General features: G+C 62.7%; 53 protein-coding genes and 1 tRNA gene (2 of these 54 only partly in view). 26 read left to right on the top strand and 28 right to left on the bottom strand.

Annotated elements, in window-relative coordinates; genetic code table 11:
• From ACIP02_RS04085 to gabP, 6 genes are all read right to left on the bottom strand, one after another.
• On the bottom strand, positions 1–1386 hold the 5' portion of the coding sequence (locus ACIP02_RS04085; RefSeq protein WP_400613488.1) for an aldehyde dehydrogenase. 105 nt of this gene lie to the left of the window's left edge; 1386 of the gene's 1491 nt are visible here — the first part of the coding sequence; its start codon is at positions 1384–1386; the stop codon falls past the left edge of the window.
• Between the two features lie 13 nt (positions 1387–1399).
• Complete coding sequence (locus tag ACIP02_RS04080) at positions 1400–2293, bottom strand: dihydrodipicolinate synthase family protein (RefSeq protein ID WP_400613486.1); 894 nt, start codon at positions 2291–2293, stop codon at positions 1400–1402.
• Between the two features lie 71 nt (positions 2294–2364).
• Positions 2365–3693 (bottom strand): MFS transporter, encoded by a 1329-nt coding sequence (locus ACIP02_RS04075; protein WP_400613484.1) that lies wholly within the window; start codon positions 3691–3693, stop codon positions 2365–2367.
• A 182-nt stretch (positions 3694–3875) separates the two neighbouring features.
• Positions 3876–5195, bottom strand: coding sequence for an NAD(P)/FAD-dependent oxidoreductase (locus ACIP02_RS04070; protein WP_400613482.1), 1320 nt, complete (start codon positions 5193–5195; stop codon positions 3876–3878).
• 62 nt (positions 5196–5257) lie between these two features.
• Positions 5258–5974 carry a GntR family transcriptional regulator gene (locus ACIP02_RS04065; protein WP_400613480.1) on the bottom strand — a complete coding sequence of 239 codons (717 nt, stop codon included), beginning with the start codon at positions 5972–5974 and terminating at the stop codon, positions 5258–5260.
• A 315-nt stretch (positions 5975–6289) separates the two neighbouring features.
• Positions 6290–7687: a GABA permease gene (gene gabP, locus ACIP02_RS04060; RefSeq protein ID WP_400613478.1), complete on the bottom strand. Its 1398-nt coding sequence runs from the start codon at positions 7685–7687 to the stop codon at positions 6290–6292.
• A gap of 273 nt (positions 7688–7960) precedes the next feature.
• Between gabP and ACIP02_RS04055 the strand changes: the two genes are divergently transcribed.
• Complete coding sequence (locus tag ACIP02_RS04055) at positions 7961–8299, top strand: DUF2892 domain-containing protein (protein ID WP_400613476.1); 339 nt, start codon at positions 7961–7963, stop codon at positions 8297–8299.
• A gap of 184 nt (positions 8300–8483) precedes the next feature.
• Here the strand turns inward: ACIP02_RS04055 and ACIP02_RS04050 are convergent, their stop codons facing one another.
• Together ACIP02_RS04050 and ACIP02_RS04045 are read right to left on the bottom strand one after the other, a co-directional pair.
• Positions 8484–9692, bottom strand: a complete 1209-nt coding sequence (locus ACIP02_RS04050; protein WP_400613474.1) for a hypothetical protein — start codon at positions 9690–9692, stop codon at positions 8484–8486.
• Positions 9693–9733: 41 nt separating this feature from the next.
• On the bottom strand, positions 9734–10183 hold the full coding sequence (locus ACIP02_RS04045; protein ID WP_201200656.1) for a YcgN family cysteine cluster protein: 450 nt from the start codon (positions 10181–10183) through the stop codon (positions 9734–9736).
• A 222-nt stretch (positions 10184–10405) separates the two neighbouring features.
• Between ACIP02_RS04045 and ACIP02_RS04040 the strand changes: the two genes are divergently transcribed.
• Positions 10406–10999: a nitroreductase family protein gene (locus ACIP02_RS04040; protein ID WP_400613471.1), complete on the top strand. Its 594-nt coding sequence runs from the start codon at positions 10406–10408 to the stop codon at positions 10997–10999.
• A 113-nt stretch (positions 11000–11112) separates the two neighbouring features.
• On the opposite strand, the gene ACIP02_RS04035 is transcribed toward ACIP02_RS04040, so the two are convergent.
• The 4 genes from ACIP02_RS04035 to ACIP02_RS04020 form a co-directional block, all read right to left on the bottom strand.
• Positions 11113–12045, bottom strand: a complete 933-nt coding sequence (locus ACIP02_RS04035; RefSeq protein ID WP_400613469.1) for a D-2-hydroxyacid dehydrogenase — start codon at positions 12043–12045, stop codon at positions 11113–11115.
• A gap of 2 nt (positions 12046–12047) precedes the next feature.
• Positions 12048–12341, bottom strand: a complete 294-nt coding sequence (locus tag ACIP02_RS04030) for a YcgL domain-containing protein (RefSeq protein ID WP_016488604.1) — start codon at positions 12339–12341, stop codon at positions 12048–12050.
• Positions 12338–13471 carry a ribonuclease D gene (gene rnd, locus ACIP02_RS04025; protein WP_400613467.1) on the bottom strand — a complete coding sequence of 378 codons (1134 nt, stop codon included), beginning with the start codon at positions 13469–13471 and terminating at the stop codon, positions 12338–12340. The genes ACIP02_RS04030 and rnd overlap by 4 nt, the downstream gene beginning before the upstream one ends.
• Positions 13472–13583: 112 nt before the next feature.
• On the bottom strand, positions 13584–15221 hold the full coding sequence (locus ACIP02_RS04020; RefSeq protein ID WP_400613465.1) for a phosphoethanolamine transferase: 1638 nt from the start codon (positions 15219–15221) through the stop codon (positions 13584–13586).
• A gap of 252 nt (positions 15222–15473) precedes the next feature.
• Between ACIP02_RS04020 and ACIP02_RS04015 the strand changes: the two genes are divergently transcribed.
• Positions 15474–15710 carry a YdcH family protein gene (locus ACIP02_RS04015; protein WP_400613463.1) on the top strand — a complete coding sequence of 79 codons (237 nt, stop codon included), beginning with the start codon at positions 15474–15476 and terminating at the stop codon, positions 15708–15710.
• A gap of 119 nt (positions 15711–15829) precedes the next feature.
• Here the strand turns inward: ACIP02_RS04015 and ACIP02_RS04010 are convergent, their stop codons facing one another.
• A complete protein-coding gene (locus tag ACIP02_RS04010; protein ID WP_400614140.1) occupies positions 15830–17011 on the bottom strand; it encodes a trans-sulfuration enzyme family protein in 1182 nt (393 codons plus the stop codon).
• A 93-nt stretch (positions 17012–17104) separates the two neighbouring features.
• Here ACIP02_RS04010 and ACIP02_RS04005 point away from each other — a divergent pair, with 93 nt between their 5' ends.
• Entirely contained in the window at positions 17105–17566 is a 462-nt protein-coding gene (locus ACIP02_RS04005; RefSeq protein WP_400613461.1) for an Lrp/AsnC family transcriptional regulator, read from the top strand.
• A gap of 134 nt (positions 17567–17700) precedes the next feature.
• On the opposite strand, the gene ACIP02_RS04000 is transcribed toward ACIP02_RS04005, so the two are convergent.
• Positions 17701–20031, bottom strand: coding sequence for an FdhF/YdeP family oxidoreductase (locus ACIP02_RS04000; protein ID WP_400613458.1), 2331 nt, complete (start codon positions 20029–20031; stop codon positions 17701–17703).
• 307 nt (positions 20032–20338) lie between these two features.
• Between ACIP02_RS04000 and moaA the strand changes: the two genes are divergently transcribed.
• Together moaA and ACIP02_RS03990 are read left to right on the top strand one after the other, a co-directional pair.
• Positions 20339–21343, top strand: a complete 1005-nt coding sequence (gene moaA, locus ACIP02_RS03995; RefSeq protein ID WP_400613456.1) for a GTP 3',8-cyclase MoaA — start codon at positions 20339–20341, stop codon at positions 21341–21343.
• Positions 21344–21363: 20 nt separating this feature from the next.
• A complete protein-coding gene (locus tag ACIP02_RS03990; protein WP_400613454.1) occupies positions 21364–22263 on the top strand; it encodes a bestrophin family protein in 900 nt (299 codons plus the stop codon).
• 170 nt (positions 22264–22433) lie between these two features.
• Here ACIP02_RS03990 and moaB read toward each other — a convergent pair whose 3' ends face one another.
• Positions 22434–22991: a molybdenum cofactor biosynthesis protein B gene (gene moaB / locus ACIP02_RS03985; protein WP_400613452.1), complete on the bottom strand. Its 558-nt coding sequence runs from the start codon at positions 22989–22991 to the stop codon at positions 22434–22436.
• Between the two features lie 140 nt (positions 22992–23131).
• Between moaB and ACIP02_RS03980 the strand changes: the two genes are divergently transcribed.
• Both ACIP02_RS03980 and ACIP02_RS03975 read left to right on the top strand, forming a co-directional pair.
• Positions 23132–24019 (top strand): LysR family transcriptional regulator, encoded by an 888-nt coding sequence (locus tag ACIP02_RS03980; protein WP_400613450.1) that lies wholly within the window; start codon positions 23132–23134, stop codon positions 24017–24019.
• 152 nt (positions 24020–24171) lie between these two features.
• The gene (locus ACIP02_RS03975; RefSeq protein WP_400613448.1) at positions 24172–25062 is read left to right on the top strand and encodes a DUF6216 family protein; all 891 of its coding nucleotides are present in this window, start codon (positions 24172–24174) and stop codon (positions 25060–25062) included.
• Here ACIP02_RS03975 and ACIP02_RS03970 read toward each other — a convergent pair.
• Positions 25025–25798 carry a helix-turn-helix domain-containing protein gene (locus ACIP02_RS03970; RefSeq protein ID WP_400613445.1) on the bottom strand — a complete coding sequence of 258 codons (774 nt, stop codon included), beginning with the start codon at positions 25796–25798 and terminating at the stop codon, positions 25025–25027. The genes ACIP02_RS03975 and ACIP02_RS03970 overlap by 38 nt on opposite strands.
• 378 nt (positions 25799–26176) lie before the next feature.
• Between ACIP02_RS03970 and ACIP02_RS03965 the strand changes: the two genes are divergently transcribed.
• The 5 genes from ACIP02_RS03965 to ACIP02_RS03945 all read left to right on the top strand — a co-directional run bounded on the left by ACIP02_RS03965 (position 26177) and on the right by ACIP02_RS03945 (position 32725).
• Positions 26177–27790, top strand: a complete 1614-nt coding sequence (locus ACIP02_RS03965) for an APC family permease (protein WP_400613443.1) — start codon at positions 26177–26179, stop codon at positions 27788–27790.
• Between the two features lie 23 nt (positions 27791–27813).
• Positions 27814–28740, top strand: coding sequence for a 4-hydroxyproline epimerase (locus ACIP02_RS03960; protein WP_400613441.1), 927 nt, complete (start codon positions 27814–27816; stop codon positions 28738–28740).
• A gap of 43 nt (positions 28741–28783) precedes the next feature.
• Entirely contained in the window at positions 28784–29731 is a 948-nt protein-coding gene (locus ACIP02_RS03955) for a dihydrodipicolinate synthase family protein (protein ID WP_400613439.1), read from the top strand.
• A gap of 166 nt (positions 29732–29897) precedes the next feature.
• Complete coding sequence (locus ACIP02_RS03950; RefSeq protein WP_400613437.1) at positions 29898–31475, top strand: aldehyde dehydrogenase (NADP(+)); 1578 nt, start codon at positions 29898–29900, stop codon at positions 31473–31475.
• Between the two features lie 2 nt (positions 31476–31477).
• On the top strand, positions 31478–32725 hold the full coding sequence (locus tag ACIP02_RS03945; RefSeq protein ID WP_400613435.1) for an NAD(P)/FAD-dependent oxidoreductase: 1248 nt from the start codon (positions 31478–31480) through the stop codon (positions 32723–32725).
• 133 nt (positions 32726–32858) lie between these two features.
• Here ACIP02_RS03945 and xenA read toward each other — a convergent pair whose 3' ends face one another.
• On the bottom strand, positions 32859–33950 hold the full coding sequence (gene xenA / locus ACIP02_RS03940; RefSeq protein WP_400613433.1) for a xenobiotic reductase XenA: 1092 nt from the start codon (positions 33948–33950) through the stop codon (positions 32859–32861).
• Positions 33951–34025: 75 nt separating this feature from the next.
• Between xenA and ACIP02_RS03935 the strand changes: the two genes are divergently transcribed.
• The 5 genes from ACIP02_RS03935 to ACIP02_RS03915 all read left to right on the top strand — a co-directional run bounded on the left by ACIP02_RS03935 (position 34026) and on the right by ACIP02_RS03915 (position 39767).
• On the top strand, positions 34026–34334 hold the full coding sequence (locus ACIP02_RS03935) for an ArsR/SmtB family transcription factor (RefSeq protein WP_400613431.1): 309 nt from the start codon (positions 34026–34028) through the stop codon (positions 34332–34334).
• A gap of 171 nt (positions 34335–34505) precedes the next feature.
• The gene (locus ACIP02_RS03930; RefSeq protein ID WP_400613429.1) at positions 34506–35684 is read left to right on the top strand and encodes a glycosyltransferase family 1 protein; all 1179 of its coding nucleotides are present in this window, start codon (positions 34506–34508) and stop codon (positions 35682–35684) included.
• Positions 35672–36844: a UDP-galactopyranose mutase gene (glf, locus tag ACIP02_RS03925; RefSeq protein ID WP_400613426.1), complete on the top strand. Its 1173-nt coding sequence runs from the start codon at positions 35672–35674 to the stop codon at positions 36842–36844. Before ACIP02_RS03930 ends, glf begins: the two co-directional genes overlap by 13 nt.
• Before the next feature lie 15 nt (positions 36845–36859).
• Positions 36860–38008 carry a beta-glucosidase gene (locus tag ACIP02_RS03920; protein ID WP_400613424.1) on the top strand — a complete coding sequence of 383 codons (1149 nt, stop codon included), beginning with the start codon at positions 36860–36862 and terminating at the stop codon, positions 38006–38008.
• Positions 37998–39767, top strand: a complete 1770-nt coding sequence (locus ACIP02_RS03915; protein ID WP_400613422.1) for an ABC transporter ATP-binding protein — start codon at positions 37998–38000, stop codon at positions 39765–39767. Before ACIP02_RS03920 ends, ACIP02_RS03915 begins: the two co-directional genes overlap by 11 nt.
• A 152-nt stretch (positions 39768–39919) precedes the next feature.
• On the opposite strand, the gene mqo is transcribed toward ACIP02_RS03915, so the two are convergent.
• Together mqo and ACIP02_RS03905 are read right to left on the bottom strand one after the other, a co-directional pair.
• Complete coding sequence (gene mqo / locus ACIP02_RS03910; protein ID WP_400613419.1) at positions 39920–41557, bottom strand: malate dehydrogenase (quinone); 1638 nt, start codon at positions 41555–41557, stop codon at positions 39920–39922.
• 327 nt (positions 41558–41884) lie between these two features.
• Complete coding sequence (locus ACIP02_RS03905) at positions 41885–42076, bottom strand: YhfL family protein (RefSeq protein WP_003254720.1); 192 nt, start codon at positions 42074–42076, stop codon at positions 41885–41887.
• Between the two features lie 256 nt (positions 42077–42332).
• Here ACIP02_RS03905 and ACIP02_RS03900 point away from each other — a divergent pair, with 256 nt between their 5' ends.
• The 4 genes from ACIP02_RS03900 (at position 42333) to ACIP02_RS03885 (ending at position 44772) form a co-directional block, all read left to right on the top strand.
• Entirely contained in the window at positions 42333–42950 is a 618-nt protein-coding gene (locus ACIP02_RS03900; RefSeq protein WP_400613416.1) for a LysE family transporter, read from the top strand.
• A 790-nt stretch (positions 42951–43740) separates the two neighbouring features.
• Positions 43741–44013, top strand: coding sequence for a DUF3077 domain-containing protein (locus ACIP02_RS03895; protein WP_400613414.1), 273 nt, complete (start codon positions 43741–43743; stop codon positions 44011–44013).
• A gap of 135 nt (positions 44014–44148) precedes the next feature.
• A complete protein-coding gene (locus ACIP02_RS03890) occupies positions 44149–44331 on the top strand; it encodes a type II toxin-antitoxin system HicA family toxin (protein ID WP_119369101.1) in 183 nt (60 codons plus the stop codon).
• 39 nt (positions 44332–44370) lie between these two features.
• Positions 44371–44772, top strand: a complete 402-nt coding sequence (locus ACIP02_RS03885; protein WP_400613412.1) for a type II toxin-antitoxin system HicB family antitoxin — start codon at positions 44371–44373, stop codon at positions 44770–44772.
• 257 nt (positions 44773–45029) lie between these two features.
• On the opposite strand, the gene ACIP02_RS03880 is transcribed toward ACIP02_RS03885, so the two are convergent.
• The 5 genes from ACIP02_RS03880 to dapA form a co-directional block, all read right to left on the bottom strand.
• A tRNA-Ser gene (locus ACIP02_RS03880) sits at positions 45030–45119 on the bottom strand.
• A gap of 91 nt (positions 45120–45210) precedes the next feature.
• On the bottom strand, positions 45211–45921 hold the full coding sequence (gene purC, locus ACIP02_RS03875) for a phosphoribosylaminoimidazolesuccinocarboxamide synthase (RefSeq protein WP_400613410.1): 711 nt from the start codon (positions 45919–45921) through the stop codon (positions 45211–45213).
• A 30-nt stretch (positions 45922–45951) separates the two neighbouring features.
• The gene (locus ACIP02_RS03870; protein WP_400613407.1) at positions 45952–46710 is read right to left on the bottom strand and encodes an MBL fold metallo-hydrolase; all 759 of its coding nucleotides are present in this window, start codon (positions 46708–46710) and stop codon (positions 45952–45954) included.
• Positions 46711–47832, bottom strand: a complete 1122-nt coding sequence (gene bamC, locus ACIP02_RS03865; protein ID WP_400613405.1) for an outer membrane protein assembly factor BamC — start codon at positions 47830–47832, stop codon at positions 46711–46713.
• 15 nt (positions 47833–47847) lie between these two features.
• On the bottom strand, positions 47848–48735 hold the full coding sequence (gene dapA, locus ACIP02_RS03860) for a 4-hydroxy-tetrahydrodipicolinate synthase (protein WP_400613403.1): 888 nt from the start codon (positions 48733–48735) through the stop codon (positions 47848–47850).
• Between the two features lie 259 nt (positions 48736–48994).
• Here dapA and ACIP02_RS03855 point away from each other — a divergent pair, with 259 nt between their 5' ends.
• Together ACIP02_RS03855 and ACIP02_RS03850 are read left to right on the top strand one after the other, a co-directional pair.
• Positions 48995–49555 (top strand): glycine cleavage system protein R, encoded by a 561-nt coding sequence (locus ACIP02_RS03855; protein WP_003254741.1) that lies wholly within the window; start codon positions 48995–48997, stop codon positions 49553–49555.
• An 11-nt stretch (positions 49556–49566) separates the two neighbouring features.
• On the top strand, positions 49567–50040 hold the full coding sequence (locus tag ACIP02_RS03850) for a peroxiredoxin (protein ID WP_400613400.1): 474 nt from the start codon (positions 49567–49569) through the stop codon (positions 50038–50040).
• A 116-nt stretch (positions 50041–50156) separates the two neighbouring features.
• On the opposite strand, the gene ACIP02_RS03845 is transcribed toward ACIP02_RS03850, so the two are convergent.
• Positions 50157–51227, bottom strand: a complete 1071-nt coding sequence (locus ACIP02_RS03845; protein ID WP_400613398.1) for an AI-2E family transporter — start codon at positions 51225–51227, stop codon at positions 50157–50159.
• Between the two features lie 20 nt (positions 51228–51247).
• Positions 51248–51487: a sulfurtransferase TusA family protein gene (locus tag ACIP02_RS03840; RefSeq protein ID WP_012273752.1), complete on the bottom strand. Its 240-nt coding sequence runs from the start codon at positions 51485–51487 to the stop codon at positions 51248–51250.
• Positions 51488–51609: 122 nt separating this feature from the next.
• On the opposite strand from ACIP02_RS03840, the gene ACIP02_RS03835 reads away from it, so the two are divergent.
• A complete protein-coding gene (locus tag ACIP02_RS03835; protein WP_400613396.1) occupies positions 51610–53046 on the top strand; it encodes a M48 family metalloprotease in 1437 nt (478 codons plus the stop codon).
• A gap of 56 nt (positions 53047–53102) precedes the next feature.
• On the opposite strand, the gene nadA is transcribed toward ACIP02_RS03835, so the two are convergent.
• Positions 53103–54161 carry a quinolinate synthase NadA gene (gene nadA, locus ACIP02_RS03830; protein WP_016711984.1) on the bottom strand — a complete coding sequence of 353 codons (1059 nt, stop codon included), beginning with the start codon at positions 54159–54161 and terminating at the stop codon, positions 53103–53105.
• Positions 54162–54438: 277 nt separating this feature from the next.
• A complete protein-coding gene (locus ACIP02_RS03825; RefSeq protein ID WP_400613394.1) occupies positions 54439–55947 on the bottom strand; it encodes a YdgA family protein in 1509 nt (502 codons plus the stop codon).
• Positions 55948–56393: 446 nt separating this feature from the next.
• Between ACIP02_RS03825 and ACIP02_RS03820 the strand changes: the two genes are divergently transcribed.
• Positions 56394–56548, top strand: the beginning of a protein-coding gene (locus ACIP02_RS03820) for an APC family permease (RefSeq protein WP_400613391.1). It continues 1198 nt past the right edge of the window; the window shows 155 of its 1353 coding nt (coding positions 1–155); it begins with the start codon at positions 56394–56396; its stop codon lies beyond the right edge, outside the window.

Here is a 56548-nt window from a genome sequence, read left to right as displayed (position 1 = left end):
CGTGCTCACATCACCTTCGCCGAAGCAGTTGACCGTGACCACGCCAGCGCGGATTTCACGCGACAGGCGCAGCGCATTGCGCAGGCTGCCGGTGTAGGCCGAAGCCGCCAGGCCGTAGACGGTGTCGTTGGCCAGCTCGATCGCCTCGTCGATGGTTTCGAAGCTGGTCACGCTCAGCACCGGGCCAAAGATTTCCTCGACGAACAGCTTGTTGTCGCGGCCAACGTTGTCGACGATGGTCGGCTGCACGAATACGCCTTCTTCAGTTTCGCCGCCCTGAACGATGCTGAGTTTCTGCTCGGCAGCGTATTCCAGGTACGACTTCACCTTTTCGAAGTGCGACTTGCTGACCATGGCGCCCAGGCGGTTGTCGGGGTCGAGCGGGTCGCCCAGTTTCCAGTCTTTCAGGTGCTTGGCGATCAGGCCCAGCAGTTCGTCTTTCACGTCCTTGTGCACGATCAGGCGCGACGAGGCGGAGCAGTTCTCACCCATGTTCCAGAACGCACCGGCGGTGACGAACTGGGCCACTTCGTCGAGGTCTTCGCAGTCGTTCATGACCACGGCCGGGTTCTTGCCACCCAGCTCCAGGACGATGCGCTTGAGGTTGGACTCGGCCGCGTATTTCAGGAACAGCCGGCCGGTGTCGGTGGAGCCGGTGAAGCTGACCATCGGGATGTCCATGTGGCGGCCGATGGCCTCGCCCACTTCACGGCCGCCGCCAGGCACCAGGTTGAACACGCCAGCCGGAATGCCGGCCTCGTGGGCCAGTTCCGCCACGCGCAGGGCGCTGAGGGTGGTTTCCTTGGCCGGCTTGACCACAATCGAGCAACCGGCGGCCAGCGACGGGGCGATCTTCCAGGCCAGCATCAGCAGCGGGAAGTTCCATGGCAGCACCAGGCCGACCACGCCGATGGCTTCACGCACCACCATGGTCACGGCAGCGTTGCCGGTCGGCGCGGTGGCGTCGTAGATCTTGTCGATCAGCTCGGCGTGCCAGCGGATGGTGTGGATGGTTTCCGGCACGTCGACGGTCTGGCACTCGCTGACCGGCTTGCCGCTGTCCAGCGCTTCCAGCACCGCCAGCTCATGGGCGTTGTCTTCCAGCAGCTGGGCGAACTTCTGCAGCACGTGCTTGCGGTCGTTGGGCTGCATCTTCGACCAGGTGCCTTCTTCGAACACGCGCTTGGCTGCGGCCACGGCCACGTTGACGTCGTTGACGTCACAGGCAGCGACCTCGGCCAGTTGTTTGCCGGTAGCCGGGTTGGTGGTGACGAAGGTGCGGCCGGAGATGGCGTCGCGGAATTCACCGTCGATGAACGCCTGGGTACGCAGTTGCAGTTCGGCGGCGATGGCCGCGTATTGTTCCTTGCTCAGCAATTCAGCCATTTTTCCGGCCTCCTTATTTGATCTGGGCGATGGTGGCTTTCAGCTCGGTGACCACGCGCTTGAGTTCTTGCTTCTCGGCGTCATCCAGGTCGTACAGCGGCTTGCGCACGCCACCGGTCTTCAGGCCGTTCAGGGCCACGCCGTTCTTGATCGCCTGGACGAACTTGCCACCTTCGAGGAAGTCCATCAGCGGCATCATGGCGCTCATGATCTTGCGGCCTTTGTCGAAGTTCTTCTCGATCACGCAAGCCTCATACAGGGCTACGTGCTCGCGCGGGATGAAGTTGGAGCCGGCGCAAACCCAGCTCTGGGCGCCCCAGGCGAAGAACTCCAGGGCCTGGTCGTCCCAGCCGCACGACAGCTGGATGTTCGGGCGCTGGATGGCCAGGCGGTGCAGCTGGGCCATGTCGCCGGAGCTTTCCTTGATGGCAACGATGTTCTTCACGTCGGCAACGGCGTCGAAGAACGCCTCGCCCATGCTCACGCTCATGCGCCCCGGGTAGTTGTAGAGCATGATCGGCAGGCCGGCGGCGGCGTCGACCGCTTTGACGTGCAGGGCGATTTCCTGCTGGGTCGGCAGGGCGTACGGGGGGGTGCCGACCAGCAGTGCGTCAGCCTTGATTTCCTTGGCATGCTGGGCGAACGCCACGGCATCTTCGGTGCGAATGCCGCCGGTGCCGACGATCAGCGGCAGGCGGCCGTTGAGCACGTCCTTGGCCTGGGCGGCCAGCTCGATGCGCTCCTGGGTGGTGTGGGCGTAGTACTCGCCGGTGGAGCCGCCAATGATGACGCCGTGGATCTTCGACTCGACCAGGTATTCGAGGACCTCGGCGAATGCCGCCTTGTCGATCGAGCCGTCTGCAGCCAGCGGAGTGATTGCCGGGGTGTAGATGCCTTGGAATTTCACGGTAGGTTCTCCAGTGCGTTGCTCAGTGTGGTAAAGCCCGCAGCGGCGTCGCTGCGGTGGGTTGTTTGGGTTCAGCTCAGCGATGCCGCTTGCTGCAGGTTCAGCGAACGGGTTTCCGGGGCCAGCGCGACCGAGAAGGCCAGGCCGACGAAGGTCACGGCGGCGGCGGCATACATGGTCGCGCCGATGCCGTAGCTATCCAGGGCGATGGGCACCAGCCAGGTGCCGACGGCTGCGCCGATACGCGACATCGAGGTGCCCACGCCCACCGCGCCAGCGCGGATTTCGGTGGGGAACAGTTCGTTGGGGTAGACCAGCTGCAGCACTTGGGCACCGCCTATGAACAGCGCGTAGGCGCCGAACAGGGCGAGGATGAGCATCTCGTTGCCGTGGCTGAAGGCGCCCAGGCCCAGCAGTGCCAGCCCCGACCAGAAGAAGCTGTGCAGCAGTGTGGTGCGCCGGCCGATGGTATTCAGCAAGCGGGTGCCGATGATGCAACCGACCACGAACAGGCAGGTGATGGCGACCGAACCGATCGCTGCCCAGTCCCCTTTCAGGTTGAGCGCACCCAACACCTTCGGCGCGAAAGCGTAGACGGCGAACACCGGGATCACCGAACAGGTCCAGAACAGGGTGACGAACAGCATGCGTTTGCCGTAGCCGGAGTGCAGCAGGCTAAGGAACGACAGCTTGCGCGACTTGGGCTCTTCCGGCAGGTTGCTGAGCGAGAAGCCATTACCGTACACGCGCTTGATCACCTGCTCGGCCTCTGCCGAACGGCCTTTGCTGATCAGCCAGCGTGGCGATTCGGGGGTGCCCAGGCGGATGGCGAACAGCAGCGCGCCAATCACCGCAGCACTGGCCAGCACCAGGCGCCAGGCATCGTCACCGCCGTGGCGCAGGATGGCCTCACCGACCAAGTAGGCAGTGGCCGCACCGGCGAACCACAGCACGGTCAGGGTGGCCAGGCGTGGGCCACGGTTCTTCTTGGGCAGGAACTCCACCAGCAGCGAAGTGGCCACCGGGTATTCGATGCCCACGGCAATGCCAATGGCAAAACGCAGCAGGAACAGGGCCAGCGCCGACTCCACCCAGAACTGCGCCAGCGAGGCCAGGATAAACAGGGTCGGGCCGACGAAGAACACGCGCTTGCGGCCGAAACGGTCGGTCAGCCAACCGCCAAAGAAGCCACCGAAGAAAATCCCGATCAGCGCCGAGGCGGCAATCATGCCCTGCCAGAAACTGGTCAGGCTCAGGCCCGCGGACATCTGCACCATGGCCACGCCGATGATACTCAGTACATAGCCGTCGACGAACGAGCCGCCACCGGAACGCAGGGTCAGCAACTGGTGAAAGTTGTTGATCGGTACTTCTTCAATCGAAACATTAGGACTTGTCATTATTGTTCCTGCCACTTCTGCTACATGCACAAATTCAAGGCGAGCGTGCCCGCGAAACTGAAAACACTGTTCAGCCCCGGGTACCCGGTATTGGCTACCGGCCGTCAATTTCGGGCTGAGTGAGCCCGTGCCGGCGTTATCGACGCCGACCTGTCTGTTCTAAGCCTATCGCCTGCTATCGATCAGCTTTCTTTGCCAGCGCGGAACTGCCCCCACATCAGGTTGGCGTTCAGGCCCAGGGAAACCAGGGGCTGCGGCGGGTTTGCGCAAGGCCCTGGGGCATTGAGCAGGAATTCGATCAGTTGGTTCTTGTCACCGGCCAGCCAGTCGGCCAGCAACTTGCCGGTGACGGTGCCCCGGGTAACGCCCAGACCGTTGCAGCACAGTGCGCCGACGACATTGGGCGCCAACTTGCCAAAGAAGCCCATGTGGTTGCGCGACAATGCCAGTGCGCCGCCCCAGGTATATTCGAAGTTCACTTCAGGCAACATCGGGAAACGCCGGGCGAACGATTCGCGGTGGCGCTGGACAAAGCGCTCGAGGTACTTGCGGTTGCTGCGCCCGTCGGGGTTGTAGCTGAAACTGTTGCGGATCAGCAGGCGGTTGTCGACGGTGCGGCGCAGGGTGGTGCCGAACGGGTCGGCGGGGATCACACCCCAGTACGGTTTGCCTCCCAGGCGTGCCTGCTCTTCTTCGGTCAGCGGGCGGGTGATACTGCCGTAGGTGAACACTGGCAGCATGCGGCCCTTGAGGAAGCCGAAGCTCATGCCAAAGGCATTGGTCGTGAGCACCAGCTTGTCGGCGGTAATCGAACCATTGGCGTGGCGCAGCACGACCTTGTGACCGTAATCGACGTCGGTGATCGGCGTGTGCTCGTACAGCGAAACATTGCTCGGCAGGCTGTCGGCCAGGCCTTTGACCAGTGCCGAGGGTTGCAGCAAGGCGGTGCCAGGGGTGAACAGGCCCTTGCGGTAGAAGTGCGTGCCGATATGGTCAGGCAGATCGCGGCCTTCGATCACTTCGTAAGGCTGGCCAAGCTTGTCCAGGCCACGGCGATAGGCATCCAGCACGGCAATGCCTCGGTCTTCGATGGCCGCCTGGTATTTGCCGCAGTGGCGGAACTGGCACTCGATGTCGTAGCGCTCGATCAATTCCTTGAGGTACGACTGGCCGCCCAGGTTGAGCTTGAGCACGGTCTTGGCGATGTCGATGTCGCCAATGTAGTCCTCGGCGCCGATGTCATGCGGCAGGTCGATGGCAAAGCCGGCGTTGCGCCCGGAGGTGCCAAAGCCGACCTCCTGTGCCTCGATCAGCACGATCTCGTCATCCGGAAAGTTCGTTGCCAGCTGCCGCGCAGCGGCCAGGCCGGTAAAGCCGGCGCCGACCACTGCCCAACGCGCCTGGCTGTGACCACTGTGGGCCGGCCTTGGCGTGCGGGGTTTGCTCAGGTGATACCAGCCACAGCTGGCATCATCGGCAGGTAACGAACTTATTCTTGTCATGTGACTAACCTGGATCTTGTTGTTTGACGAGTGGTCAGCACCGGTGGCCCGACCGGGGTATTTCATATCTGGATCGGTACATCCAGCCCTTGCGGGGCGGCATATTCGGCCATGCGCCGGCGCGACAGCTCCATGTGTTCACGCGCCAACTGGCCAGCAGTCGGCGCATCACGGCGCTCGATGGCTTCGATCATCTGCTCGTGCTGTTCGCAGGCAATCTCGAGGTCACGCTGCATGTCGTCGGTGGTCGGGTGGCGGTAGAAAATCTTGCCCAGGCGGGTATGGTCGATCAGCAGCCGACGCAGGCTTGGCATCAGGTAATCGTTGTGCGCCATCTTGCCGATTTCCAGGTGGAAGGCGTCGTTGTAGAGCACGCGGTTTTCCACGTCGCGCTCTTCGATGGCCTGGCGGAATTTAGCCTGGATAGCCTTGAGCACTTCTATTTCATCGGCACTGGCGTAGGTGGCGGCCAGCTGGGTGGTGGCCACGTAGATAAGCGGCGCGGCAACGTAGAAGCTGTGCAGCGACTCGTGGTTCATGGCGGCGACGCGTGGCGCGCGGTTGGCTTCCAGTTCGATGTAGCCTTCGGCGGCAATCTGGCGCAGCAGCTCACGGACCGGGGGGCGCGACAGGCCAAACTCGTCACACAGGGCCAGTTCGTCCACCACCGCGCCGGGGGCCAGTTCCATGCTGAGGATCCGGCGGCGCAGTGCTTCGGCAAGGACGGCTTTGCGGTCCTGCGGCACTTCAGCGGTGAGTGGTTGAACACTGGCTTTCATGGCGGCCTTCTTTGTTGTCATAGCGCTATGTCTACTATTTGTATAACGACTATATGGCACTGTTAGACAATGTGTCTACAGCATTTTCGATGAACGGTGAAATCTGCCTGGACCCTTGTTTTTAGCGGGTTCCGCGGGGGTCAGGGGTGGAATTAAACACCCTGGTGGCTGCATTGCCAAACCGGACAGGAAATTACCCAGAAACGACAAGCCAAGCATTTGTAGCGCCTGTGAGATCGAGCGCCGCGCGGGCGGCGCTCAATCTCATGGGCACCGAAAACCGCTCGGTGTACACCCTGCCATCACCTCAACCTCTCAGGCAGCAGCCAAAGCCTCCCGCTGTGCATGCCGCCTGCCGGTAATCACCCCCAGCGCCAGGATCACCAGCGCCAGCGCCAAGGTCAGTGACACCTCCATACGGTGCTTGGGCATGATGAACATCGTACCCAGGGCAAAGATGATGAAACCGATCACTGCATAGGTTAGCCACGGGTACAGCCACATCTTGAAGGCAATGTCGACGTTCTGCCGCTGCAGGATGGCGCGCATGCGCAATTGCGAGAAGGCAATCGCCAGGTACACCAGCAAGGCAATCGACCCGGAACTGGCCAGCAGGAAGGCAAACACCTCGGCCGGGGCGAAGTAGTTGACGATGGTTGCCAGCATGCCGATCAGCGTGCTGCCGATCACCGCCGCACGCGGCACACCTACCTTGGAGGTGCGCTGGATAAAGCCCGGCGCATCACCACGCTTGCTCAGCGAATAGAACATCCGCGACGAGATGTAGATCGACGAGTTCAGGCAACTGGCCACCGCCACCAGCACCACCATGTCCACCAGCAGCTTGGCGTAGGGAATGTGCATGATTTCCAACGCTCGCTGGTAGGAGCCCTGTACCGGCAGTAGCGGGTCGTTCCATGGCACTACCGAGATGATCACGAAGATCGACAGCAGGTAGAACACGCTGATGCGCCAGATCACCGAGCGAGTGGCCTTGGCGATGTTGCGCGCCGGGTCTTTCGACTCGGAAGCGGCGATGGTCACCGCTTCGGTACCCAGGTAGCTGAACATGGTGGTGAGCAAGGCACCGATGATCGCCGTCCAGCCATTGGGCATGAAGCCGCCCTTCTGCTCCAGCAGCAGTGGCAGGCCACTGACTTCACGACCCGGCAGCACCCCGGCCAACGCGGCTGCGCCCAAGGCGATGAAGGCAACGATGGCGATGACCTTGAGCATGGCGAACCAGAACTCGAACTCACCGTACTTGGCCACGCTGAACAGGTTGGTGGCGGTCAGCAACACGGTCATGCTCAGGGCGAAGAACCAGGCATCGATGTGCGGGAACCAGTTGTTGAGTACCACGCCAGCGGCGATGGCTTCGATGGGTATGACCAGCACCCAGAACCACCAGTACAGCCAGCCGATGGTAAAGCCGGCCCAGCGGCCGATGGCGCGGTCGGCGTAGGTGGAGAACGAGCCGGTATCGGGGCTGGCGACCGCCATTTCCCCAAGCATACGCATCACCAGCACCACCAGCGCACCTGCCAGTGCATAGGCGACGATGGCCGAAGGGCCGGCCGCCGCGATGGCATGCCCGGAGCCGATGAACAACCCGGCACCGATTACCCCGGCGATGGACAGCATGGTCACATGGCGTTGCTTGAAGCCTTGCGCCAGCTGATTGCCGGCGCCACTCGCGCTTGTCATTGTCATCCTGATCCCTGCTTTTGTTTTCTTTGTGGGGGGACGTGAAGCTCCTGGATCGAAACCCAGCGTGGACGAGCTTCGCGCCCGGTCACGGTACGCCAGCGAGGGGGCAGTCAAGTTGCCTGGATTCGCCACGGACTTGACCATAGATGACATCGGCATCGCTGAAAGAAGCATGACAGAGCCCTGAAGGCGATATCAGTTGCCGCAGGGCGACCCGAATGAACGCGGGCGGCGCGCTGCGGGTCAGCTGATTACATTTCACATGGAGGGGTTGTCATGCTCGATATCCATTCCGCTGCGTCATCGCAGCATAATGTCCGTGGTCTGGAACGGGTCAGCTCGCTGGCCGGCGGGGCGCTGATGGTCAGCAAGGGGCTGCGCCACGGCGGCCTGGTCGGTTTGTTGCAGATGGTGGTGGGTGGGCTGGCGGTGGCGCGTGGGGTCAGCGGGCATTGCTCGACCAAAGCCTGGTGGCAGCGGCATCGGCAGGAGTATCACCGGTTGCGTTCGGATATCGAACGCAGTGCGGCGGAGCTGGAGGCGTTGAAGGCCAGTGCCAAGGCAGCTACCGAGGGGGTGACCGTGACCGGCAAGGATCCGCTGGCTGGCAGCTGATTAATGCATTGCCTGTGCTGGCCCTTTCGCCGGCAGGCCAGCTCCCACAGGGCGCTCATGGCTGCAGGGATATCACTGGCCTGTGCCGGCCTCTTCGCGGGTGAACCCGCTCCTACAACAGGCGGTGATTGCCCTGTAGGAGCCGGTTTACCCGCGAAGGGGCCGGCTCAGGCGATAGAGATGCCTAGCGCAACGCCTTGCTCTGCAACACCTCGGACCGCCGCCCCAGCACATTCTCGCTGATCTGCACAAACTCTTCGGTGCTGACGCTCGGCAAGCGCATCAGCCCGCGCACCACATCGTCCAGCGAGCGCTTGGCCTGGGTATGGATGCGGATTTCCTTGTCCAACGCTTGCAGCAGCATTACCCCGCGGGCCACCTGGGCTGGGCTTGCATGCTCGCCCTTGAGCCGGGTGACCTTGGCGCCCTGCTTGCTCAGGCGCGCCTGCCAGGCCTGGTAGCGGTCATCGCTCACCCCGCCTGAACGGCGCAGCAACTCACTGGCGTAATAGTCGGTCAGGCTTTCGACCAGCCAGTCGCTGCCGTCGCGCCCATGAATCTGCGCAAACAACTGCACTACTTCGCGCAACAACGGGCTGCTGCCGTTCTCGCTGACCATCGGCCTGGCGCTGTGCAAATACAGCGAGCCCTGCGCCGCCATCGCCCCGCGCCACATGCCGTCACGTGCGCCCACCAGCAAAAGCTTCGGCGGGTTGCGCGGGAACACCGCCTGCAGCTGCGGCCAGACGAAGGTAAGCAAGGTCAGGCTGTCCATGCGCCGCATGCCCTGCCCCACCGGTGCGGCCACGGTCACTTCAGTATTGCCCAGGCGGGCGCGGCGGCTGCCCAGATCACCGGCGAGCATCCAGCCAGTCGGCCGGTCGAACAAGCGCGATACATTGTCGATGCGAAACTTGTCCTTGCCGACGCGCGGCCAGGAGGTCTCGATGCTCTTCCAGCCCTCGGGCAGGTCGAATGCCAGGCGCGCCACCAGCTCGGTCCCATCCTGCTGGTCGAGGCGCGCAGGCGGTACCAACTGGTCACCCAGGAACAACGCCCAGTGCGGGGTGATACGCGACGAAAACGCGCCGCTGGCAAGCTTCTGGTCCAGCAGCACGCGGTAGCTGAGGCTGGTCTTGCCGGCCGCAGGCTGCCATACCCCGCGCTGACCTTTCAGTTGCCATTGGCCATCGGCCTGGAAGCCGCTGTAGGCCCCGGCCTTGCCCAGGTCGAAGTCAAGGCTGCGCACCGCGCTGCCTTCAGCCAAGGTCAGGCGAACCTCCGCCTGACCGCTGGCAGGCAGCAGGCGTACTTCGTAGTCGAGGTTGACCTTTTTCGCCCAAGCGGGCGCACTGGCCATCAGGCCCAACAGCAATAACAGCTGGCAACGCATACAGAAACTCCTTGTTTCCCCTTGGCAGCGGGCCGCGCCGGTCAGCTGGCGCGGAAGATCAGGTGGTCTTCCCAGTCGTCTTCGTGCACATCCTGCTCCCTGAGCATACGCCCCGCCTGGGAAATGCGCTGTTCATGGACCTGCTGGCGATCGCCGCAGACCAGGTGATGCCAGGCAGGCAGGTCCTTGCCCTCACTGACCAGGCGGTAACCGCAGGTGCTCGGCAGCCAGGTGAACTGGTCAGCCTTGCCTGGGGTGAGCTGGATGCAGTCTGGCACCTGGGCGAAGCGGTTGGGGTAATCGCTGCACTGGCAGGTTTGCAGGTCCAGCAGCTTGCAGGCAATGCGCGTGTAGTAAACGCTGTTGTCGTCCTCGTCCTCGAGCTTTTGCAGGCAGCACAGGCCGCAGCCGTCGCACAGCGACTCCCACTCTTGCGGGTTGAGTTGTTCGAGGGTCTTGCGCCGCCAGAACGGCGCGTTTTCAGCGATCATTACACGGGTTTCCTGCATGGAGTCAGCTGCTAGCTTCAAGCTGTAAGCTTCAAGCAAAGGCAGCGCATATGGCTTTTCTCTTGCGGCTTGCAGCTTGCAACTTGAAGCTGGGGGCCATGGCGGCGCCAGTCTAGGGCCTGGGCTTCGGCAAAGCCAGACCGCTTGTCAGTCGCGACGGGACGCAGTAGCGTGCGCATTTCCCGTCCTTTTGCAGGAGCCGCCATGAGCGCCAACCCCCGCATTGCCGATTACGCCATCAACGAGCAGTTCATCAACCGCTGGTCGCCACGCGCCTTCACCGCCGAGCCGATCAGTGAAGAAACCCTGCTGAGCTTCCTGGAAGCCGCCCGCTGGGCACCGTCGGCGTACAACTCGCAGCCTTGGCGCTTCCTGTATGCCCGCCGTGACACGCCAAGCTGGGAGCGTTACCTGAGCCTGCTGGTACCGTTCAACCGCAGCTGGGCGCAACAGGCGTCGGCGCTGGTGCTGGTGATTTCCAAGACCACCTTCGCCGCCCCGGGTGCCACCGAAGAAAAACCGGCGCTGTGGCACACCTTCGACACCGGTTCCGCCTGGGGGCACCTGGCCCTGCAGGCCAGCATCAGTGGCTGGCATACCCATGGCATGGCCGGGTTCGACCAGGAACTGGCCCGCCAGGAACTGAAGATCCCGGAAGGCTATGTGCTGCATGCCATGGTGGCGATCGGCAAGCTGGGGGACAAGGCCAGCCTGGACGAAGCGCTGCAGTCGCGTGAAGTGCCTAGCCCGCGCAAGCCGCTGAGTGAGCTGGCGGCTGAGGGTGATTTCAGCCTGTAAGCTTTGGGTTGGCAGTACGGGCCTCTTCGCGGGTAAACCCGCTCCTACATTGATCGCATTACCCTTGTAGGAGCGGGTTTACCCGCGAAGAGGCCGGTACAGGCCACTACAAATCAATAACCCCGCGCGAAGTCGACTTCGCCACGCATCCCCTGCCCGGCCGCATAAGCCCGCACATTCTCGACAAACAACCGCACCATCGCCCCCGGCGAGGTGGGCGCCGAGCTGTGCCCGGTCAGCAGCAAGCCCCAGGCCGTCCAGAACGGGTGCTGCCTGGGCAGCGGCTCCTGCCGGCACACATCGATCACCGCCCCGGCCAGGTGGCCCTCTTTCAGCGCCTCTACCAGGTCAGCATCCACCACTGCCGCGCCACGACCGGCATTGATGAACAGCGCCGTGGGCTGGAAGCACTTGAACAGTGCAGCGTCGTACAGGTCGTGGGTGGCAGGTGTATCGGGCAGCAGGTTGAGCACGTAGTCGACCTGGCCAACCAGGCGCGGCAGGTCGGCCAGCGCCGCCACTTCGACGAACGGTGCCTGTTCGCGGGCGCTGCTGGCAACCCCGTATAGCGCCACGCCAAACGGCTGCAGGAACTCGGCGACGCGCTGGCCGATGTCGCCGGTGCCCACGATCAGCACCTTGCGCCCTTCCAGGGTACGCCCCGGGCGGTCGTCCCAGCGCCGCTCGACCTGGCTGACCAGGCGCGACAGCACCTCGCGCTCATGGCCCAGCAGGTAGGTGAGCATGTATTCAGCCATCACCTGGCCAAAGATACCCACCGCACGGGTCAGGCGGTAAGCACGCGGCAGGCCATCGGCCAGCAACGGCGTGATGCCGGCCCAGGTCGACTGTATCCACTCGGGCTTGTGGCCTTGGCGCAGCAAGCTCGCCAGTAGGTCTGGCTGGCCCAGCCACACCGGGCAATGGGGTGCCTGGCGGGCCAGTTCGGCCGAGTCGCCACTGGTCAGGATTTCCACTTCCGGCGCGGCTGCGCGCAACAGCTCGGCGTAGCGGGCATGGTCATGCTCGGCAATCAATACGCGCATGATCAGACCGGGTCGTTACGGCGCAGCAGCTCTTCGGGCAGGTGCTCGATGTATTCGTCTTCAAGCGGCGGCATCTGCAGGTGGTAGCCCTGATTGTCGAGGTTCTCCAGCACCTTGGTGATGTCCTCGCGGGCCAGCTTGCGCTCGGGGCTGAGCACCAGGTCGAACGCGTGCATGGGGGTGCCGAAGGCCGGCAGCAAGCCTTCGGGCACGCGTTCCAGGCCGTCGGCCTTGAGCACGTACAGGTACATTTCGTTCTTGCGTGGGCTCTTGTAGATCGAGCAAATGCGTTTCATCGGGTCTCTCCGGCACCAGCCAGGTTATCCAGCAGGGCCTGGCCCATGCGCTCACGGCGCCAGCCGCGCAGCGAATCGGGCAGTTGATAGGGGCCATTGGGGTAGCCGCTCTTGAGCAGCGCCTCCAGGGCTTTCTTGCGCAGCATCAGCTCGGGGGCAATACCCAGGCGCTCGCCTTCAGCCTGGCCGATGGCGCGCAGCTGCTTGAGGATACCGGCGGCCTCGATCGGCAGCGGCTCGGGCAACGGCGCCGGCCATTGCTCAGCCGGCAGGCTGGCGGCGCGCTTGATCAGCTGGACCAGGCACTCACCGTCCTGACGAATGGTGCGCGGGTGCATCTCGTCGATCTTGGCCAATGCCGACAGGTTGTTCGGCTGGCTCTTGGCCATGGGCCACAGCGAGTGCTCCTTGAGGATGCGGTTACGCGGCACATCGCGGCTGCGCGCTTCACGCTCACGCCAGGCGCACAGCTCGCGCAGTACGGCCAGTTGCTGCGGGACCAGCTTCCAGGCCAGCTTGACGTCGCGGTACAGGCTTTCGGGCTCGACTTCGCGGCGCAAGGCGGCCACCAGCTCGGCACCGTCCTCCAGCACCCAGGCGTACTTGTCGTCACTCAGGCGCGGGCGCAACACGGTGAACAACTCGGCGAGGTGCACGGCATCTTCGGCAGCGTAGCTGACTTGGGTTTCCGACAGCGGGCGCTGCAACCAGTCGGAGCGGGTTTCGCCCTTGGGCAGCTCGATGCCCAGCACTTCCTGTACCAGGCGCGAATAGCCCATGGAGAAGCCCAGGTTCAGGTAACCGGCGGCCAGCTGGGTGTCGAACAGCGGCTGGGGCAGCTTGCCGGTCAGGCGCAGCAGCACCTCGAGGTCTTCGCTGCAGGCGTGCAGAACCTTGACCACGCTGCTGTCTTCGAGCAGCTCGGCCAAGGGTTGCCAGTTGCCGATCGACAGCGGGTCGATCAGGAACGCCCGTTGGCCGTCGCCGATCTGGATCAGCCCGGCTTTCGGGTAAAAGGTGTCGACCCGCATGAATTCGGTATCGACGGCGACAAAGGGCAGTTGATGCCAGTCGCGGCAGTGTTCGGCCAGGCTCTGGTCGTCACGGATCCAGTGAATTTCGATGGCCACAAGGCTCTCCCACTAACATTGGCGCGCAGTATATACGGCGCGGGCACTGCTGGTGAAACCCGGGCCATCCTTGATATCGATCAATGGTGCAGTTTGGGTATTTTGTGCTGCATCAGCGCTTGGCCGCCAGCCAGGGCCGGCAACTGGCGAACATGTCCAGCGACTGCTGGTAGACCTCGGTGTGCACCTGCAACAGGCCGAGCATCGAGTGGAACAGGTTGTCCTGCGACAGCGGGGCATCGCTGAGCTTGGCCAGGCAGTCGGTATCGACGCCGAAGTCCTCCTTGTAGCTGTCGGAGAACCACGTCAGCAGCGGTACGTGCTTCTGTTGCTCGGGGGCGATGGCGTAAGGCGTACCGTGCAGGAACAGGTTGTACTCACCCAGCGACTCGCCATGGTCGGACAGGTAGATCATCGCCGTGTCGACCTTGTCCTGCTTGCTGCGCAAGGTGTCGATCAGCGAAGCCAGCACGTTGTCGGTATAGGCCAGGGTGTTGTCGTAGCCGTTGATGATCTCTGCTTCGCTGCACTGGTTCAGTGCATTGCTCTGGCACACCGGGGTAAACCGCTCGCCGCCATTGGGGTAGCGCTTGAAGTACTCGGGGCCGTGGCTGCCCATCTGGTGCAGCACCAGCACAGTGTCCTTGTCGAGGTTGTCGATCAGTTCGTCCAGGCCTTGCAACAGGATCTGGTCATGGCATTCGCCATTGGCACAAAGCTGCGGGTCCTTGAGGTTGCTGACATCGATGAACTGCACGCGGTCGCAGGTGCCCTTGCAGCCCGACTGGTTGTCGCGCCACTGCACCGCCAGGCCGGCACGCTGGAGTATGTCCAGCAACCCTTCACGGTTTTTCGCCACCCGGGCGTCGTAGTCCTTGCGCTTCATGCCGGAGAACATGCACGGCACCGAGACGGCAGTTTCGGTCCCGCACGAGTGCACGTCGGAGAACGCCAGCAGGCCCTGTTCCTTGGCCAGGTTCGGTGTGGTATCGCGGTCATAGCCCAGCACACCAAAGTGGTCTGCCCGGGCACTTTCACCCACCACCAGCACGGTCAGCGACTTGCGCTCATGTTTTTGCCAGGCGGCATCGCGCTTGGCATCTTCGCCGTAAGGCTGGAACGGGCGCGATGCCGTACCGACCCGCTCACTGACATAACCAATGGAGGCGCCGACGATATTGCTCGGGGTGAGCATCAGGCGCAGTTCGTGGTGATTGCGTAGCAGCGACGACAACCCTTGATAGTTGACCAATGCCACCGAGCCAAGGGCCACCACGCAGGCGCCACTGACCACCAGTTTCCCCAGCAACTCGCGGTGCCAGCGGCGATAGACGATCTGCACCTTCCACAGCAGCACCGAAGGCAGTACACCCAGTAGCAGGATATAAGCGGCAAACGTGAACGACATCAAGTCACGCACTTCCGCAACATTGGTCTCGGCCATATTGCGGAACATGCCGGCATCAATAAGTACGCCGTACTGGTTCATGAAGTAAGCCACGCCCGCGCCACTCATGAACAACACAATGAGCAACGGTTTCAATACATAGCGGAAGGCAAATAACGTGAGCACCAGATTGAAGGCGAACAGCATCAGCACGGCAAACGCCAGGCTCAGCCACAGCCCCGACAGGCCGGGGGGCACAACCTCTTGCAGGTGCTCCCAGAGGAACATGTTGAAACCGATCAACAGGTAAAGGCTGGCCAGCAGCGTGACCCATTCAGTCCGCAGGGATTTGAAGTTGAGCATCAGCGTTCGCAATCAAGAGTGATTATCAACCCCCAGGCCGGATGGCACCGTGGGAAAGTTGGGCGAACTCTAGAAAGTGCGTCATCAATTTTTTGTGAAAAAGTCGGTAACAATTTCGTGAACAGGCCCGTTTTGGCGTTTATCGGCATTTGTTTCAGCTGCCGTTCAGCCAGGCCGCCATCCCCCGCCTGCGTAAAGGCGGCTATCCTCAGTGGTCAGGACCTTACCGACAACCCTGACAGAGGTGAAGAAATGCCAGTTCCGCATGATCTGCTCGCTGACCTGCACGTTACCGCTGAAAATTTCCAGGCGCTCATGGACAAGGACCAGGCGCTGCATTCACTGCACAAGGAATACAACGCCAAGGACAAGGAGGTGGTCGCCGCCGAAGGCAACGGCACCAACGACGAGGCCGTCAACCGCCTGCGCAAGGAGCGGTTGCTGATCAAGGACAAGATCGAACGGATTATTCATCCGCCGAAATCCTGACAGGAATTCATTGAGCCTACTGGCCTCTTCGCGGGTAAACCCGCTCCTACAAGGGACGCGGTCCGATGTAGGAGCGGGTTCATCGAGGCGTCGAACCGCCGCGAATAGGCCAGCAGCCCTTACACAGCAACCAGCGCGTTCAACGCCCCGTCCAGGTCCTCGACCAGGTCGCGGTAATCCTCGATCCCCACCGACAACCGCAGCAGGTTCTCGCTGATCCCCATCACGCCTTTCTGCTCCGGGCTCAACGAACAGTGCGACATGCTCCACGAGTGGTTGATCATGCTTTCCACCCCGCCCAGCGAGTCGGCCAGCACAAAGATCTGCAGCGCCTCCACCAGGCGGTTGAGCGCGGCGCGGTCGCCTTTCACCTTCATCGCCACCACCGCCCCGCCACTGCGCATCTGGCGTTTGCACAGCTCATGTTGCGGGTGGCTTTCCAGCCCCGGGTAATACACCTGCTCGACCTGCGCGTGGTCTTCGAGAAAGCGTGCCACCTGCAGGGCGTTGCTGCACTGGCGCTCCATACGTACATCCAGGGTCTTCAGGCCGCGCAGGGCCAGGTAGCAGTCGAACGGCCCCTGTACCGCACCAATCGCCATGCTGATGCGGCGCAGGCGTGCCAGCAGTGCATCATTGGCGGCCACCACCACGCCACCGGTGAGGTCGGAGTGACCACCGATGTACTTGCTGGCCGAATGCATCACCAGGTCCACGCCCAGGGTGATCGGGCGCTGGTTCCAGGGCGAGCAGAAGGTGTTGTCGATGCAGGTGAGAATGCCGCGCGCCTTGGCCAGGTCGCACACGGCCTTGATGTCGACCAGGTGCAGCAGCGGGTTGGTCGGCGACTCGATCCAGATCAGCTGGGTTTGCGGCTTGATTGCGGCAGCCACGGCGTCGAGGTCGTTGAGGTCGACATAGGTGGTGGTCAGGCCCGAGGTGCGGCTGCGGTAGTCTTCCATGATGCGGAAGGTGCCGCCATACACGCCGTTCATGACCACCACATGGGCGTCCTTGGGCAGCAGCTCCAGCACCGTGGCGGTGGCATTCACCCCCGAGGCGCAGGCCACGGCACCCACGCCTTCTTCCAGCGCGGCGACACAGGTTTCGTAGGCATGCCGGGTGGGGTTGCCGACGCGGCTATAGGAGTACTCCGGCTTGTCGTCCAGGCTGCGCTTGGTAAACGAGCTGGCGGTGACGATGGCCGGGAAGATGGCGTTGTCGGCAACGCTGAACTGCTCGCCGGCGTGGAGGGTACGGGTGGCGAAATTACGCGGCTTGTCGGACATGGTCAGGCCCATTGGCAGAATGAAAGCCGCCACTATGGCACAAGCCAAATCGTCTGGCCTTGGGGTAATCTGTGAAATATTTTTCCGGCACGGCCCGCGCGCGATATGGACAGTTTCGACCAGCACATTCTTACCCTGCTTCAGCGCGATGCCTCGACTTCGCTGAAGGACCTGGCCGAGGCCGTCAACCTGTCGACCACGCCGTGCTGGAAGCGGGTCAAGCGCCTGGAAGAGGACGGCTACATTGTCGGCCGTGTCGCCCTGCTCGACCCGGAAAAGCTGGGGTTGGGGCTTACCGTGTTCGTCCAGCTCAAGACCCAGCGCCACGACAGCGCCTGGCTTGAGCAGTTTGCCGCGACCGTGACCGGGTTCGAGGAAGTGATGGAGTTCTACCGCATGTCGGGGGACTGGGACTACATGCTGCGGGTGGTGGTGGGCGATATTGCGGCGTATGACCGGTTTTACAAAAAGCTGATTACCAGTACCGATGGGCTTTCCAATATCACCTCCAGTTTTGCCATGGAGCAGATGAAGTACACCACGGCCTATCCGGTGAACCGTTCCTGAATCGGTGCTGGATTGTTCGCGGCGGTTCGGCGCCCCGATAAACCCGCTCCTACAAGGATCACCACAGCTCTCAGGGCTGTGGTGATCCTTGTAGGAGCGGGTTTACCCGCGAAGAGGCCAGCACAGGCAACCGTTTAATCGGCAGCCAGGACCGCCGCAATCCGGTTCCCGGCCTTGGCCTTCTCCACCTTGATGGCCACAAACTTCGAGGTCGGGGTATAGGTGCCCTCGCCATAACTCTCCAGCGGCACCAGCGGGTTGGTCTCTGGGTAATACGCCGCCGCCTGCCCTTCAGGCACGTCATACGCCACCAGGCGGAACCCCGACACCCGCCGCTCCACACCATCCTCCCACAGCGACACCAGGTCCACCTGCTCGCCCGGCTCGAAGCCCAGGCGACGGATGTCGGCCTCGTTGACGAACACCACTTCACGCAGGCCGAACACCCCGCGGTAACGGTCGTCCAGGCCATACAACGTGGTGTTGTACTGATCGTGCGAACGCAGCGTCTGCAGGATCAGGTCGGGCTTGTCGCCACGGGCCAGCACCTTGGCATTGATCAACGCCTCGGGCAGCGCATGGGGCATGAAGCGGGCCTTGCCCGTGGCCGTGCGGAAGTTGCGGTCGGCCGCGTTGTTGCCCAGGTGGAAGCCGCCCGGGCTATTCAGGCGTTTATTGAAATCGGTGAACCCAGGGATGACGTCAGCGATCATGTCGCGAATACGGTTGTAATCGGCCACCGCATATTCCCAGTCGATCGGCTGGTTACCCAGCGTGGCCTTGGCCATGCCGGCGAGGATCCACGGCTCCGAACGCATGTGTGGCGAGCGTGGGCGCAACTGGCCGTTGGAGAGGTGCACCATGCTGAAGGTGTCTTCCACGGTCACACCTTGCGGCCCCTCGGTCTGCAGGTCGATTTCGGTACGGCCCAGGCACGGCAAAATCAGCGCATCGCGGCCGGTGACCAGGTGCGAGCGGTTGAGCTTGGTGGAAATCTGCACGGTCAGCGCGCAGTTCTGCAGCGCCGCATGGGTGCGCGGGGTGTCCGGGGTGGCCTGGGCGAAGTTGCCGCCCAGGGCGACGAACACCTTGGCCCGCCCCTCTTCCATGGCCTTGATCGCCAGCACCGCGTTATGGCCGTGGGCCCGCGGCACACGGAACTGGAAGCGTTTTTCGATGGCGTCGAGCAACGCCGCCTTGGGTTTCTCGTCGATGCCCATGGTGCGGTCGCCCTGCACGTTGCTGTGGCCACGCACGGGCGACAAGCCGGCGCCTGGCTTGCCGACGTTGCCACGCAGCAGTTGCAGGTTGACGATTTCCTGCACGGTCGGCACCGAATGGCGGTGCTGGGTGACGCCCATGGCCCAGCACATGATGACCCGCTCGGCCTTGCGGTACATGCGTGCAGCGAGCTCGATCTCGGCCAGGGTCAGGCCCGATTGCTTGACGATATGCTCCCAGGGGGTAGCGTCCACCACCGCCAGGTAGTCATCGACGCCACTGGTGTGCTCGGCGATGAAGGCGTGGTCGAACACCGCGGGCTCGCCCTTGGCCTGGGCCTCACGCTCCCACTGCAGCAGGAACTTGGCAATGCCACGCATGGCCGCCATGTCGCCACCCAAAGCCGGGCGAAAGTAGGCGCTGGAGGTCGGCTCGGAGCCGTTGCTGAGCATCTCGAACGGGTGCTGGGGGTGCTGAAAGCGCTCCAGGCCACGCTCTTTCAGCGGATTGAAGCACACTACCTGGGCACCGCGCTTGACCGCCTCGCGCAGCGGTTCAAGCATGCGCGGGTGGTTGGTGCCAGGGTTCTGGCCGATGACGAAGATCGCGTCGGCCAGCTCCAGGTCGTGGAACACCACGGTACCCTTGCCCACCCCGAGGGTTTCCGCCATGCCCACGCCGCTGGCTTCGTGGCACATGTTCGAGCAGTCAGGAAAGTTGTTGGTGCCATAGGCGCGTACGAACAGCTGGTAAAGGAACGCCGCTTCGTTGCTGGCCCGGCCCGAGGTGTAGAACTCGGCCTCGTCCGGCGACTGCAGCGCACGCAGGTGCTTGGCAACCAGCTCGAAGGCCTCTTGCCAGGTGGTTTCCACATAGTGGTCGGTGGCCGCATCGTAGCGCATCGGGTGCGTGAGGCGGCCTTGGTATTCGAGCCAGTAGTCGGTCTGGTCTTTCAGCGCGCTGACGCTGTATTTGGCGAAGAACGCCGGGTCCACCGAGCGGCCGGTGGCCTCCCAGTTGACCGCCTTGGCGCCGTTTTCGCAGAACTTGACCATGTCGCTTTCCGGCGATTCGCCCCAGGCGCACCCGGGGCAGTCGAAGCCGCCGTTCTGGTTGGTCTTGAGCATGGCCCGCAGGTTCTTGAAGGCGTTCTCGCTACCCAGCCAGCTCTTGGTCACGCTTTTCAGCGCGCCCCAGCCGGCGGCGGCGCCTTTGTAGTCCCTGATGTGTTCGTCCTGGCTCATGCGATGAATCCTCACGCTTCGATGCTTTTATTCAGCGTATGGAGCGTGGGGCGGGGGCGTCCAATCGAAAGATCTTACGGCGTGATAAGCGGTTTCGATCATGGGTCTCCAGGTGATTGTCGTGCCATCTTCAGCGCCTGTGAGACCGAGCGCCGCGCGGGCGGCGCTCGATCTCACAGGCGCTGAAGATGCTGTGCCAACCGATAGAGGCCATCGATCAAGCAGTCGGACAAAGCAATTTGACGCCCCCGCCCCCAGGTTATAGCTTGGAGTTGTGTCCCAACCCCTTCGAGATTCGAGCGCGAACGTGGAACAGAACAGCCGAGCCCTGATCGACGGCTTCAACCGGAAAATCGACTACCTGCGGATGTCGGTCACAGACCGCTGCGACTTCCGTTGCGTGTACTGCATGGCCGAAGACATGCAGTTCCTGCCGCGCCAGCAAATCCTCAGCCTCGAAGAACTGTTCCAGGTGGCCGAACGCTTTGTTGCCCTCGGCACCCGCAAGATCCGCCTGACCGGTGGCGAGCCGCTGGTGCGCCAGGGCATCGTCGAGCTGTGCGGGCGCATCGCCGCCCTGGCCGGCCTGCGCGAACTGTGCATGACCAGCAACGGCTCGCAACTCGGGCGCCTGGCCCAGCCGCTGTTCGACGCGGGCGTTACCCGCCTGAACATCAGCCTCGACAGCCTGAACCCCGAGCGTTTCAAGCAACTGACCCGCACCGGCGACCTGCATCAGGTCATTGCCGGCATCGACGCGGCTCGCCGGGCCGGCTTCAAGCGCACCAAGCTCAATTGCGTGGTGCTCAAGGGCCGCAACGACCACGAACTGGTCGACCTGGTGCGCTTTGCCATCGACCGTGAGCTGGACATCACCTTCATTGAAGAAATGCCCTTGGGGGTGATCAGCGAGCACGAACGTGGTGAGTCGTTCTGCTCCAGCGATGAAGTGCGCGAACGGCTGGCCGAGCAATTCACCCTGATTGAGTCGACTGAAACTTCCCAAGGCCCGGCCCGTTACTGGCGCCTGGCCGAAGCGGCCAACACCCGTGTCGGCTTCATTTCGCCGCACAGCCACAACTTCTGCGCCACCTGCAACCGCGTGCGCCTCACCGTTGAAGGGCGCCTGCTGTTATGCCTGGGCAACGAGCACTCGGTCGACCTCAAACACGTGTTGCGTGCCCACCCGGGCAACCCTGAACGCCTGGAAAAGGCCATCCGCGACTCGCTGCACCTCAAGCCCTACCGCCACCACTTCGAAGTGGGTGGCGACGTGCAGATCCTGCGTTTCATGAACATGACCGGCGGCTGAACGGCTGTCTCTGGATTTCCATGATCGTCCACCCCACCCCCGATGTGCTGCGCGTGCTGTTCACCCTCAAAGGGTCGATCGTCAAACGCATCGCCTTGCGCTGCCTGATGGTCACCCTGCTGGCCGCGCTGATCGTGCTGGCCGAGCGGCATTTTCCGGCGTTTTTCTACCCGGTCAGCGCCACGCCATTCACCTTGCTGGGCCTGTCGCTGTCGATCTTCATGAGCTTTCGCAACAACGCCTGTTATGACCGTTGGTGGGAAGGGCGCAAGGCCTGGGGCAAGCTGATTATCGAAACCCGCTCGTTCGTGCGTGAAAGCGTGGTGATCACCGATGAAAGATTGCGTGCCGAGTTGCTGCGCAGCCTGTGCGGGTTTGCCCATGCGCTGAATGCGCGTTTGCGCAATGAGTGTGAAATGCGCGCGGCCAAGCCTTGGCTGGCGAAAGACAGCAAGATCAGCGCGCACAATGTCTGTGATGGCATCTTGCAAGAGATCGGCGCGCACTGTTCGCAACTGGCTGCGCAGCAACACATCAGCGATTGGCGTTACAGCCTGCTGGAGCAGCGGCTGGTGGGCCTGACCGAAGTGCAGGCGACCTGCGAGCGGATCAAGGGCACACCGCTGCCGTTCCCCTATACGCTGTTGCTGCACCGCACCATCTATATCTTCTGCATTCTGCTGCCGTTTGCCCTGGCCGAGCCGCTGGGCTGGCTGGCGCCGCTGTTCACTACCATCGTCGGGTATACGTTCTTTGGCCTGGATGCGATTGGCAATGAGCTGGAAGACCCGTTTGGGCGGGATGAAAATGATCTGCCGACCGATGCCATGGTGCGGACGGTGGAGCGGGATGTGCTGGCGCGGGTGGGGGAACAGCAGCTGCCACCGGCGTTGTTGCCGGTGGGGTATGTGTTGAGCTGACCGATTGTTGTTGCCTCGAGCACAACTGGCCTGCCTGCGCGGTCCCTGTAGGAGCGGCCTTGTGTCGCGAAAGGGTCGCGTAGCGGCCCCGGGATTTCAGCCAAATTGCAAAATTGCCGGGGCTGCTGCGCAGCCCTTCGCGACACAAGGCCGCTCCTACACCGACTGCGTCAGCCAGCTGTTAACGAATCAGCCCGGCTGGCACAAGCCTCGATCGGCAACAAGTGCTTGACGAAGTTGCAAGGCCGATGCCGCGCATCCAGTTGCTCCGCCAGGATCCCCTCCCACGCCGTACGGCAAGCCCCGGTAGACCCCGGCAGGCAGCACACCAGCGTGCGGTTGGACAACCCGGCCAGCGCTCGGCTCTGCACGGTCGAGGTGCCGATATCCAGAATCGACAACGCCCGGAACAGTTCGCCAAAGCCATCGATGCGCTTCTCCAGCAGGCACTCCACCGCCTCTGGCGTGCTGTCACGCCCGGTAAAGCCGGTACCACCAGTGATCAGCACCACCTGCACCTGTTCATCGGCAATCCAGGTAGCCACCTGGGCACGGATCTTGTACAGGTCGTCCTTGAGCAGCGCCCGCGCCACCAGGCGGTGGCCGACCTCTACCGAGCGGCTGGCCAGCAGTTCACCGGAGGTATCGTTGTCGTAGGTGCGGGTGTCGCTGACAGTCAGCACGGCGATGTTCAGCGGTACGAAGACCGCATCAGGTTGGACGCGCACGTTGAAGCTCCTTGAATGGCATTGTCGCCACGCTAGAGGCATGCCCCCAGGGCGTCCAATCGATATGACGTACCGGGCGATCAATGACATCTATCGCAAACGTAGGTTAAGGTCTGCACAACCAGACGCCAGGCATTTCCATGGACATCAAGCAGCTCAAGTTCCTCATCGCCCTCGACCAGACCCGCCATTTCGGCCAAGCGGCGGCGCTGTGCCACATCACCCAGCCGACGCTGTCCATGCGCCTGCGCAACCTGGAAGATGAACTGGACCTGGTGCTGGTCAAGCGTGGCCAGCGCTTCGAGGGTTTTACCGAAGCCGGCGAGCGCATCCTGGCCTGGGCACGCACCCTGCTCGCCGCCCACGACGGCCTTCAAGCCGAGGCCGCCAGCTGCCGCGGCCAGGTGGTCGGCAGCCTGCGCCTGGGCACGGTGCCGCTGGCCAGCTTCAACCCCATGCACCTGTTGTTGCCGCTGCGGGAAAAATACCCCGAACTGCACTTCCAGCTCAGTTCGCTGAGTTCGGAACAGGTCATCGACGGGCTCAGCCGCAACCAGCTCGACCTGGGAATCTGCTACCTGGACCAGGTCAACACCAGCTTCTTCGAAGTGATCGAACTGGGCACCACCACCATGGGCCTGCTGCATGACACCCGGCACTTCCAGTTTGCCAGCGACAGCCTGCGCTGGGACGAACTGAGCGACATTCCGCTGGGGCTGCTGAGCAAGGGCATGCACTACCGCCAGTCGCTGGACCTGAGCTTCCGCAGCCGTGGCCTGGAGCCCAATTCGGTACTGGAAAGTGACTCGAGCTTCCAGCTGATCCAGGCCATCAACACCGGCATGTGCTGCGCGATCATGCCGCTGGACTGCGGCCTGGAAGACCTCAGCGAGCACCTGCGCATCGTGCCGGTGGCCGACGCCGCCATCCACAGCCAGGTCGGCCTGCTGCTGCGCCGCAGCGAGCCGCGTTCGGCGATTGCCGAGCAGTGTTTTGCCGAAGCGCGCGTATTGTTCGCCAGTTCCTGAGCGCGCTGCAGTAACTAAGAAATTTCCCACAACCGACTCAGAAACTTCGCTAACGACAGGTCAGATTAACCGCCTTTATCATCGTCACTTCATCGGACCTGTGGACCTGCGACGTGTGTAGCAGGCCTGCTTACATCGTTAAAGGAGCTGACATGAGCACTTCAACCAATCTGGCCTCATCGTTCTGGAGCGTAGAAAACCTGGCGCCCCTGGCCGGCATCGTCGGGCCCATACTGCTGGGCCTGCTGCTGTGCTTTATCTACCGGCGGGCCGGTTCGTTGTATTTTCTTAGAGACCTCATCTGGCGGATTTTTGGTGGCACCACTGAATTCGACCAGCACTCGCAGTTGAACAGGCTGCGCAAGGAACTGAGGGAAATCGAGTTTTTCCGCTACGAATTCAATATTCCCGCCAACAACCTTCACGAGGCCAGCCTGGCCCATCGCTGGATCGTCGACAACGGCCTTGCGCCCGGCGACGTGAGCCGCAATCGTGCCTACATTGACTGGAGCGATTTCAACACCCCGCAGTTTGCTACGGCACGGTTCTCCCAGGGGCGCTTCAGGTGGCTCATTGCTCTAGTGGCCGTTCTCAGCGTGCTGATGGCGCCTTTGCCGATGGCAAACCAGTCGGATTACTTGATGGTCTGGCTTAAAAATGACCCTGAAGCACCTGCTTTCTACGTGTCGCAACAAGACATCAAGTTCCAAATGTGGTTTCCCGATGAAAAGCTGACGCTGGACCAATGCCGGTCCTCCGAAACTCTGGCGTCATTCACCCGGTACATGCCGGAGGAGAAGCTCGACACCATTTGTTCGGTCTTCATGGCTCCCGATTACGCGGCTCAGGTTGAAAAGGGGGTGAAAGGCCAGCGCGGGCTGTTGGCAGGCTTGTCCGCACTCCTCATGGCCGGTCTGGTGCTGGCCGTGCTGAAGCTGGCGCGTATGCAACGCGCGCAAAACCTTTACAACCGCTGGCAAGCGAACGCCACCGCAGCCCCAGCGCCTACAATGCCGTCGCCTGCCGATACTGCCTCGGTGTAAAGCCGGTCAGTTGCTTGAACTGGCGGCTGAAGGCGCTGTGGTCGGTGTAGCCACAGCACATTGCCACTTCGGTAATCGGCAGTTCCGAATGCAGCAGGCGGTGGGCGTGCTCCAGGCGAGCCTTGTGAATCATCTGCCGCGGCGTGAGGTGGAACACCCGCTTGCAGTAACGCTCCAGCTGGGCCACGGAAATACCGGCGATGCGGGTCAGCTCGCCCATGCTGATCGGCTGGTGGAAATGCTGGCGGATGTGTTCGTCCACCGCTGCCAGGCGCTGGTAGGCGGGGTGGCTGTCGGCGGCTGACTGCAGGTCGACCGAGATGCCGACCAGGCCGATGATTTCGCCCAGCGGGTTGTACAGCGGGCGCTTGTGGGTCAGGCACCAGCCGGGCTCGCGGCTGCCGTACAGGTGCAACTCCAGCTGGTCTTCGAGGACCAACCCTTCCTTCAGCACGCGACGGTCCTGTTCGGTGTAACCGGGGCCCAGCTGCGCCGGGAATACTTCGGCGCTGGTCTTGCCCAGCAGCGGTTGCAGGCGCTTGAGGCCGCAGCGCTGGACCAGGGTGTTGTTGGCCAGCACGTAGCGGGCGGCCGGGTCCTTGATGAAGATCGCGGCATTGGGGATGGCGTCGAGGATCGGCAGCAGCAGCGCCACACCCGCCAGCAGGGCCTCGAGGGTGGCGGGGCGGTGCTGGCCGAGGGATTGGTAGAGGGTTGCCAGGGGATTTTCGGTCATCTGTCGGTTCTCTGCTGACTGGGCCGGCCCTTTCGCGGGTGAACCCGCTCCTACAAAGGAGCGCGCAGGTGCAGAGGGCAGCGAGGTCCTTGTAGGAGCGGGTTTACCCGCGAAGAGGCCGGCCCTGCGATTACCTATCTGCAACCCTTACGGGGTAGGGCTTACAGCCTATTCCCCACCCTTCCTGCCTGCCACTGTTTTTCAGCAACTGTGCCGATTTCGTCATCCCCCCTGCAGAAAACCATCAAGAACCGTCGCCCTGATCGGTCCACTCTATGCCCCACGCACGCCGCCCAAGTCCTACAAGAGCGCGGCCCAAAAAGCCGCATCTCGTGACATCAGACCTGCCTATCCAATAACCAACAAAAAGGCGAACCCATGTCAGGCAAATTCAAGAAACAGTTATCACTGCTGGACCTCACCTTCATCGGCCTGGGGGCCATTTTCGGCTCTGGCTGGTTGTTCGCCGCCAGCCACGTCTCGGCCATCGCCGGCCCGGCCGGTATCCTCTCCTGGTTCCTTGGCGGCTTCGCCGTCCTGCTGCTGGGCATCGTCTACTGCGAACTGGGCGCTGCCCTGCCCCGCGCCGGTGGCGTGGTGCGCTACCCGGTGTACTCGCACGGCCCATTGCTTGGCTACCTGATGGGTTTCATCACCCTGATCGCCTTTTCCAGCCTGATCGCCATCGAAGTGGTCGCCTCGCGCCAATACGCCGCCGCCTGGTTTCCCGGGCTGACCAAGGCCGGCTCCAGTGACCCGACCGTGCTTGGCTGGCTGGTGCAGTTCGCCTTGCTCGGGCTGTTCTTTTTCCTCAACTACCGCAGCGTGAAAACCTTCGCCAAGGCCAACAACCTGGTCAGTGTGTTCAAGTTCATCGTGCCGCTGCTGGTGATCGGCGTGCTGTTCACCTTCTTCAAGCCAGCAAACTTCACCGTCCAGGGCTTTGCACCGTTCGGCTTGTCTGGCGTGGAAATGGCCGTGTCGGCCGGTGGCATCATCTTCGCCTACCTGGGCCTGACACCGATCATTTCGGTGGCCAGCGAGGTGAAGAACCCCCAGCGCACCATCCCGATTGCGCTGATCCTGTCGGTGCTGCTGTCCACCGCCATCTATGCCCTGCTGCAACTGGCCTTCCTCGGCAGCGTGCCGACCGAAATGCTCGCCAACGGCTGGGCCAGCGTGACCAAGGAACTGGCCCTGCCCTACCGTGACATCGCCCTGGCCCTGGGTGTGGGCTGGCTGGCCTACCTGGTGGTGGCCGATGCAGTGATCTCACCCAGCGGCTGCGGCAACATCTACATGAACGCCACCCCGCGCGTTGTTTATGGCTGGGCGCAGACTGGCACCTTCTTCAAGTACTTCACCCGCATCGACGCCGAGTCCGGCATCCCGCGCCCGGCGCTGTGGCTCACCTTCGGCCTGTCGGTGTTCTGGACCCTGCCCTTCCCGTCGTGGGAAGCGCTGATCAACGTGGTGTCCGCCGCCCTGGTACTGAGCTACGCCGTGGCCCCGGTCACCGTCGCCGCCCTGCGCCGCAACGCGCCCGACATGCCGCGCCCGTTCCGGGTCAAAGGCATGGGCGTGCTTGGCCCGCTGTCGTTCATTATCGCCGCGCTGATCGTGTACTGGTCGGGCTGGAACACCGTGTCGTGGCTGCTGGCCCTGCAGATCGTGATGTTCGTGCTGTACCTGCTGTGCGCCCGCTTCGTGCCGACCCAGCACCTGTCGCTGGCCCAGCAAGTGCGCTCGTCGGCATGGCTGATCGGCTTCTACGCGGTGACCATTCTGCTGTCGTGGCTGGGCAGCTTCGGCGGCCTGGGGGTACTCGGCCACCCGCTCGACACCGTGGCGGTGGCTGTTTGTGCCCTGGGTATCTACTACTGGGGTGCCGCCACCGGTGTGCCTGCCCGCTTGGTGCGACTGGAAGGCGAGGACGAAAGCGAAGCCTCTGCTGAAACCTATACCGGCCGCCCTGCCGCCGTCGCTTCCTGATCTTTTACCCAAGGGACACGCCCATGAAACAGATTCACGTCATCGATTCCCACACTGGCGGCGAACCTACCCGCCTGGTGATGAAGGGCTTCCCGCAACTGCACGGGCGCAGCATGGCCGAGCTGCGTGACGAGCTGCGCGAGCTGCACGACCCGTGGCGCCGCGCCTGCCTGCTGGAACCGCGCGGCAACGATGTGCTGGTCGGCGCGCTGTACTGCCCGCCGGTGTCGGCCGATGCCACCTGCGGGGTGATCTTCTTTAACAACGCCGGCTACCTCAACATGTGCGGCCACGGCACCATCGGCCTGGTTGCCTCGCTGCAGCACTTGGGCCTGATCACTGCGGGCGAGCACAAGATCGACACCCCGGTCGGCCAGGTCAGCGCCACCCTGCATGAAGACGGCGCCATTACCGTCGGCAACGTGCCGTCCTACCGCTACCGCCAGCAGGTGGCAGTAGAGGTGCCCGGCCATGGTGTGGTGCGCGGCGACATTGCCTGGGGCGGTAACTGGTTCTTCCTGGTTGCCGAACACGGCCAGCGTATCGAGCTAGATAACCGCGAAACACTGACCGAATACACCTGGGCCATGCTCAAGGCCCTCGAAGCCCAAGGCATCACCGGTGAGAACGGCGCCCCCATCGACCACGTCGAGCTGTTTGCCGACGACACCAACGCCGACAGCCGCAACTTCGTGATGTGCCCCGGCAAGGCCTACGACCGCTCGCCCTGTGGCACCGGCACCAGCGCCAAGCTGGCCTGCCTGGCTGCCGACGGCAAACTCGCCGAAGGCCAGACCTGGGTGCAGGCCAGCATCACCGGCAGCCAGTTCCATGGCCGCTACGAGCGCGACGGCGAACGCATTCGCCCATTCATCACCGGCCGCGCCTATATGACCGCCGACAGCACCTTGCTGATCGACGAACAGGACCCGTTCGCCTGGGGCATCTGAGCCCCGGCTTTTTACCAACCGAATTTCGCCAGGAGTAACAACAATGACCAACAACATCTTCACCGGCACCATGCCCGCCCTGATGACCCCGTGCACCGCCGAGCGCAAGCCGGACTTCGACGCCCTGGTGCGCAAGGGCCGCGAGCTGATCGAGGCCGGCATGAGCGCCGTGGTGTACTGCGGCTCGATGGGCGACTGGCCGCTGCTGACCGAGGCCGAGCGCCAGGAAGGCGTGGCGCGCCTGGTCGCCGCCGGCATCCCGACCATCGTCGGCACGGGTGCGGTGAACACCCGTGAAGCCGTTTCGCATGCCGCCCACGCCGCCAAGGTTGGCGCCGCCGGCCTGATGGTCATCCCCCGCGTGCTCAGCCGCGGCGCCTCGCTGATCGCCCAGAAGCACCACTTCTCGGCCATTCTCGCTGCAGCGCCGAAGCTGCCGGCGGTGATCTACAACAGCCCCTACTACGGCTTTGCCACCCGCGCCGACCTGTTCTTCGAACTGCGCAACGCGTTCCCTAACCTGATCGGCTTCAAGGAATTCGGCGGTGGCGCCGACCTGCGCTACGCCGCCGAGCACATCACCTCAAAGGATGACGACGTGACCCTGATGGTCGGCGTCGACACCCAGGTGGTGCATGGCTTCGTCAACTGCAACGCCACCGGCGCCATCACCGGCATCGGCAACGCCCTGCCACGCGAAGTGCTGCAACTGGTGAGCCTGAGCAAGCAGGCCGCCAAGGGCGACGCCCGTGCCCGCCGCCTGGCGCGCGAGCTGGAAGCAGCACTTGCGGTGCTGTCGTCGTTCGATGAAGGCTGCGACCTGGTGCTGTACTACAAGCACTTGATGGTGCTCAACGGTGATACCGAGTACAGCCTGCACTTCAACGAGACCGACGCACTGACCGATGCCCAGCGCAACTATGCCGAGCAGCAGTACGGGCTGTTCCGTAGCTGGTACGCCAGCTGGTCGGCTGAACAGAACCTGGCCTAAGCACCTGCTTAGAGGCCGAACCGCAGCCCCCTGTGGGAGCGGGTTCACCCGCGAACACCGGCAAAGCCGGTGCCAAGCACCGCGTCGCCTGATTCGCGGGTGAACCCGCTCCTACAGGGGGCGCGGTCTCCCTTGATACCTGAATTTGATTTCCCAAGGAGGTTCCATGACCCTGACAGGCAACCTGCTGATCGGCCACACCCCGGTAACCGGCAGCCGCTCGGCCATCCATGCCGTCAACCCGGCCACCGGCCAAGCGCTGCAACCGGCCTACCTCGGCGGCACCAGCGAACACGTGGCCCAGGCCTGCGCCCTGGCCTGGGCGGCGTTCGACGCCTACCGCGAAACCTCGCTGGAACAACGGGCACGCTTTCTCGAAACCATCGCCGCACAGATCGAAGCCCTCGGCGATGCCCTGATCGACCGCGCCGTGGCTGAAACCGGCCTGCCCCCGGCGCGTATCCAAGGTGAACGTGGCCGTACCTGCACCCAGCTGCGCACCTTCGCCCGTGTCGTACGCGCCGGCGAATGGCTGGACGTGCGCGTCGACAACGCCCTGCCCGAGCGCCAGCCGCTGCCGCGCGCCGATCTGCGCCAGCGCCAGGTGGCCCTGGGGCCGGTAGCCGTGTTCGGCGCCAGCAACTTCCCGCTGGCCTTCTCGGTGGCCGGCGGTGACACGGCGTCGGCATTGGCCGCCGGCTGCCCGGTGGTGGTCAAGGCCCACAGCGCCCACCCCGGCACTAGCGAACTGGTCGGCCGGGCGGTGGCACAAGCGGTGCAACAGTGCGGCTTGCCAGACGGCGTGTTCTCGCTGCTGTACGGCTCCGGCCGTGAAGTCGGTATCGCGCTGGTCAGCGACCCGCGCATCAAGGCCGTTGGCTTCACTGGCTCGCGTAGCGGTGGCGTGGCGCTGTGCCAGGCGGCCCAGGCGCGCCCGGAGCCCATCCCGGTGTATGCCGAAATGAGCTCGATCAACCCGGTATTCCTGTTCGACGCTGCCCTGCAGGCCCGCGCCGAAACATTGGCACAAGGCTTCGTCGCCTCGCTGACCCAGGGCGCCGGCCAGTTCTGCACCAACCCCGGCCTGGTGATCGCCCGCCAAGGCCCGGCGCTGCAGCGTTTCATCAGCGCAGCCCGTGGCCATGTGCAGCAGGCCGCCGCGCAAACCATGCTTACCCCGGGCATTTTCACTGCGTACCAGGCCGGCGTTGCTGCACTGGCAAACAACGCCAATGCCCAGTCCGCCGCCAGCGGCCAGCCCGGCCAAGGCCCCAACCAGTGCCAGGCGCAGCTGTTCGTGACCCAGGCCGAAGCCTTCCTCGCCGACCCGGCCTTGCAGGCTGAAGTGTTTGGCGCAGCCTCGCTGGTTGTGGCTTGCGCCAGTGATGAACAAGTGCGCCAGGTAGCCGAGCACCTGGAAGGCCAGTTAACCGCCACCCTGCAGCTGGACGACGCTGACATCGACAGCGCCCGCGCCCTGCTGCCCACCCTGGAGCGCAAGGCCGGGCGCATTCTGGTCAATGGCTGGCCGACCGGCGTCGAGGTCTGCGATGCCATGGTGCATGGCGGACCGTTCCCGGCCACCTCCGATGCCCGTACCACCTCGGTGGGCACGGCGGCGATCCTGCGCTTCCTGCGCCCGGTGTGCTACCAGGACTTCCCTGATGCCCTGCTGCCGCAGGCGTTGCAACACGGCAACCCGCTGCAACTGCAGCGCCTGCTCGACGGTAAACGGGAAGGCTGAACATGGTCGAAACCGCTGAAACCGATATCGCCGTGATCGGCGCCGGCATCGTCGGCGTCGCCTGTGCGCTGCAACTGGCCCGCCAGGGCCGCCGTGTAACGCTGGTCGACCGGCAGGCGCCCGGCCACGGTGCGTCCTTCGGTAATGCCGGGCACCTGGCCACCGAACAAGTGTTCCCGATTGCCGACCTGTCGATCCTCAAGCGCCTGCCACGCATGCTACTCGACCCCATGGGCCCACTGCGCCTGGACTGGAAATACCTGCCCAAGGCCATGCCGTGGTTTACCCGCTTGCTGCTCAACCTGCGCCCGGCGCCGTTCCAGCGCAGCGTGGCAGGTATCCGCGCCTTGAACGAAGGCAGCCTGGCTGCCTGGCAACGGCTGCTGGGCTCGATCGGGCGTAGCGAGCTGTTCCAGGAGGATGGCTCGTTGCTGGTGTTCGAACGGCCGGAATCGCGGCAGGCGCTGGAGGCACTGCATGCGCGTATGCAGCAGCAGGCGGTACCGGTGGACGTCTGGTCAGCGGATGCTGTGCGCGAAGCAGCGCCGCAGCTGAGCCCGTCATTGCTAGGCGGGCTGTTCTTCCCCAAGACCGGGCACTTCATCGACCCGTACCGGGTGGTGTGCGAGTTGTTCGAAGCGGCCAAGGCCAGTGGCGTGCGCTTTGTCCAGGCGCAGGTCGAGGGTGGCCAGGTGCACAGCGGTGGGGTTTGCCTGGCCAGCGACCACGGCACGCTCAATGCGCGCCAGGTGCTGGTCTGCTGTGGTGCGCATTCGGCAAAACTGACCGGAGCACTCACCGGCAAGCAGGTGCCACTGGACACTGAACGCGGCTACCACCTGATGCTGCCTGGCGAACATCAGCGTCTGCCGTTTGCGGTGACCTCGCTGGAGCGCAAGTTCATCATGACGCCCATGGCCGAAGGTTTGCGCCTGGCCGGCACGGTGGAGTTCGCCGGGCTGGACGCGCCGCCTAGCATGCAACGGGCGTGGCAGTTGCATCGGTTGAGCAAGGGTTTGTTCCGGCAAGCGTTGAGTGTTGAGGGGGCGACGCCGTGGATGGGATTTCGGCCGTCGTTGCCGGACTCGTTGCCGGTGATCGACCGGGTGTGTGATGGGCGGGTGCTGTTGGCGTTCGGGCATCAACATCTTGGGTTGACCCAGGCGGCGGTGACCGCGGAATGGGTGGGGCGGTTGGCTGAGCGGGCTGGTGGGGGTGAGATGTCGGCTTACCGGTTGGATCGGTTTTGAGTTCGGGGGCTGCTGCGCACCCCATTCGCGGGACAAGCCCGCTCCCACAGGTATAGCGCAGGCCTGAGGGCCACTCAATCCTGTGGGAGCGGGCTTGTCCCGCGAATGGGCCGCATAGCGGCCCCTTCTGGACTCAGCGATAACGCTCAAGCCAGTGCGCATACGGCGCCGGCAAGGTCCAGGAGGCTTTCTCCACGCCCAACTCCTTGGCCGCAAAGTAGGCCCAGTGCGGGTCAGCCAAATGCGCCCGGCCTACGGACACCAGGTCCAGCTGGTTGGCCTGCAGCGCCGCTTCCGCCAGTTGCGGCGTACCAAAACCCCACGCCGAAGTCACCGGCAGCTTGGCCTCACGACGCACGCGCTCGGCAATCGGCCCCATGAACGCCGGGCCCCATGGAATATGGGTGTCAGGAATGGTAAAGCCGACACTCACGCTCAGCAGGTCAAGGCCACCGGCCTTGAAGCGGCGCGCCAGCTCGATCGACTCTTCCAGGGTCTGCTCATCGCGGCCATCGTATTCCAGCACGCCAAAACGTGCGGTCAATGGCAAGTTCTCTGGCCACACTTCACGCACGGCAGCCAAGGTTTCCAGCAGGAAGCGGCTGCGGTTGTCGAAGCTGCCACCGTAGGCGTCGGTGCGCTTGTTGGAATGCTCGGAGAAGAAGCTCTGGCCCAGATAGCCATGGGCAAAGTGCAGTTCGATCCACTCGAAGCCGGCATCGCGCGCACGGCGGGCAGCATCGACGAAGTCCTGCTTGACCCGGGCGATGTCGTCCAGGGTCATTTCGCGCGGCACTTGCGGCAGGTGTGCGCCAAAGGCAATGGCAGACGGGGCGATGGTCTCCCAGCCGCGGGCGTCATCGGCGGCAATGTGGTCGTCACCTTCCCACGGGCGGTTGGCGCTGGCCTTGCGCCCGGCGTGGGCGATCTGGATGCCCGGCACCGAACCTGCGGCCTTGATTGCCTGTACCACCGGCACGAAGGCCTGTGCATGGGCATCGCTCCAGATCCCGGCGCAGCCGGGGGTGATACGCCCTTCCGGTGCCACCGCCGTGGCTTCAACCACCAGCAGGCCGGCACCGCCACGGGCCAGGCCGGCCAGGTGCACGTGGTGCCAGTCGTTGATCATGCCGTCCTCGGCCATGTACTGGCACATCGGCGGAATGGCGATGCGGTTGCGCAGGGTGACGTCCTTGAGGGTGTAGGGTTCGAACAGTGCGGTCATGCTGATCTCCAGGAGCATCGAATACGGTAGTTCGATCATAATCGAACTATGACAACAATTGAAAGCCCCGGTATCATGTCGACCATGCGAGCCTATAAACATCCCAATGCTGAAGACCTGATTCTCGAACGGGTGCTGTACGCCCTGAGCGACCCGGTGCGCCTTGCCATCGTCCGCCATCTGGCCGGCGTGACAGAGGCTACGTGTGGTGAACTTGATGGCGGTCGGCCGAAGTCGAGCATGTCGCATCATTTTCGGGTTTTGCGCGATGCCGGCCTGGTGCAAACCCGCAATGTAGGCACCACGCACATGAATTCCCTGCGCAGCGAGCTGCTGGACAGCCGCTTCCCCGGCCTGCTGGCCTGTATCCTGCGCCAGCACTGAGCCGCAAGGTTGGGCATGCCCTTCATCGGGTAGCACCCAGCCTGTTTGAACACCCTTCCCCGGTGATGCCTCCAAATTCTACAAGGCATCACGCGAGCCGTTCAGCGACGCCTTCGTTCAAGCCCGCCATCCGGGCCGGCGTCCGTCCGTGCTTATGCAGGGGAACCTCGTATGAACCAACTCGAATTCATTCCGCTCGATCAACCTTACGTTGGCGAATCAGCGCCGGGTATTACCCAGGCCACACGAACACGCCCGACCTTGTTGTGCTTGTCACATCTGCGCTGGGGTTTTGTCTACCAACGCCCGCAACAGCTGATGTCGCGTCTTGGTCGCGACTATGACGTGGTGTTTTTCGAAGAGCCGGTATTCGACGACGTAAAGGGCCCAGGCTTACGCTTGGAGTCAGTGGCCGAGGGCGTCTGCGTGCTGGTTCCGGTGCTGCCACCGGGGCTGGATGAAGCACAGCTGATCGATGCCCAGCGCCGACTGATCGACGCTTGGTTGGCATTGGGCGACGTCGGTGAGTTGCTGCTGTGGTACTGGACGCCGATGAGCCTGCCTTTCACCGAGCATCTGCAGGCCCAGGTGGTGGTGTACGACTGCATGGACGAGCTTTCGGCCTTTCGCTTCGCACCGCCGGCCATGCTCGCCATGGAGCAACGCCTGTTACAGCGTGCCGACCTGGTGTTCACGGGCGGCCATTCGTTGTGGGAGGCCAAGCGCCAGCACCATGCCAACGTTCACGCCATGCCCAGCAGCGTCGACATCAGCCACTTTGGCCAGGCCCGCCAGCCACTGCCTGACCCACCCGACCAAGCCGAAATCCCCCATCCGCGCCTGGGATTTTTTGGCGTCATCGACGAGCGTTTTGACCTCCAGCTGGTAGCCGAGCTGGCAGTTCGACGGCCTGACTGGCACATCGTGCTGATCGGCCCGGTGGTGAAAATCGACGAGGCCAGCCTGCCGCGCCTGGCCAATATCCATTACCTGGGCAGCCGGCCCTACGAAGCGCTACCCGCGTATCTGGCCGGCTGGGATGTCGCACTGATGCCATTCGCCCACAATGAATCAACACGCTATATCAGCCCGACCAAAACCCCGGAGTACCTGGCCGGAGGCTGCCCGGTGGTATCCACTGCGGTGCGCGATGTGGTCAAAGGCTACGGAAACAGTGGCGTGGTCAGTATCGCCGACACACCCGAGGCATTCATCGAAGCGGTGCAAGACGCGCTGAACCTGCGCTTTCAGTCGGGCGAGATAGCCCGGCGCGCTGACAAAGCCCTGGATGGCATGTCGTGGGACAAAACCTGCGGCGCCATGCGGGAGCTGATCGAATGCCAACGATAACCCTCGACCACGCCATCGCCGCACCCGCTTATGACTACCTTGTCGTCGGTGCCGGTTTTGCCGGCAGCGTACTGGCCGAACGGCTGTGTGCCGGGCTCGGCCTGCGGGTACTGCTGATTGATCGCCGCGAGCACATTGGCGGCAACGCCTATGACCACCTGGACGCCGCTGGCGTGCTTGTGCATCGCTATGGCCCGCACATCTTCCACACCAATGCCCAACGCATCGTCGACTACTTGTCCCGCTTCACCGAGTGGCGCCCTTACGAGCACCGAGTACTGGCGCAGGTGGACGAACACCTGGTGCCGATCCCGATCAACCTGACCACCCTCAACACGTTGTACGGGCTGGACATGGACGAGGCCCAGGCGGCCGGGTTCCTCGCCCAGCGCGCCGAGCCGGTGATACCGCTGCGCACCTCGGAAGATGTGGTGGTCAACCAGATCGGCCGCGAGCTATACGAGAAATTCTTTCGTGGCTATACCCGCAAACAATGGGGCCTGGACCCCTCGGAGCTCGACAAATCGGTCACTTCCCGAATACCCACCCGCACCAACCGGGACGACCGCTACTTCACCGACAGCTTCCAGATGATGCCGTTGCACGGCTATACCGCGATGTTCGAGCGCATGCTTGAGCAGGCTGGCATCGACGTGCTGTTGTCTTCCGATTTCAAGCAAGTGCGGGATCTGGTGCACTACCGGCAGCTGGTGTACTGCGGGCCGGTCGATGAGTACTTTGAACATTGCTACGGCAAGCTGCCCTATCGCTCGTTGCGCTTCGTGCATGAAACACACGATGTCGAATGCTTTCAGCCGGTGGCAGTGGTCAACTACCCGGCGCCGCACGTGCCTTATACGCGCATCACCGAGTACAAGCACCTCACGGGCCAGACCCACCCGCGCACCAGCATCAGTTACGAATACCCTTGCGCCGGGGGTGACCCCTATTACCCAATACCGCGCGCGGAAAACACCGAACTGTACCGGCGCTACAAGGCCTTGGCCGATCAGACCCCAGGGGTGACCTTCCTCGGCCGGCTGGGCACCTACAAGTACTACAACATGGACCAGGTTGTCGGCCAGGCGTTGGCGTTGTACCAGCGTATCGCCCGCGAAGCCGGGGTCGAGGCCGAAGCCTATATCAGCGAGGCCGGTTGAGCCCTTGGGGTACTGATGGATCACGAACAGCTGTTGCGCAGCTTTGTCATGGCGGGGTACGAGTGCTCGGCCCAGCGGCGCCACGACGGTCGCCGGCTGGATATGCTGCACGCCACCGGCCATGCGCGCTGGGCCGAGCAAGACTACCAACAGCTGGCAGCGCTGGGCATTCACAGTGTGCGTGATGGCGTGCGCTGGCACCTGATCGACCGGCGGCCGTATCAGTACGACTGGTCAGAGGTGTTGCCGATGATCGCAGCAGCCCGCCGTACTGGCATTCAAGTGGTCTGGGACCTTTGCCATTACGGCTACCCGGACGACCTGGACATCTGGCGACCGGCGTTCGTCGAGCGCTTTGCCCGCTTCGCCGCCGCTTTTGCCAGCCTGCTGGCCGACGGCGGCGAACACGCACCGCTGCTATCGCCGATCAACGAAATTTCATTTTGGAGCTGGGCCGGTGGCGAGGTTGGCTATTTCAACCCGTGCGCCACCGGGCGCGGCCAGGAACTCAAGCACCAGCTTGTGCGCGCCAGCATTGCAGCCATCCAGGCCATCCGCGAAGTGGTGCCGGCAGCGCGCTTCCTGCAATGCGACCCGCTGATCAACGTGTTGCCCACCAGCCGGCGGGCCGAACACATCGCCGCTGCCGAAGCCTACCGGCTGGCGCAATACGAAAGCTGGGACCTGCTGACCGGGCGAAGCTGGCCGGGGCTAGGCGGCCAGGAAGCTTGCCTGGATATCGTCGGGGCCAATTTCTACCCGCAAAACCAGTGGTACTTTTCGGGCGAGAAAATACCACCAGGCCACGCCGATTTCCGGCCATTGCAGGGCATGCTCAGCGAGCTGCATCAGCGCTACCAACGCCCTGTACTGCTGGCCGAGACCGGCGCCGAGGACACCGCCCGGGTGCCCTGGCTGTGCTATGTCAGCGCGCAGCTGCAACTGGCCCGCAGTCGGGGTGTGCCGATCATCGGGCTGTGCTGGTACCCGTTTCTGGATTATCCGGGCTGGGATGATGACCGCTACTGCCCGACGGGGGTGTTCGGTTATCCCGATGCCAGCGGCAGCCGGGCGCCCTTCCATCCCCTGCACCTGGCGTTGCAGCAAACCTCGGCGCAGATGAACCGGCAACACTGCAACCCGCGGGTCAGCCATGAACCCTGAGCAGCGTGACTCGCCGCTATTGTCTGACCGGCCGGTGGCGTTCCTGTGGCGTTACGTTAAACGCAGGCCGTGGCCCTTTGCCGCGTTGCTGGCGCTGATCGTGGGTGCGGCCAGCTGCGCGGTAGCCGTGCAGTACGGCATGAAACTGCTGGTGGATGCCATGGCCGACGGCCCACAGGGCGCCGGGCGGGTATGGTTGCCGTTCGCGTTGTTCATCAGCTTGATCGTGGTGGAAAACCTGTTCTGGCGCAGCGGCGGCTACCTGGGTTGTCGCACGGTGGTGGCCAGTTGCGCCGACCTGCGTATCGAATTGTTCAACCACCTGACCGGCCACCCGATGCGCTACTTCACCCAGCATTTCGCCGGTGCCTTGGCCAACCGGATATCCTCTGCCGGCGCGGCGGCGGGCTCCATCTATGGCGGGCTAGCCTGGAAAATCATTCCGCCCTGTGTCGATTTCGTCGGCGCTGTGATCGTGTTATTGACGGTTCAGGTGACGATGGGCCTGGCCCTGATCGCCAGTGTATTGGCCGTGGCCACACTGATCACGGTAATGGGCATTCGCGGCCGCAGCCGGCATATCGACTTCGCCGCGCAATCGGCCCGGGTGGGTGGCGAGATTGTCGATCAGGTCAACAACGTCTGGACCATCAAGGCATTCTCGGCACGCGAGCGCGAACGTCGCCGCCTCGAGCAAGCCATCGGGGTCGAAGCCACGGCGCAGAAACGCAGCTGGATCTACCTGGAGAAAGCCAGGGTGGTGCATGACCTGTGCCTGTCGGTGATGGCCGGCGCCATGCTCGGGTGGGCCATCGTGCAGTGGCGAGCAGGCCAGGTCACGGCCGGGGACGTGGTCATGGTCAGCGCGCTGACCTTCCGCATTCTGCATGGCTCGCGCGACCTGGCGCTGGCCTTGGTGGATACCTCGCAGCAGCTTGGGGTAATTGCCGAAACCCTGCGCATCATCGTCCAGCCCCACGCCTTGGCAGACACCCCCAAGGAGCTGCCCAGCAGCCACGGCAGCATCCGCTTCATCGATGTCAGCTACCGTCACGGCAACGGCCAGCGGGTATTCCAGCACTTGTTTCTGGACATACCTTCCGGGCAGAAAGTGGGCATCGTCGGCCCCTCCGGTGCCGGCAAATCCACCCTGATCAGCCTGGTACAGCGACTGGATGACGTGCAAGGCGGGGTGATTCTGATTGATGAACATGACCTGCGCACCGTCAGCCAGGACAGCCTGCGACGGCAAATTGCAGTAGTACCCCAGGAGCCAGCGCTGTTTCACCGCAGCGTGCTGGAGAACATAGGCTACGGCCAGCCGGATGCCACCCCGCAGCAGATCATGCAGGCCGCGCATCAGGCGCATTGCGACGATTTCATCCGCGCCCTGCCCCAGGGCTATGCCACCCGCGTGGGCGAGCGCGGGGTGATGCTGTCCGGCGGACAACGCCAGCGGCTAGGCCTGGCCAGGGCATTTCTGAAAAATGCACCGATACTGATCCTCGACGAAGCCACCTCCGCACTGGATTCAACCTCCGAAGCGCAGATCCAACAGGCCCTGGATGAGCTCATGAAAGGGCGCACCGTGCTGGCTGTGGCGCATCGCTTGTCAACCGTGGCCCGGTTCGACCGGATCATCGTCTTACGCAACGGGCACATCGTCGAAGACGGCCCGCCCGACACCCTGCGCCATGCAGGCGGGACGTTTCAACGGCTGTGGGAAGCCCAGGGCATGGCACTCGGTGTGACCCGGTAGCGGTTCCCGTCCCGGCCTCTTCGCGGGTGAACCCGCTCCCACACCGGTAACGCTCCCCTTGTAGGAGCGGGTTCACCCGCGAAGAGGCCCGCACAGGCAAAAAAAAGCCACAAGGTCTCCCCCGTGGCTTTCCTTCACAACAAGGCGGCCGCTTACAGCGCCATGTCATTCTCAGGCTTGCTTTCAACCGGCTGGCTCGGCGCAACGGTGGTACCGACGCTGGCGTCGATCACCGGTGGCTTCTCCAGCTGCAGCACTTCAGCCGTGTAGTTCCACTCTTTCTGAGTGGCCGCTGCCGAGTCGTTCAGCTTGGTGCCGTAGCTCGGTACGATTTCCTTGATCTTGGCCTGCCACTCTGGGGTAGCCACCTTCTCCTTGAACACGGTTTCCAGCACGTTCAGCATGATCGGCGCAGCGGTCGAGGCACCTGGCGAGGCGCCCAGCAGGCCGGCGATGGTGCGATCCTGCGAAGCCACCACTTCGGTACCCAGCTTCAGCACGCCACCCTTCTCGGCATCACGCTTGATGATCTGCACGCGCTGGCCAGCCTGCCACAGTTTCCAGTCTTCCTTCTTGGCGTTCGGGAAGTAGGTGCGCAGGGCTTCGAAGCGGTCGTCGTCAGACAGCATCAGCTGGCCAGCGAGGTACTCGACCAGCGGGTACTGCTCGATACCGACCTTGGTCATTGGCCACACGTTGTGCATCGTGGTGCTGCCCAGCAGGTCCAGGTACGAACCGTTCTTCAGGAACTTGGTCGAGAAGGTGGCGAATGGGCCAAACAGGATCACGCGCTTGCCGTCCAGCACGCGGGTGTCCAGGTGCGGTACCGACATGGGTGGCGCACCGGTCGAGGCAATGCCGTAGGCCTTGGCCATGTGCTGCATGGCCACGGTCGGGTTCTCGGTTACCAGGAACGAACCGCCCACCGGGAACCCTGCGTATTCCTTGGCTTCAGGGATGCCCGACTTTTGCAGCAGCTTAAGTGCGCCACCGCCGGCACCAATGAACAGGAACTTGGCGTCGGTGGCCGACTCGGTACCGTCCTTCAGGTTCTTGTACTCGACGTGCCAGGAGCCGTCCTTGTTGCGGCTGATGTCCTGCACTTCGCTGGACAACTTCAGGTCAAACTTGTCCTGGGTCTGCAGGTGGCCAACGAACTGGCGGGTGATCTCGCCGAAGTTGACGTCGGTGCCGATTGGCGTCCAGGTCACGGCCAGCTTCTGGTTCGGGTCGCGACCTTCCATCATCAACGGGACCCACTTGGCGATCTGCGCGTGGTCCTCGGAGTACTGCATCGGGCGGAACAGCGGGCTGGCCTGCAGCGCGTCGTAACGCTTCTTCAGGAACTTGATGTTGTCATCGCCCCACACGAAGCTCATGTGCGGGGTGGTGTTGATGAACGAGTGCGGGTTCTTCAACACGCCCTGGCGTACCTGCCACGACCAGAACTGGCGGGAAATCTGGAACGCCTCGTTGATTTCGATGGCCTTGGCGATGTTGACGTTGCCGTCTTTGTCTTCCGGGGTGTAGTTAAGCTCGGCCAAGGCAGAGTGACCGGTACCGGCGTTGTTCCAGCCGTTGGAGCTTTCTTCGGCCACGCCGTCCAGGCGCTCGACCATTTCCATCGACCAGCTTGGCTCCAGCTCGTGCAGCCACACCGCCAGGGTAGAGCTCATGATGCCGCCGCCGACCAGCAGCACGTCTACTTTCTTGGTTTCTGCGGCGTGCGCTTGCATGAAGCTTGCAGCGACAGCCAGACCCAGCAAGGTCTTGCCAGCTTTCTTGAACATTGATCAATTCCAGTCATAAGAACAGAGGGAGGGCCTGTGGCTGGCCCCGGTAAAGCGTGTTCTTCAGCGCAGGCTTGTTATTGATCATTGTTCAGCAGCCAGAGAACCAGAAAACGACTCGGCCTTTTGTCGAATTGACCGACAAGGCTGAATCGTTTTTCTGATTGTATCTGAAATGCCAGCACAAACAAATTGCAGGCCGATGCGCAAGGCGACGGGTTGCCCCAGCGGCGGATTGTCACGCTCAAAAACAAAAACCCCCGGCCATATACATGACCGGGGGCCTTGGATCACGCCGCAAGCGCCGCGATCAGGGTACCGCCAAGATTACTGCTGCTGAGGCAGTTTATCGATTGGGCCGCAGCCACCGATGATCTTGGAGATGGAAACCGAAGGGTGGAACAGGTAGTCGTAGGTGCAGTTTTTCGGTTGGTTGTAGACCTGGCCAGTGCAACCCGACAGCAGGGCAACACCCGATACGACAGCAACGGCAACAGTGGCCTTGAACAGCTTTTTCATTACTCAGTCCTTTAAATGAATCATCTTCGGCCATCGTCTGATGGCGGCGGGATGATACAGAAACTGAGCTTTGGATCCAAGTCGCTGGCAGCACAAGTTTATTGCAGGCGTGCAACAACAAGATGTTGCGCAATAAATATCGGCTATTCCAGAAAATTCGGCGGTTATTTGCAATTTCGCGAGACTCGGTTGAAATGCAGGCCGGTGACGACGATAGTTTTGAACCCTGCCTTCGCACTGCCCAACAGGAGTTCCCATGCTCGGCGTTACCGACTACGGCGCGTTCGTCATCGCCTTCATCATCGTCCTGGCCATCCCGGGCCCGGGCAACTTCGCCCTGATCACCGCCACCGGCAAGGGCGGCATCAAGGCCGGCATGGCCGCAACCTGTGGGGTAATCCTGGGTGACCAGGTGCTGTTGTGGCTGGCGGTGGCCGGCGTGGCCACCCTGCTCGCCGCCTACCCCGCTGCCTTCCACGTGGTGCAATGGGCCGGTGCGGCGTACCTGGCCTACCTGGGCCTGCGCATGGTGCTGAGCAAACCCGGCGGCGCACCACGCGCCAGCCGTATGGACAACGGCCAATACCTGCGCCAGACCATGCTGATCACCCTGCTCAACCCCAAGGCGATCATGTTCTACATGGCGTTCTTCCCGCTGTTCGTCGACCCGGTGAAGCACCAGGGCCTGGTGACCTTCGGCTTCCTGGCGGCGACGGTGGCGGTGGTGACCTTCCTGTACGGGCTGATTGCCGTGGTGCTCACGCACCAACTGGCCGAACGCATGCGCGCCAACCCGCGTATTACCAATATGTTCGAGCGGCTGGCGGGGGCTTGCCTGGTGGGGTTTGGCATTAAACTGGCAGCTATGCGCTGATAAAGCTGGAGGGTATCCCCCAGCAAGCAGTAAGGGCTGACAGGTGCTTGCCTTGAGATATTGGGTGCCTGTGAGATCGAGCGCCGCCCGCGCGGCGCTTCGCGGCACAAGGCCGCTCCCACATCTGTTTCGGGCCAATTATTCCTGTGCCTTTGGCGCGCGCACCCTGTGTGCATGGCTGGAGATTGATGAAGTGCAGGGGCGCAACCGATATCGAATGGAACAGACAAGGCGGCCAGCGGTGAAATCACAGGAGTGAGTGGCCCGAAACAGACTGTGGGAGCGGGCTTGCCCCGCGAAGCGCCGCGCGGGCGGCGCTCGATCTCACAGGCGATGCTAAAAGCCCGCCGAGCACCTCGCATTTTCTTAACTGACTGGCATCACCGCCGGGCCTGCCCTTCCTACAGCAAAAACTCAGAAACATCCCCTTCCCGTTATGGCGGCAGTACGTGGGGCACCTTGTGTGCGCCGAGTCTCCGGAGTCCTCGGTCTGTCAACCCGCGTACCGCTGCCACCCCTCTTGTTTGACAGCAAGTCCGTAGCAGCCCGACTGACTCTGGAGTTACTTATGCTTAAGATGGTCCCCGATCCACCCTACTCCCTCGATTCGGCATTGATGCAAGTGCAGATGCGGCCGCATTTATCGGCTGAGCCGCACACCTTGCATTAGCAGGCCCGGCCTCTTCGCGGGTGAACCCGCTCCTACAACAGGACAGCGTAATCGTTGTAGGAGCGGGTTTACCCGCGAAAGGGCCAGTCCAGACAACGAGATTCCAGGGAGATAAACACAATGCCAACCGACAACACCCAAGAACCCACCACCGTCGGCAAAACCTGCTTCTACCAAGGCGAAAACAACACCCACCCGCTGTTCCGTATCGAACCCGGCATCCCCTGCCAGGACGCACGCGAACAGGCATCGGAACTGATGGGCTATGTGCGCGACCTGATCATCACCGGCCTGATGGAAGGCGACCAGAAACTGATCTGGGCCTCGCATTACCTCAGTGCGATGGACAAGGCCCTGCTGGATGATGCTGAGTTGGGGATGATGAAAAAATGAGCGGCAATATGCCAATAGTCAAACGGGCTTTGAGCAACACCATGGGCCTCTGGCTTCCCGGTTTCTCGAAAGCTCCGATTGTTCAATTATGCGCCTGGAGGTATGATTTTGACGTGGCAACACAAGGAGATGTAGGTGCAGAGCAGGCATTTGATAAAGGAGCTTCAGGCAGCCGGTTGGATCCTGAAACGTGTTACTGGAAGCCACCACATCTTCAAACACCCCAACAATCCGAACACCATCCCAGTGCCGCATCCGAAGAAAGATCTACCGATCGGCACAGTGAAAAGTATCAGGGAACGCGCCGGGTTGATCTAGCCCAGTCCTACCCTCTCCGTTGCGCTGAAGGAGAAAGCCATGCAATACCCAATCTGCATCGAATGGGGCGACGAAAACACCGCTATCGGCATTCAGATTCCCGACATCCCTGGCGCGGTAACTGCGGGCGACACTTTCGAAGAGGCCTATGCGGCAGCTATCGAGGTAGCCCACATCATGTTGGAAGAGATTGCCAGCAACGGGCAGGCCATCCCGATGCCTACCAGAGCGGCAATGCACCGGAACAATCCGGATTTCGCTGGCATGGGCTGGGGCATGCTGGAACTCGACATCACGCCGTACTTGGGCAAGACAGAGAAGGTCAACGTCACGTTACCTGGATTCGTCATTCAACAGATCGACCGGTATGTGCGTGATCACAATGTAAAGAGCAGGTCGTCGTTCCTGGCAGATGCAGCTATGGAAAAGCTGGGTCGGTAGATACAAAAAAGCCCCACTCTATGGCGGGGCTTTAGAGGAAAGGTTCGGTTTCGGCGCCAGCAATATCTGTTTCCCAGAAAAAGAAGGCCCGAACGTAATGCCGAACTAAGCCAGCACCAGAGGATCGGGCGCGATTGGCGATCATACTGCCGCCCGCACCTGTGATCTTCAAGCAACGGTGCTTATGAAAATGTATCAAAATGGATTCTGAAACGAAAAAGCCCCGCAGACGTAAATCTGCGGGGCTTAATCTTGTATGGCGGAGAGATAGGGATTTGAACCCTAGGTACTGTTGCCAGTACAACGGATTTCGAATCCGTCCCGTTCGACCACTCCGGCATCTCTCCAATGCCGCGCATCATACCAGCGTTCTTTTAAAACGCAAACCTTTTCTTAAAAAAAATCGCGTGGTATCAGGCGCTTGCGTGAACGTGCCGCTTACAGCGGCACGCCCAGGCGTTTGGCAACTTCTTCGTAAGCTTCGATCACGTCGCCCAGGCCCTGGCGGAAGCGGTCCTTGTCCATCTTCTTGCGGGTTTCTTTGTCCCACAGGCGGCAGCCGTCCGGGCTGAACTCGTCGCCCAGCACGATCTGGCCGTGGAATACGCCGAACTCCAGCTTGAAGTCGACCAGCAGCAGGCCGGCGTCATCGAACAGCTTGCTCAGCACTTCGTTGACCTTCAGCGACAGCTTCTTCATTTCTACCAGTTGCTCGGCGGTGCCCCAGCCGAACGCGACAACGTGGGATTCGTTGATGAAGGGGTCGCCCTTTTCGTCGTTCTTCAGGAACAGCTCGAAGGTGGATGGCTCCAGCTTGATGCCCTCCTCCACGCCCAGGCGCTTGACCAGGCTGCCAGCCGCGTAGTTACGCACTACGCATTCGACCGGGATCATGTCCAGCTTCTTCACCAGGCACTCGTTGTCGCCCAGCAGCTTGTCGAACTGGGTCGGCACGCCGGCTTCTTCCAGCTTTTGCATGATGAAGGCGTTGAACTTGTTGTTCACCGTGCCTTTGCGGTCGAGCTGTTCGATGCGCTTGCCGTCGAACGCCGAAGTGTCGTTACGGAACAGCAGGATCAAGCGGTCGGCGTCATCGGTCTTGTAAACCGATTTGGCCTTGCCGCGGTAGAGTTCGTCGCGTTTTTCCATGATTGGGCTCCGCTTGCTTGAGGTGTTGGGCTAGGCGATTTCGCGCCAGTCGAGCCCGTGTTCCTGATTCGCCACCTGGAGCCAGTCCGGGTCGCACCCAAGGGTGTCGACGAAGCACTGGCGGGCCAAGTGTGGCAGGTTGTTCTTGCTGCTGAGGTGGGCCAGCACCAGGTGTTGCAGGTTGTTCCAGCCCAACTCGTGCACCAGGCGCGCGGCCTGGTGATTGTTCAAATGCCCTTGCATGCCACCGACCCGCCGCTTCAAAAAGGCCGGGTAGTGACCGCGTGCCAGCAGGTCGCGGCAGTGGTTGGCCTCGATCAGCAGTGCATCCAGGCCCTGGTAACGTTCCAGCAGCAGCGCGTCGTACGAACCCAGGTCGGTGAGCATGCCGAAGCGCCGCTTGCCGTCACTCAGTACGTACTGCAATGGCTCGTAGGCGTCGTGCTCGACCCGCGCTGCGGTAACCTCCAGGCTGCCAACGCGCAGGCTTTCGCCACAAGCGAGAAAACCGGCCACCTCCACCGGCTTGCGCATGCCGCGCAACGTCCCTTGGCTGAGGTAGACCGGTACATTGTAGCGCCGTGACAGCAAGCCGACCCCATGCACGTGGTCGGCATGTTCGTGGGTGACCAGTACCGCACTGAGCTGGGCCGGCGTGACGCCGAGCAGCGCCAGGCGCCGCTCGGTTTCGCGCAGGGAAAAGCCGCAATCAACCAGGATGAACGTGTCACCACTGGCGATCAGCGTGCCGTTCCCTTGGCTGCCGCTTCCGAGTACCGCGAAGCGCACTTAACCCAGGTGGTCCTGAATGGCGCTCAGCACGCGGCGGGCGACATCGGCCGGAGCCACGGTGTTAATGTTTTTCTCGACCGTGACCTGCACGCTGTCACCCACCTTGCTCAGGCGTACCTGGTAGCGCTCGGCACGGGCTTCACGCTCTTCCTTGGTCGGCTCGCTGCCGAACATGCGGCTGAAGAAGCCCGGCTGGTTCTGCTTGTCGTCAGGCTTTTCCGACAGGTTGATGTAGTACAGGCCCAGGCTGCGGTTGATGTCTTCGACACGCCACTCGCCACCCTGCTCCAGGGCACGGCCAACGCCAGACCAGGCGCGGTCCAGGTCGGAGCCCAGGTACAGCACCGGGTTGCCGCTGCCGTCTTCGCTCAGGCTGACGCGGCTTGGCGCGTCGAAATCGCGCGCGGCCAGCAGCGATACCGAACCGCCCTTCTCGGCGCTGCGGTTCATGCTGGCAAGCATTTCGTCGACCAGCAGGGCATCGGCGCCAGTGTTGGCGGACGAGGACGGGAACGCAGGCTCGGCAGTGCTGCCAGCCGGGCGCTCGACGCTGACCACGTACACTTCGGAGGTGTTGCGCTGTACGCCAGGCTCCATGCGGACACGCACGCGCACTTCGCTGTCACCGCTGCTGGCAGTGCTGGCCAGGCGCTGGCCGAGCGACGCCGACAGCTCGTCGAAACGCTGCCAGGTGGTGTTGAATTCACCGGTTTGCGGGCGCTCTTCAGCGATGCGGAAGCCGTTGTCCTCGAAGAACTGGCGCGCCACCGGCCACACTTCGGCTGGCGAATGCTGGGCCAGTACCCAACGGCTGCTGCCGCTGCGCTGCAGGCTGTAATCGGTCACCTGGCCGGCACCACCGGCCAACGGTTGCGGGCGCGGCACTTCGAACTCGCCGCTGGCGGTGTCGTCAGCAACGTTACGCGGGATCGGCAGCAGCGGGTCAAGGCGCTTGACGTTGCTGGCGTCCGGCGGCAGCTGCATCGGTGCGGTCGGGTGCGCCTGCAGGTAATCGCTGCCGCGGTCGCGGAAATAGCCATCCTCGCCCCACAGCCAGCCACACCCACTGGTGCTGGAGATAATCAGGGCAAGGGCGGAAAGACCAGCCAGTCGCTTCATGCGGTGTACTTCCTCTTAAACCAGTACGCCGGACTGGCGCAAGGCAGTACGGACTTTGTCGTGGCAGCCTTCGCTCAGCCAGGTCAGTGGCAGGCGAATGCCCTTTTGCATCAGGCCCATTTCGACGAGCGCCCATTTCACCGGGATCGGGTTGGCTTCGCAGAACAGGTCTTTGTGCAGCGGCATGAGTTTTTCGTTGATCGCGCGGGCTTTCTCGGCATCGCCCGCAAGGGCAGCCTCGCACAGATCGGCCATTTCGCGCGGGGCGACGTTGGCGGTAACGGAGATGTTGCCCTTGCCACCCATCAGGATCAGCTCGACGGCAGTCGGGTCATCGCCGGACATGACGATGAAGTCGTTGCTGACGCCATCCAGGATGGCCTTGGCACGGGCCAGGTCGCCGGTGGCTTCCTTGATGCCGATGATGTTCGGCACAGTCGACAGGCGGATCACGGTCTCGGCCTGCATGTCGCAGGAGGTGCGGCCGGGAACGTTGTACAAGATCTGTGGGATGTCGACGGCTTCGGCAATGTGCTTGAAGTGCTGGTACAGGCCTTCTTGCGTCGGCTTGTTGTAGTACGGCACCACCAGCAGACAGGCGTCAGCGCCGGCATTCTTGGCATTCTGGGTCAGGTGCACGGCTTCGGCAGTGGAGTTGGCACCGGTGCCGGCGATGACCGGGATCGGTTTGTTGCTGCGCTTGACGCGCTCGACCACGTGCTTGATGACCAGGATGTGTTCTTCGACATCCAGCGTGGCCGACTCACCGGTAGTACCGACGGCGACGATCGCATGGGTGCCGTTTTCCAGGTGGAAGTCTACAAGTTTGTCGAGGCTGCCCCAGTCAACACGCCCTTGTGCATCCATGGGTGTGACCAATGCCACCATACTGCCCGCAATCATGTAACTGCTCCTGCCGGAAAAAGAGAGCGGTAATGGTACTGGGGGCATCGGCCTTGCACAAGCGAAGCAGGCGGGCGGAGCATTCCCCTCGGCGCCTTATTTCGCTACCCTTGATGCTTTGATCGGTGCAGCGCGGCCCGCCGGGCCGTCGACCTTGCTCCCCGCCAGCGTCCACGACCTCGCATGCGAGCCCCGGGCCCTGCCGACAGGAGGCTTTCGCCCGTCCTGTGCCGACCGCTCATCGCTTTAGGAATGCTGCATGTCCACCCCCACCGTCCGCGAACAATTCCTTGTTATCAGTGCCCTGGGGCCAAACCCCATGGAACTGGCCAACGTCCTCAGCCGCGCTGCCTTCGAGAACCGCTGCGCGGTGGTTACCTCGCGCCTGAGCCGCCACGGCGAGACCAGCGCCCTGGTGCTGCAAGTGGGCGGCAGCTGGGACGCCCTGGCGCGCCTTGAATCTACCCTGCCGGGCCTGGGCAAGAAGCACGGCCTGACCCTCGACGTGGTGCGCAGTGCCGACCAGGAAGTGCGCCCGCAGGCCCTGCCTTATGTGGCCTACGTCAGCGCCGCCTACCGCCCGGACATCATCAACGAGCTGTGCCAGTTCTTCCTCGACCACCGCGTCGAGCTGGAAGCCATGACCTGCGACACCTACCTGGCACCGCAGACCGGCAGCAGCATGCTCAACGCCCAGTTCACCGTAATTTTGCCGGCCGGCACCCAGATCAGCTGGCTGCGTGACCAGTTCCTGGACTTTGCCGATGCCCTGAACCTCGATGCGCTGATCGAGCCATGGCGTCCACAGAACCCAATGTAAGGAAACCGACCATGGCTGTAGCACTCGACCAAACTGTTGCCGACTTCCAGGCCCAGGCCACCAGCGGGCAAACCGTCAGCCTGGGCGAACTCAAGGGCCGGCAAGTGATGGTGTACTTCTACCCGAAGGACAGCACCCCGGGCTGCACCACTGAGGGCCAGGGTTTCCGCGACCAGCATGACGCCTTTGCTGCCGCCAACACCGTGGTGTTCGGCGTGTCGCGCGATGGCATCAAGTCGCATGAGAACTTCAAGGCCAAGCAAGGCTTCCCGTTCGAGCTGATCAGCGACAAGGACGAGGCCCTGTGCCAGCTGTTCGACGTCATCAAGCTGAAGAAGCTGTATGGCAAGGAATACATGGGCGTTGACCGCAGCACCTTCCTGATCGACAAGGACGGTGTGCTGCGCCAGGAATGGCGTGGGGTGAAGGTGCCGGGGCATGTGGATGCCGTGTTGGCGGCTGCTCAGGCTCTGGACAAGGCTTGAGATTGATTGGGGCCGCTTTGCGGCCCTTCGCGGGTAAACCCGCTCCTACAAGGGAAACGCGATCCCCTGTGTAGGAGCGGGTTTACCCGCGAAGGGCTGCAAAGCAGCCCCAAACATCAAAGCATCGGCGAAACGCTAGGCTCCTGCCGCGGCCAGGCATCCAGCACAGCCTTGATCAAGGTCGCCAGCGGGATCGCAAAGAAGATCCCCCAAAACCCCCACAACCCGCCAAACAGCAGCACCGCGCAAATGATTGCCACCGGGTGCAGGCTGACCGCCTCGGAAAACAGCAGCGGCACCAGCACGTTGCCATCCAGCGCCTGGATGATCGCGTACACCGTCATCAGGTAGATGAACTGGTCGCCCCAGCCCCACTGAAACAGCGCGATCAGGGTCACCGGCACGGTCACCACCACTGCGCCCACGTAAGGCACCACCACCGACAGCCCCACCAACAACGCCAACAGCGCGGCGTAGTTGAGCCCCAGGCTGATGAAGGCAATGTAAGTGGCAATGCCGCAGATCAGAATCTCGATGCCCTTGCCGCGGATATAGTTGGCAATCTGCCGGTTCATCTCGCTGCCTACCCGGTTCAGCAGGGTGCGTCGGCGCGGCAGGTAGCCGCTGACCCAGCGGCCAATCAGCTCTCGGTCCTTGAGGAAGAAAAACACCAGGATCGGCACCAGCACCAAGTAGATCATGGCATTGACCAACAGCGGCAGGCTGGACAGCGAGAAGGTCAGCGCCCATTGCCCGAACTTGCCGATTTCACCGCGTACCGATTCGATGGCATGCAGCACCTGCTCATCCGACACCAGGTGCGGGTAGCGCTCAGGCAACAGCAACAGCAGTGATTGCCATTTGCCGAGCATCCCCGGCAGCTCGTTGAACAGGGTGATCAACTGGTGCCACAGCAGCGGCACCAGCACTAGCATGAATAGCGCCAGCGCGCCCATGAACAGGGCAAACACCAGCATTACCGCCAACCGCGTCGGCACCCGCAGACGCTCCAGGGCGTTGACCAGGCCCTGCATCAGGAACGCCAGCACCATGCCCGCCAACACCGGCGCGAGCATGCCGCCCAGGGTGAGCACGGCCGTGAAAGCCAGAAACAACAGGACCGCCAGCACCACGGCTTCTTCATCGGAGAAGTAGCGCTGCATCCAGTCGCGAAGCACTTTGAACATTGACGATCCTTGGAAAAGACTCAGGCCTTGCGCAGCCAGTAGGTGTAGGTACCGGCCTCGGCCGTTTCCTGCAGCAGGGTATGACCGGCCAGCTGGGCGAAAGTGCGGAAGTCACGCTGTGACCCGGCGTCGGTGGCGATCACCTTGAGCACCGCGCCGCTGGCCAGGCGATTGAGTTCCATCTTGGCCTTGAGCAGCGGCAAAGGGCAATTCAGCCCACTGGCGTCCAGTTCGGCATCGCAGGTCAGGGTGTCACTCATCGCAGGGTCTCCAAAGGCATTGCCAGACTGCTTGTTGGCAGGGCTGGCTAGGATAGCGCCACTGGTCGCCAACGTGTGAGCCCGCTACAGTAGGTATCTTTGATCCGACGCGAGCTTCATGCATGAATCTACTGCGCCCTACCCTGCTGACGCTGGCCTGCCTGTTGGCCCTCCCCGGCCATGCTGACGACCTGCCATCGCTGGGTGACGCCAGTTCCGCGATCGTCTCGCCGCAGCAGGAACACCAGCTTGGCCGCGCCTGGCTGAGCCTGCTGCGCGGCCAGGTCAACCAGCTCAACGACCCGCAGCTCAAGGACTTCGTCGAAACCAGCGTGTACAAGCTGGCCGAAACCAGCCAACTGCAGGACCGTCGCCTGGAGTTCATCCTTATCGACAGCCGCGAGCTCAATGCCTTTGCCGCCCCGGGTGGCATTGTCGGGGTCAACGGCGGGCTGTTCCTCAATGCCCAGACCGAAGGCGAGTACGCGTCGGTACTGGCGCACGAACTGGCGCACTTGTCGCAACGCCACTTTGCCCGTGGCGTCGAGGCCCAGCAGCGCATGCAGCTGCCGATGATGGCCGCACTGCTGGCCGGTATTGTGCTGGCGGCCGGCGGCGCTGGCGATGCCGGTATCGGCATGATCGCCGGTACCCAGGCGGCGGCCATTCAGGAACAGCGGCGCTTCTCGCGGCAAAACGAACAGGAAGCCGACCGCATCGGCATCCAGAACCTGGAAAAGGCCGGTTACGATCCGCGCAATATGCCGACCATGTTCGAGCGCCTGGCGCGCCAGTACCGCTATGACGCCAAGCCTCCGGAATTCCTGCTCACTCACCCGGTGACCGAATCGCGTATCGCCGACACCCGTAACCGCGCCGACCAGGCGCCCAAGGGTGGCGTGGAAGACAGCATGCGTTACCAGTTGATCCGCGCGCGGGTGGCGCTGACCTACGAGGGTACGCCCGGGCTTGCCGCCAAACGCTTCCGCGCCCAGCTGGACGAAGACCCCAAGCTCGACGCGGCGCGCTACGGCCTGGCCCTGGCACAGATCAAGGGTGGCCAACTGAACGAAGCGCGGGAAATGCTCAAACCGCTGCTGGCCAAGGCGCCCAACGACATCACCTACAACCTGGCGCAGATCGACCTGGACATCACCAACAACCGCCTGGCCGATGCCCAGCAACGGGCTGAGCGGATGCAGGGGCTGTACCCGGGCAACTACCCGCTTAAACAGGTGCGCGCCGATTTACTGGTGAAGCAGAACAAGCCGGCCGAGGCGGAGAAAGTGTTGAACGAGCTGGTGAAGAGCCGGCCGGATGACCCGGATGTGTGGTACGACATGGCCGAGGTGCGTGGGTTGTCGGGCAATACCATCGGTTTGCACCGGGCGCGGGCGGAGTACTTCACCTTGGTCGGGGATTTTGACCAGGCGATTCAGCAGCTGGATTACGCCAAGCGCCGGGCGGGCGGGAATTTCCCACTGGCTTCGCAGATTGACCAGCGTCAGCGGGAGATCATGGAACAGCGGCGTATGGTTCAGGAAATGATGGGGCGCTGAGGATTTTGGGGGCGCTTTGCGCCCCGCGATAGGGCCGCAAAGCGGCCCCAGCAATTTCAGGCGTTCCCGGACAGTTTCAGCCGCGCCGCCTGGGTAAAGTCCAGCATCCGGTTCAGCGGCTTGATCGCCTTGGGCACCAGCGCCGGGTCGACAAAGATCTCGTCACCGCCATTGCGCAAGCAATGCAGCACCCGCTCCAGGGTATTCATCGCCATCCACGGGCAGTGCGCGCAGCTGCGGCACGCCGCGCCATTACCGGCAGTCGGCGCCTCGACAAATTCTTTATCCGGGCACAGCTGCTGCATCTTGTAGAAGATGCCGCGGTCGGTGGCGACGATGAAGGTCTTGTTCGGCAGGGTCTGCGCAGCTTTGATCAGCTGGCTGGTGGAACCCACCGCATCGGCCAGCTCGATCACCGCTTCCGGCGACTCCGGGTGCACCAGGATCGCAGCGTCCGGGTACAGCGCTTTCATGTCGGCCAACTGGCGCGATTTGAACTCTTCGTGAACGATGCAGGCACCGTCCCACAGCAGCATGTCGGCACCGGTTTGCTTCTGGATGTAACGGCCCAGGTGCTGGTCCGGGCCCCAGATAATGGTTTCGCCGTTGTCCATCAGGCTTTCGACGATTTCCAGCGCGCAGCTCGACGTCACTACCCAGTCGGCACGCGCCTTCACGGCAGCCGAGGTGTTGGCGTAGACCACCACCGTACGCTCCGGGTGCTGGTCGCAGAACGCCGAGAACTCTTCAACCGGGCAACCGAGGTCGAGCGAGCAGGTGGCCTCCAGCGTCGGCATCAGCACGCGCTTTTCCGGGGTGAGGATTTTTGCCGTTTCGCCCATGAAGCGCACACCGGCAACAATCACTGTTTCGGCCGGGTGGTTCTTGCCGAAGCGGGCCATTTCCAGCGAGTCGGACACGCAGCCGCCGGTTTCTTCGGCCAGCGCCTGGATAACCGGGTCGCAGTAGTAGTGGGCGACCAGAACAGCGTTCTGGGCCTTCAGCTCGGCAGCGATGGCCGCACGGTATTCGGCCTCCTGCTCGGCTGTCAGCGGGTTGGGCTGCTTGGCGTCGAGGTGGGCCTGAACCAACAGGCGTTCGGAAATCTGGGTCATGATCGCTGGACCTGCAGGCGCGCGTGCGCGTCAAATCGAGTGTATCACCCGGCCCTGGCAGATCGGCTAAGGGTGCCGGACGGCATACAGGCCGCCACGGCCCTCTGCGGGCACGGATTATTATCGGAGGCCGAAGGCTACAGACAATCCAGCGATTACTAAAGGGGTTTTTGTGTTGCCTGTGCTGACCCCTTCGCGGGTGAACCCGCTCCTACATGGGCCGCGTTATCCCTGTGGGATCGGGTTTACCCGCGAAGAGGCCAGTACAGGATAACAATCACCCCTGCGGCGACAGCGCTGCCAGGTGCGCCGCCATAAGCATGGCAAACTCTTCCACGGTCATCTTCTGCCCATTGAAATCGACCATGCCATCGGCATAGTGCAGGCTGCTGACCACATCATCGCCCTGCACGGTGGCCATGCCGCTCTGCAGCGCCATCATGCCGACCATCTCACCCGCCTGCCCCGACTGCATGGCAATCGCCTGGGCGTCGGTCTGGCCTTCCAGCAGCGCCTGCAAGGTCGCCAGGTCACCGATCATCGGCTTGGACAGCGACAGCTTGCTCTTCACCTCAGTGATCATCTGCTTGCTCAGCTGGTCCGGCGGCAGGTCGAAACTGGCCGGTGCCGCAAAGTTCATCGACAGGTTGAAGCGGCTCTCGCCATTGGCGGTCTTGAACGACAGGTTTTCCACTGCCACCTTGGGCTTGGCGGCCAGCAGCTTCTGCAGGTCGCCTTGGAAACGGGCCTTTTCGGCATCGTCCATCTGGATTTGCGGCACCGGCTGGCCAGCGGCCGCGGCGGCTTCGAACTCTGCAAGGTGCGACTGGTACCACTTCGACAAAGCCTGCAGTGCCGGGGCATTGACCGAGGTGATGCTCACTGCCATCTGCGCCTTGCCGACCGCACGGCCGTCCCAGCTGATGTCGCCGACTTTGTAGTCAACGCGTCCGCCCACGGTATCCGGGCCTTCGAGGGTTTGCACGGCGTTCTGCTCCACACCCTTGACCAGCAGCACCTGCTGTTTCGGCCCCAGGGTAACCTTGGCCTCGGTCAGCAGCAGGTCGACATTACCCACATAGATGGCATCGTGCGCGGTGGCCGCCAGGTTGCCGCCAAGCTTCAGGCCCTGCAGCTCGAACGTAGCCGGTGGCTGGTCGTCACTCACCAGTTTCATGAGCAAGCGGTCGGCATGGCCGTGGAACTTCGAGGCCTTGCCACCCTTGTCGCCACTCACCTCCAACTGCATGCCCGAAAAGTCGAGGCTGTTGCCGTCCGCCTTGTCGAGCTTAAGCGGCGCCAGTTGAATCTGGCTGACCACATCGCCGCCGTAACCCAAGCTGGTCTGCGCGCTGAGGGGGGGCTTATCGCCTGCGGCAGCGAACCACGGCGCGATGGCCTCGTCCTTCTGCAGCGTGCTGTTGCTGACGGCCAGCACCGGCATCAGCTTAAGCGCCTTGACCCGCGACCAGGGGAACGGGCCGTGCTCGATCTGGTCGGTCACGCCCACGTCGAAGTTGATCACCTCGCCTTCACCCACGTTGATGTCGCGGGCCTTGAGCCGGTACTGGGCGGTGCTGCTGAAGAAATGCTGCTCCAGCGACACTCGTTCGATGCTCATGCTGCCACCAGTAGTGACCAGAGCCTTTTGCAGCTCGGCATTGCTGCGGGCAACAGCGTTGTCCAGCTCGGCCGGCAGCTGCTTGCCGGTGTACCACGCGCCAGCGGTGGTTGCGACGGCGATGGCGATAGCCAGGCCGGAAAGGATGCCAACTGATTTCTTCATGAATTGAACCGATTGCTGTCCGTAAGGGCTGGGTAGGCGGCCAGGGGCCACACCGAGTGCGAAGAGTATCACCCCCGCCAGAATGGGATGCGGACCAACGTGCCGAAATCCTGCTTTTGGGAAGCGTCCGACACACCGATTAACCAAACGACCGCTTCGTTAATTTTTACGAACACTCAAATTGATCATAACCGCAAAAAAACGCGCAAAAATCGAACAAATTGCCAGTTAAATCGATAAATATTTCAATTACGTAACATCTTGTCATGTTTAACTTGACACCCACCTACCCATCGTTTTTTATTTTCACCACTTAGCGCGTCCCCCCGCGCCTTCCGCCGCTCCAACATAAAAGGTGAACAACATGGAGCCCACCCGCTCGCCCTTGCCGCATGCGCAATACACCGTGCCCGCCGTTTACGCCCAGCAGCAGGAGCCATGCCAGCATGCCGCATGATCACAGCGCTGCCGGTAACGGCCAACTTCGCAAAACCCTGCGCCTCTGGCACGTGATCATCATCGGCCTGGCCTACCTGACGCCGATGACCGTGTTCGACACCTTCGGCATCGTCAGCGGGATTACTGCCGGCCATGTACCCAG

Origin of the sequence: Pseudomonas sp. NPDC089408, assembly GCF_044749445.1 — a bacterium.
Lineage (GTDB): Bacteria > Pseudomonadota > Gammaproteobacteria > Pseudomonadales > Pseudomonadaceae > Aquipseudomonas.
The sequence above is the reverse complement of the archived record's forward strand: the minus strand, read 5'-3'. Positions and strand labels throughout refer to the sequence as shown.

Bases quoted from the DNA above. Each gene is read 5' to 3' on its own strand.
- ACIP02_RS03930 (WP_400613429.1), top strand. From the start codon at position 34,506: ATGAACCAACTCGAATTCATTCCGCTCGATCAACCTTACGTTGGCGAA.
- ACIP02_RS03905 (WP_003254720.1), bottom strand. From the start codon at position 42,076: ATGAAAAAGCTGTTCAAGGCCACTGTTGCCGTTGCTGTCGTATCGGGT.
- ACIP02_RS03960 (WP_400613441.1), top strand. From the start codon at position 27,814: ATGAAACAGATTCACGTCATCGATTCCCACACTGGCGGCGAACCTACC.
- nadA (WP_016711984.1), bottom strand. From the start codon at position 54,161: ATGACCCAGATTTCCGAACGCCTGTTGGTTCAGGCCCACCTCGACGCC.
- ACIP02_RS04010 (WP_400614140.1), bottom strand. From the start codon at position 17,011: ATGGGCCTGACCATGTCCGACAAGCCGCGTAATTTCGCCACCCGTACC.
- mqo (WP_400613419.1), bottom strand. From the start codon at position 41,557: ATGTTCAAGAAAGCTGGCAAGACCTTGCTGGGTCTGGCTGTCGCTGCA.
- ACIP02_RS03855 (WP_003254741.1), top strand. From the start codon at position 48,995: ATGTCCACCCCCACCGTCCGCGAACAATTCCTTGTTATCAGTGCCCTG.
- ACIP02_RS03955 (WP_400613439.1), top strand. From the start codon at position 28,784: ATGACCAACAACATCTTCACCGGCACCATGCCCGCCCTGATGACCCCG.
- ACIP02_RS03970 (WP_400613445.1), bottom strand. From the start codon at position 25,798: ATGACCGAAAATCCCCTGGCAACCCTCTACCAATCCCTCGGCCAGCAC.
- dapA (WP_400613403.1), bottom strand. From the start codon at position 48,735: ATGATTGCGGGCAGTATGGTGGCATTGGTCACACCCATGGATGCACAA.
- ACIP02_RS03900 (WP_400613416.1), top strand. From the start codon at position 42,333: ATGCTCGGCGTTACCGACTACGGCGCGTTCGTCATCGCCTTCATCATC.
- ACIP02_RS03980 (WP_400613450.1), top strand. From the start codon at position 23,132: ATGGACATCAAGCAGCTCAAGTTCCTCATCGCCCTCGACCAGACCCGC.
- purC (WP_400613410.1), bottom strand. From the start codon at position 45,921: ATGGAAAAACGCGACGAACTCTACCGCGGCAAGGCCAAATCGGTTTAC.
- ACIP02_RS03935 (WP_400613431.1), top strand. From the start codon at position 34,026: ATGTCGACCATGCGAGCCTATAAACATCCCAATGCTGAAGACCTGATT.
- ACIP02_RS03850 (WP_400613400.1), top strand. From the start codon at position 49,567: ATGGCTGTAGCACTCGACCAAACTGTTGCCGACTTCCAGGCCCAGGCC.
- ACIP02_RS03975 (WP_400613448.1), top strand. From the start codon at position 24,172: ATGAGCACTTCAACCAATCTGGCCTCATCGTTCTGGAGCGTAGAAAAC.
- ACIP02_RS03835 (WP_400613396.1), top strand. From the start codon at position 51,610: ATGAATCTACTGCGCCCTACCCTGCTGACGCTGGCCTGCCTGTTGGCC.
- ACIP02_RS03950 (WP_400613437.1), top strand. From the start codon at position 29,898: ATGACCCTGACAGGCAACCTGCTGATCGGCCACACCCCGGTAACCGGC.
- ACIP02_RS03990 (WP_400613454.1), top strand. From the start codon at position 21,364: ATGATCGTCCACCCCACCCCCGATGTGCTGCGCGTGCTGTTCACCCTC.
- ACIP02_RS04015 (WP_400613463.1), top strand. From the start codon at position 15,474: ATGCCAGTTCCGCATGATCTGCTCGCTGACCTGCACGTTACCGCTGAA.
- xenA (WP_400613433.1), bottom strand. From the start codon at position 33,950: ATGACCGCACTGTTCGAACCCTACACCCTCAAGGACGTCACCCTGCGC.
- ACIP02_RS04075 (WP_400613484.1), bottom strand. From the start codon at position 3,693: ATGACAAGTCCTAATGTTTCGATTGAAGAAGTACCGATCAACAACTTT.
- ACIP02_RS03945 (WP_400613435.1), top strand. From the start codon at position 31,478: ATGGTCGAAACCGCTGAAACCGATATCGCCGTGATCGGCGCCGGCATC.
- ACIP02_RS03825 (WP_400613394.1), bottom strand. From the start codon at position 55,947: ATGAAGAAATCAGTTGGCATCCTTTCCGGCCTGGCTATCGCCATCGCC.
- ACIP02_RS04045 (WP_201200656.1), bottom strand. From the start codon at position 10,183: ATGATCGCTGAAAACGCGCCGTTCTGGCGGCGCAAGACCCTCGAACAA.
- ACIP02_RS04055 (WP_400613476.1), top strand. From the start codon at position 7,961: ATGCTCGATATCCATTCCGCTGCGTCATCGCAGCATAATGTCCGTGGT.
- ACIP02_RS03885 (WP_400613412.1), top strand. From the start codon at position 44,371: ATGCAATACCCAATCTGCATCGAATGGGGCGACGAAAACACCGCTATC.
- ACIP02_RS03920 (WP_400613424.1), top strand. From the start codon at position 36,860: ATGGATCACGAACAGCTGTTGCGCAGCTTTGTCATGGCGGGGTACGAG.
- ACIP02_RS04020 (WP_400613465.1), bottom strand. From the start codon at position 15,221: ATGCTCAACTTCAAATCCCTGCGGACTGAATGGGTCACGCTGCTGGCC.
- glf (WP_400613426.1), top strand. From the start codon at position 35,672: ATGCCAACGATAACCCTCGACCACGCCATCGCCGCACCCGCTTATGAC.
- ACIP02_RS03840 (WP_012273752.1), bottom strand. From the start codon at position 51,487: ATGAGTGACACCCTGACCTGCGATGCCGAACTGGACGCCAGTGGGCTG.
- ACIP02_RS03965 (WP_400613443.1), top strand. From the start codon at position 26,177: ATGTCAGGCAAATTCAAGAAACAGTTATCACTGCTGGACCTCACCTTC.
- ACIP02_RS04070 (WP_400613482.1), bottom strand. From the start codon at position 5,195: ATGACAAGAATAAGTTCGTTACCTGCCGATGATGCCAGCTGTGGCTGG.
- ACIP02_RS04000 (WP_400613458.1), bottom strand. From the start codon at position 20,031: ATGAGCCAGGACGAACACATCAGGGACTACAAAGGCGCCGCCGCCGGC.
- ACIP02_RS04005 (WP_400613461.1), top strand. From the start codon at position 17,105: ATGGACAGTTTCGACCAGCACATTCTTACCCTGCTTCAGCGCGATGCC.
- ACIP02_RS03845 (WP_400613398.1), bottom strand. From the start codon at position 51,227: ATGTTCAAAGTGCTTCGCGACTGGATGCAGCGCTACTTCTCCGATGAA.
- ACIP02_RS04035 (WP_400613469.1), bottom strand. From the start codon at position 12,045: ATGCGCGTATTGATTGCCGAGCATGACCATGCCCGCTACGCCGAGCTG.
- gabP (WP_400613478.1), bottom strand. From the start codon at position 7,687: ATGACAATGACAAGCGCGAGTGGCGCCGGCAATCAGCTGGCGCAAGGC.
- bamC (WP_400613405.1), bottom strand. From the start codon at position 47,832: ATGAAGCGACTGGCTGGTCTTTCCGCCCTTGCCCTGATTATCTCCAGC.
- ACIP02_RS04040 (WP_400613471.1), top strand. From the start codon at position 10,406: ATGAGCGCCAACCCCCGCATTGCCGATTACGCCATCAACGAGCAGTTC.
- ACIP02_RS04050 (WP_400613474.1), bottom strand. From the start codon at position 9,692: ATGCGTTGCCAGCTGTTATTGCTGTTGGGCCTGATGGCCAGTGCGCCC.
- ACIP02_RS04065 (WP_400613480.1), bottom strand. From the start codon at position 5,974: ATGAAAGCCAGTGTTCAACCACTCACCGCTGAAGTGCCGCAGGACCGC.
- ACIP02_RS03915 (WP_400613422.1), top strand. From the start codon at position 37,998: ATGAACCCTGAGCAGCGTGACTCGCCGCTATTGTCTGACCGGCCGGTG.
- ACIP02_RS03895 (WP_400613414.1), top strand. From the start codon at position 43,741: ATGCCAACCGACAACACCCAAGAACCCACCACCGTCGGCAAAACCTGC.
- ACIP02_RS04030 (WP_016488604.1), bottom strand. From the start codon at position 12,341: ATGAAACGCATTTGCTCGATCTACAAGAGCCCACGCAAGAACGAAATG.